This window comes from Sporosarcina sp. CAU 1771, from assembly GCF_054482775.1.
The window spans coordinates 1-57,671 of sequence record NZ_JBTLRN010000017.1; the positions used below are offsets into that span (position 1 = coordinate 1).

Here is a 57,671-nt window from a genome sequence, read left to right on the forward strand (position 1 = left end):
GCATCGCTGGGTAGCTACGTGTGGCCGGGATAAATGCTGAAAGCATCTAAGCATGAAGCCCCCTTCAAGATGAGATTTCCCATTACGCAAGTAAGTAAGATCCCTCAAAGATGATGAGGTTGATAGGTCCGGGGTGGAAGCGCGGTGACGCGTGCAGCTGACGGATACTAATTGATCGAGGACTTAACCTAAAGTAATCAGGTTTGCTTGATTCACAAACCGTTTCGAAGAACCCTAATGTCTGTTTTATCCAGTTTTGAACGAATACGTTCAAACAAGTCTAGTGATGATGGCGAAGAGGTCACACCCGTTCCCATACCGAACACGGAAGTTAAGCTCTTCAGCGCCGATGGTAGTTGGGGGTTTCCCCCTGCAAGAGTAGGACGTTGCTAGGCACTAAAGAAGTTATTTCCTTCAATGGAGATAGCTTTTTTTGTTTGTTCTAAAGAAATTGAAAATGAATGAACCGAAGGTTTGGTATTCCAATGAGTAACCTACAGCGAGAAAGAGGAAGGGCGAGGAGTTCAAGGAAGTAAATTAGTCCAATGCGGGAATAACACCGGGCGTTACGGGAACAAAGTCGCCGTTGCGGGAATAAATCAGGCCAATACGGGAGCAAAGTCGGGCGTTACGCGAACAACCTGTGTGATTGAGTCGCTGTGGGGGAGTTGTACAATTCATAAAAGGAATGCACGAAATCACACGTTCTTTTATAATTGAGTCTAACTTTTGTACGGTGTATGTGTCTATTCAGCCAAAGGATCAAAAGTTCAAGTTAGAAAATTGACTCGGTTAACAAATCTTTATAAATGGAGTAATAAAGTTTAGAATAGATATATACAAGGAGAGTGTCTAAAAATGAAATATAAGAATACATGGGACTTAGAAAGTATATTTAAAGGTGGAACAAATTCAAAAGAAGTACAAACAAAACTTGAAACTGTAAAAGAAGAAATTGTACTTTATGCTGAACAGTTAAAAGCATGGGACAGCAATCCAGCTCACGATGCATCTACGTTGCAAGAAATATTAAAACGACAAGAAGTGATTGGTAAAAGCTTAGGCCAGGTTGGTACATTTATCAATATGTGGCGGGACGCATTTATGGATGATGATCATGCAAGCGTTGTCATGGGACAAGTGATGGAACTACGCAGTGAAATCCAGCAACAATCAACAATTTTCACTAAAAAACTTGTAGCCATCTCAGATCATAATTGGGATAAACTTCTGCAAGATGACGACTTGAGTGAAATTAATTTTTCATTAAATGAGATACGCGAAGAAGGCGAACGTTTATTGTCTGAAGATGAAGAGAAACTGATTGCTAAACTAAATAAAGATGGAATTGCAGCATGGAGCAATATATATAATACAGTAGGCTCAATTATGACTGTTCCTTTTACAGGTAAAGAAGGCAAAACAACGAACTTATCAATTGGGCAAGCGATGAACAAAATGTACGCTGATCCTGATGAAGAAGTGCGTGCAGAACTTTTTGAAAACTGGGAAAAAACATGGTCTACGAATGGACCGATCTTTGCGGATATCCTTAACCATTTAGCCGGGTATCGCTTAACTTTGCAAGATGCTCACGGAAGAAAAGGTCATTTAGAAGAACCACTTGAATATAATCGTATGACGGAAGAGACGCTTAGAGCAATGTGGTCAGCAGTGGATTCTCAGAAGAAAACGTTTCTAGATTATCTAGAACAAAAAGCGACTTTGTTGGGGATGGAAAAACTAGGTTGGCAAGATGTTGATGCGCCAGTTGCATTGGGTGAAGCAAAACCAACACGTTTCACATATGATGAAGCATGTGATTTTATAATTGAACATTTTGCATCATTTGGTCCGAAACTAACTGGTTTTACAAAACATGCGCTTGAAAATCGCTGGGTTGAAGCGGAAGACCGCTCGAATAAGCGTCCAGGTGGTTATTGTACAAGTTTACCTGAATTAGAAGAGTCTCGTATTTTCATGACATTCACTGGTTCTCCAAGTGATACGAGTACATTAGCACATGAATTGGGTCATGCTTTTCACAGTCACGTCATGAAAGATTTACCGAGGCTAAACCGAAGTTATGCTATGAACGTAGCTGAAACGGCAAGTACGTTTGCTGAAACAATTATTGCGGATGCAACTGTAAAGAATGCCACATCTGATGAAGAAAAAGTATCCCTTTTAGCGAATAAATTAGAAGGTGCCACATCGATGTTTTTAAATATTCGTGCTCGTTTCTTGTTTGAGGATAACTTTTATTCGGAACGTGCAAAAGGAATCGTATCAGAAAAACGCTTGAACGAATTAATGGTAGACGCACAAAAAGAAGCATTTGGTGATCGTCTTTCTTCTTATCATCCACACTTCTGGGCGGCCAAGCTCCACTTCTTTATTGATAGTGTTCCATTCTATAATTTCCCATATACATTTGGTTATTTATTTAGCCTTGGGATCTACGCGGAATACTTGAAACAACCTGAAGGCTTTGAAGAGAAGTATATAGCTCTACTAAGAGACACAGGGTCAATGAAGGTAGAAGACTTAGCGATGAAACATCTTGATGTAGATGTTACTAAGGAAGATTTCTGGGTAGCCGGAATTGAACTTGTTGGAAAAGATGTAGAAGAATTTATTGAATTGACGATTAAACTACAGAAGTAAAACTGAACAAGTACTTATCTCACCGTACCGCGTGGAGTAAGTACTTTTTTCTATTGGTAGTTTATGAAGTAATTGGGCGCAACAAAAGAATATGATCTACAGTGCAATCGAGAATTTACTCCCCAAAAAAATTGGGAAATAACCGCCGCAAAAAAGTTGGAAAAATGGCTTGGAATGAGAAACAGTACTTAGCGCACATAAAAATAGCGTTATCAAAATAGTACAATACGTATAAAACTCAATTTTGCAAATTATCCTAGGGTTTCTACAGAGCAAAGAGAGGATGATTTATCATTTCGCTTCTATTATAATTAAGAAGGATGAAAAGGAAGTGTTATAAAATAATGAACTCTCCAAATCGCCCGGTTGTTGAAGCGCTGGAAAATTTTAAGGAAGCCGCTCCGGTTTCATTCCATGTACCGGGACATAAGAATGGCTTGCTATCTAATTTGCCTGAGGGCCTACGTTCAGCTCTTCAATACGATGTAACGGAGCTTGAAGGATTAGATGATCTTCATGAACCGACTGGTGTATTGTTAGAGGCACAAAACCAGCTAAGCAATTTCTATGGGGCTGATCAAAGCTTTTTTCTTGTAAACGGATCAACCGTTGGCAATTTAGCAATGATTTATGCAACTTGTGGGCCTGGAGATACGGTAATCATTCAACGAAACGCACATAAATCAATATTCAATGCAATTGAATTGACCGGCTCAATACCTGTATTTGTATCTCCACAATGGGAGGAAAAAACAAAAACGTTTGGTACCTTAAGTGCCGTTCAAGTCGGTAAGGCGCTTGAAATGTATCCGGAAGCTAAGGCAGTTATTCTAACTTACCCAACCTATTACGGGGAAACAGGCATTGATTTAAAAGATATTATTCAATTGTGCCATGTACAAGAAATACCGGTACTTGTTGACGAGGCACACGGAGCCCATTTTGTTGTTGGAGAACCGTTTCCACATTCAGCTTTGGAGTTAGGGGCAGATGTTGTTGTCCATTCGGCTCATAAAACACTTCCAGCAATGACAATGGCCTCTTTTTTGCATGTGAAGTCTACATTAATCGATCCAAAAAAAATAGCGCATTATTTACGAATGTTGCAGTCCAGTAGTCCTTCGTATCTTTTAATGGCATCTCTAGATGACGCAAGGGCCTATGTAGAGTCTTATACGCAAGAAGATAAAATGAAGTTCATGAAGAATCGTAAATTCTTTATTGATAAACTTAAAGAAATAGATCGTCTTCAATTAGTTGAGGTAGAGGATCCTTTGAAACTTATCGTACGTGCGGAAGGATTTTCTGGATTTTATTTACAAGAAAAGTTAGAGGCGGTAGGGATCTATTCGGAACTTGCGGATTCAGACCAGGTGTTATTTGTTTTACCTCTATTAAAAGAAGAACATGATTATCCTTTTCTAAAGATTACTGAAAACATTAAGCGTGCATTTAGCAGACTAGACATAACTATGAAATCATCTATAGATATTGAGTCAATGCATGAGGAATCTATCTCTGTGCTTGAGTATACAGCGACTGAATTGAGACAAATGAAAACAAAATGGACACCTTATGAAGCAGCAGTAGATGAAATTGCAGGAGCATCAATTATTCCTTATCCACCAGGTATACCTTTAGTACTTGGAGGGGAAAAAGTGACAACGGAGCATGTTCAGTCACTTTCTAGATTGATTCATGCTGGAGCAAGATTCCAAGGAGCAATTTGTTTGGATGAAAAGAAAATACTCGTGGTAAATAGAGAGATGGAGGAATAACATGTTACAGAAAGGATTGTTCATTACATTTGAGGGGCCTGAAGGAGCGGGGAAGACAACCGTTATTAAAGAGTTATTTAGTCGGTTGGAAAGAGAAGGGAAGATAGTTGTGTTAACCCGTGAGCCTGGTGGCGTAAAAATAGCGGAGAAGATACGTGAAGTTATTTTGGATAACGCACATCAAGAAATGGACTCAAAAACAGAAGCTTTGTTATATGCAGCGGCAAGACGCCAACATCTTGTAGAAGTTGTAATTCCTGCACTTCGCTCGGGTGCAATTGTTTTATGCGATCGTTTTATTGATAGTTCTTTGGCATATCAAGGGTACGCAAGAGGACTAGACGTAGAAGAAGTTCTTTCAATTAATCAGTTTGCAATTGAAGACACGATGCCAGATTTAACAATCTTTTTCGATATAGACCCAGAGAAAGGGTTAGCTCGCATTGCTGCGAACAGTGAACGTGAACAAAACCGTTTAGATAATGAAAACATTACCTTCCACAAAAAAGTGTACGAAGGGTACCAAGAATTGATTCGCAAGTATCCAAATCGAATAATTCAAGTAGACGCAAGTTTATCTCAGGAAGATGTAACGGAAAATGTTTGGAGAATCATCAGCTCTCAAATCATCTAACATGGCTATTCATGTTATAATAGAAGTTAATGAAGGAAAAGGAGGAGTTAATCTTGAAATTAGTTGTGGCAGTTGTACAGGATCAGGATAGTAATCGTCTATCTGCAGCATTAACAAAGAACGACTTTCGAGCGACCAAATTAGCGAGTACAGGTGGTTTTCTTAGATCCGGTAATACAACGTTTCTTATAGGAACAGATGAAAGCCTCGTTCCGAAAGCGCTTGAACTTATAAAAGAAAATTGTCGTTCACGAGATCAAATGGTTGCTCCGGTGTCTCCGATGGGTGGCAATGCAGACTCCTATATTCCTTACCCAGTTGAGGTTGAAGTGGGTGGAGCAACGGTATTTGTACTCCCGATCGAGCACTTTCATCATTTTTGAGTGATGAATGAGGTGAAGAACGATGAAAGTTAACGGTGAATTTCGAACCGGAATTGATAAGGTTAGAAGTGAGCAGCTTCAGTTATCAAGAGGTGAAAATAGATTCGGACAAATGGTTGAAAAACAGGGGCAACGACTTCACGGTGAGCAAGTGACAAGGCTTCTAGGAGACATTGCGTCAGCTGGAGATCGGTTAGCTCGGACACGCAATTTCCGAGATATGGCCAAATTTAAGATGCTAGTTCGTCGATTTATGAAAGAAACGGTGGAAACAGGGATGGGGCTTAAACAGTCGCATACGTGGAATCGTTTTGGAGAAGGACGGCGTCTCAAAATAGTTGAAACACTAGATGAGAAATTGGTTGAGTTAGCAGAAGATCTGTTAAATGAAGAAAAAACAGCTGTTGATCTTCTGGCTAAAATAGGAGAGATTAAAGGTCTTCTTATCAATTTATATACCTAACTCCGTGTTTTCTGTTTTAAGGAAACACGGTTTTTTTGAATAAGGAGGTTGAGCTTTTGGAATCAAAAGAACTCGAAGGCCAAAATAGTGTAATGAATCGACTTTCAGTAATATATAAAAACAATCGAATTGGGCATGCTTACTTGTTTGACGGAGAAAGTGGGACCGGCAAGGAAGCGACAGCATTGTTTTTTTCTAAATTATTACTTTGCCAACAGCCGGAAGATAATGTTCCATGTGAAACATGTAGTTCGTGTCGACGTGTACTTTCTGGTAATCATCCCAACATCACAGTCATCCGACCTGATGGTCAAAACATAAGGAAAGAGCAGATGTCTGATCTTATTTTTAAGATGACTCGTAAAGGGTACGAGGCTGGAAGGAAAATCTATATAATTACATCTGCAGATCGAATGAATAGTGCGGCTGCGAATACGTTACTAAAATTTTTAGAAGAGCCAGAGGGTGAAGTAACAGCAATTTTGTTAACGGATTCCTACCAGGCGCTTCTGCCTACGATACAATCACGTTGTCAGCGTCTATCCTTTCTTCCACCATCAAGAGAAAAGCGGATTGCAAGTCTTGTTGAACAAGGTATAACGACATCAATGGCAGCAACTGTAACAATGATTACAGCGAATCTGAGTGAATCGCTTGAACTTGCAAATGACGAACAGTTTGCAAACTTCCGAAAAACAGTGTTAAAATTGGTAGAGGCATCAAATGTAAACATTCATGAAGCACTTTTGTTCATTCAAACAGATTGGCTGCATGTTTTTAAAGAAAAGGAGGAAGTCGACCGGGGTCTTGATTTGCTATTGTATGCGTACAGGGATATTGTAGCGATTAAAGCAGGATTGACTTCGATACTCACTTTCCCGGATCAAAAAGAATTTTACGGGAAACTTGCAATGAGGATGACGTATAGGCATCTTTCTGAGATAATGGAAACGGTGTTACAAGCAAAACGGCATCTTCATAGTAATATGAATCGAACGCTTCTAATGGAGCAATTGATGCTCAACATGCGGGAGGGATTACTTGTTGTATAAAGTTGTAGGTGTCCGCTTTAAAAAAGCGGGTAAAATATATTATTTCGATCCACTGGATTTTCAGTTAGAAGAAGGCACATATGTCATCGTCGAAACAGCCAGAGGAGTAGAATACGGTAAAGTTGTTATTCAGGCAAGGCAGGTTGACGAAAATGATGTTGTGTTGCCGCTAAAGAAAGTTGTTCGCCCTGCTGAAGAGGATGACATCGATAAGGTAGAAGAAAACCGAACAGAAGCTGAACGAGCTTTTGAGACGGGCGTTAGTAAGATTATTGAACATAAGCTTGATATGAAGCTTGTTGATGTTGAATATACATTCGATAGAAATAAAATTATCTTCTACTTTACAGCTGAAGGCAGAGTTGATTTTCGAAACTTAGTTAAAGATCTAGCATCCATTTTTAGGACGCGTATTGAATTGCGCCAAATAGGCGTACGTGATGAGGCAAAAATGCTCGGTGGTATTGGTCCATGCGGAAGAATGCTTTGCTGCTCAACATTTTTAGGGGATTTTGAACCGGTTTCAATTAAGATGGCCAAAGATCAAAACCTATCATTAAACCCTTCAAAAATATCAGGTTTATGTGGTCGTCTAATGTGTTGCTTGAAGTATGAAAATGATGATTATGAAGAAGCTAAAGCACTTATGCCTGATGTGGGGACAAAAATCGATACACCTGAAGGCCAAGGAAGAGTAGTAGGCTTGAATCTTCTTGAACGTCTTTTACAAGTAAGTTTGACGGATCAGGACCTTGTTCTTGAGTATACATTGGAAGAAATACTGGATCCAAAAAATAATATGGTTCATTTGATGAAATGATGAGGTGGATTAGTTGAAAGAAAGGAATTTTCTGGACAAAGTAGTGGATTTTGAACAACAGCTCGAGTCTATGCATAAGCAATTCCGGGAATTGATGGGATCTGTCGCAAAGATGACGGAAGATAATCATTCGCTTCAACTCGAAAATCATCATTTACGAAAGCGACTTGAAGAAATAGACGAACAGGAACAAAAAGCAGTGAAAAAACAGAAAGATAAAAAGACAAATTCCGTAGATGTTGGAGAAGGCGTTGACAACTTAGCGCGTCTTTACAATGAAGGGTTTCATGTTTGTAACGTTCATTATGGAAGTACTCGTAACAGTGAAGATTGTCTATTCTGCTTATCTTTTTTAAATAAACAAAATGTATAAATTTAGCCGAACCTATTGTCACTAGGCATCGGCTTTTCTTTTTGTAAGGAGGAAAAATGGTGATTGAACTATTGAAAGATGATGAGCGACTCGATTACTTATTGGCAGAAGATTTACGAATCATTCAGAGTCCATCCGTATTCTCTTTTTCCCTTGACGCTGTATTACTTGCAAGGTTTGCATATGTACCTGTAAAATCAGGAAAAATAGTTGATTTATGTGCTGGAAATGGAGCAATACCTCTTTTCCTAAGCGCGCGAACAAAGGCAGAAATTGTTGCTGTTGAATTACAGGAGCGCTTGGCTAATATGGCCGAAAGAAGTATTGCTTACAACAGCCTTGAAAAACAGATTCAAATAGTGAATGGCGATGTCATCGATATTGCGAAACGTATAGGATATGAAAAGTACGACACAGTAACATGCAATCCTCCGTATTTCCCAATGCATGAAGCTACGGAAAAAAACTTAAGTGAACATAAAGCAATTGCAAGACATGAAATAAAGCTAACGTTGGAACAAGCAGTTCAATCGGCTAGTGAGTTGTTAAAGCAAGGTGGAAAAGCAGCCTTTGTCCATCGTCCAGGGAGATTATTAGACATTACTACTGCGATGCGCTCAAATAGACTTGAACCAAAACGAATTCAGTTTGTATATCCAAAAGAAGGTAAGGATGCAAATATGCTTCTTATTGAAGGCACGAAAGATGGAAAACCGGATTTGAAAATCCTTCCCCCTCTTTATGTGTATGACTCCGATGGAGAGTATACAAAAGAAGTGAGGCTGTTATTATATGGAGAATGATAAAAACCATCTATTTTATGTACTTGAATGTAACGATGGTTCTTATTATGCTGGTTACACGAATAATCTAGAAAAGCGTGTAAGTGTTCATAATGAAGGAAAAGGTGCAAAATATACGCGTGCTAAAAGACCAGTGAGTTGTATTTATCATGAAGTTTTTGAAACGAAGCGCGAAGCAATGCAAGCGGAGTATCAATTTAAGCAATTGAAAAGAATTGAGAAGGAACGGTATATCGGGAAGGGGCAGATTTTGGATGAAGTCACAAAAGAGCGCTGAACCAGGTGGAGGTAAATTATTTCTTGTTGGAACTCCTATCGGTAATTTAGAGGATATGACTTACCGGGCTGTACGAATATTAAACGAGGTAGATGTTATTGCAGCAGAAGATACGCGCAATACAATCAAGTTATGTAATCATTTTGACATCAAGACTTCCTTAATTAGTTATCATGAGCATAATATTGTAATTGGGGGAGAAAAGATACTAGAATTGCTTTCTGAAGGTAAGGATGTTGCCCTTGTAAGTGACGCGGGTATGCCTTGTATATCGGATCCTGGCGTTGATATTGTGTCTAAAGCATTGGAAGTGGGTTATGATGTAGTACCGGTTCCTGGTGCTAACGCAGCGATTACTGCACTAGTGGCATCTGGAATTACTCCTCAACCCTTTTTATTTTACGGATTTATATCACGAGATAAAAAGGAAAGAAAAAGTCAGTTGGACACATTAAAAAGGCGAAGTGAGACAATCATATTATACGAGGCACCTCATAGGTTGAAAAAGACATTGGCAGCATTAAATGAAGAATTCGGAAGTGAACGTCGTATTGTTCTTGCAAGGGAAATTACAAAGCGTTTTGAAGAGTTTTTGCGTGGTACAATCGAAGAAGCAATTACTTGGGTAGATACAAACACCGTAAGAGGAGAATTTTGTATCGTTATTGAAGGTAGCGATGGAACGGAAGTAGAAGAAAGAGAAGTTTGGTGGAAAGACCTGTCGCTTTCTGAACACGTATCGGAATTGATTTCTAGAAAGGAAATGCGTTCAAAGGAAGCAATTCGTGAAGTGGCTAAAGAACGTGGATTGAGCAGACGAGACGTGTACAATGAATATCATGTAGACAACTAAATTACATAGATGCAAAAAGTCCAGAACGGTTTCCCGTACTGGATGTTGAAAACATGAAAATTACTTTTTAAGGTTTTCTTGGATTTCTTTAACTAGTTGTTCTGCGCCTTCTGCGCTCAAAATCAATTTTCCGTCAATTAAACGCATATTATCATCTGAAACATCACCCGTAATTGAGCATGTCATGTTAGGCATATATTTTTTCAAAATGATTTTATCTTCATCGACGTAAATTTCAAGAGCATCTTTTTGTGCGATTCCAAGTGTGCGACGCAATTCGATCGGGATAACGACACGGCCAAGCTCGTCTACTTTTCTTACAATACCTGTTGATTTCATGTAACCGATCTCCTTTCAATTCGTTATTTTTATTCTGAACAATGGACATATTTCGGTTCTATGTCTAACTAATCATATCAAGTTTTCCAATTAACGTCAATAAATTAAGCCTGATAATATGATAAAAACAATAATGATTTAATTGATTGTCCAAATAGTTAAAAATCTTATTATGCCATACAAAGTTCTCGAGGCCTATGCGTTTGTTCAATGTATTTCATTGTATCGTATAGATAAATTCGATAGAATAGACATTATATATATATTTATATTGGAGGAGTTTTCATGACTGAACAAAAAGAAACCTTTTATATTTCAACACCGATTTATTATCCGAGTGGAAACTTTCATATTGGAACGGCTTATACAACTGTAGCATCGGATGCAATGGCCCGATATAAGAGGCTTCGAGGTTATCATGTTCGATTTTTGACTGGAATGGACGAACACGGTCAGAAAATACAAGAAAAAGCAGATGAAGCTGGTCTACCGCCACAGCAGTATGTAGATGGGATTGCGGAAAACGCGAAAAAAGTGTGGGAGATCATGGATATTTCCTATGATGATTTTATTCGCACGACAGAGGATCGCCATAAGGCGGGTGTAGAGAAAATATTTCAAAAGTTTCTCGATAACGATGACATTTATAAAGGTGAATATGAAGGGTGGCATTGTACACCTTGTGAATCATATTTTGGGGAGTTGCAACTTGTTGACGGGAACTGTCCAGATTGCGGGCGTCCAGTTCAAAAAGTGAAAGAGGAATCGTACTTCTTTAATATGAAGAAGTATGCGGACAGGCTTTTGAAGTACTATGAAGATAACCTTAAATTTATTGAACCAGAATCTCGTAAAAATGAAATGATCAATAACTTTATCAAACCTGGACTTGAAGATTTATCTGTTTCCAGGATGTCATTCGATTGGGGAATTAAAGTTCCGGGAGATCCGAAACACGTTATTTATGTATGGGTAGATGCATTGACGAACTATATTACGGCATTAGGTTACGAATCGGATGATGATGCATTGTTTAAAAGGTATTGGCCGGCCGATGTACATGTGGTAGGTAAGGATATTGTCAGGTTCCATACAATTTATTGGCCGATATTCCTTATGGCTTTGGATTTACCACTTCCTAAAAAAGTATTTGCACATGGTTTTATTATGATGAAAGACGGTAAGATGTCCAAATCCAAAGGCAATGTCGTGCAACCAGAAATGCTTGTTGAGCGATATGGTTTAGATGCAACGCGTTATTTCCTTCTACGTGAACTGCCTTTTGGTCAAGATGGAGTATTTTCACCTGAAACATTTGTCGAACGTACAAACTATGATTTAGCGAACGACTTAGGTAACTTATTAAACAGAACGATATCTATGATTAATAAATATTTTGACGGTGTAATCCCTACTGAAGGACTGGAAGCGACTGAATTCGATAAGAGTTTGACTGATTTTATAGAGCTCACAGTTAAAAAGTATGAAGCTTCTATGGAAGAGATGCAATTCAGTTTGGTCTTAGGCGAGTTATGGGCATTGGTTTCACGAACGAATAAATATATTGATGAGACGTCACCTTGGGTGCTCGCTAGAGAAGAAGCTGACCGGGGTAAACTCGCTTCTGTCATGAATCATTTGGCGACATCCTTGCACAACATTGCAATACTACTCCAGCCAATCATGACAAATGCTCCTAAACAAATTGTTACTCAATTAGGACTGGAAGAGAGTTTGTTGAATTGGGACACATTAGGTAACTTCAAGGCGATTCCTAATGGAACGACAGTGATTGAAAAAGGAGTGCCGATTTTTCCTCGTCTAGATCCAGATGTTGAAGTGGTTTATATCCGTGAGCAGATGGCGATAACGGCGCCAGTTGATGTGGAAGAGGAAAAGAAAGAAGAAGTACCTGAAAGTGAAGAAATTTCGATTGAAGCGTTCATGAATGTTGATTTGCGCGTAGCAACTGTTATTGAATGTGAACGAATTCCAAAAGCGGATAAATTGTTAAAGCTTCAACTCGATCTAGGTTACGAGAAAAGGCAAGTGGTTTCTGGCATTGCAGAACATTATGAGCCAGATGCTTTAATTGGCGAAAAAGTAATTGTTGTTGCAAATTTAAAGCCGGTAAAATTGCGCGGAGAACTTTCTCAAGGGATGATATTAGCTGGAAAATCTGATGGCGTATTGAAATTAGCGACGGTTGACCAGGCGCTCGAAAATGGAGCGCAAGTAAAATAAATTAAGTACTAAATTAAACAGGTGGAGAAAAGTAATTGACTTTTCTCCACCTGTTTTTGCATTATTATCCTAACAATTCTTTTGTGTTGGGAATAAATCATCTGAAAAGGGGTAAAAGCTATTTCGACAGAAGTATAAAGCGCTAGATTGAAAATGATTCCATTTAGCTGTATAGTATCGAATAGAATTTAAAATGTAATGCACTTGTAATATAACTGTGATGAAAGACACAGGGGATTGAAATATACTTAGTTAATTATGAGGAGAGAGATCATGTATATAGATACACATGTTCATTTGAACGCAGACCAGTATGATAATGACGTCGATGAAGTGATTGACCGTGCGCTTGAAGCTGGGGTTGAAAAGATGGTCGTTATTGGATTTGATCGAAAAACAATTGTAAGAGCGATAGAGCTTGCAGAAAAACACCCTTTTATATACGCAGTCGTTGGTTGGCATCCAGTTGATGCAATTGATTGTACTAAAGAAGACTTGATGTGGATAGAATCACTTGCTGAGCATCCTAAAGTTGTAGGGATCGGTGAGATTGGACTCGACTATTATTGGGATAAGTCGCCGAAAGACATTCAGCAAAAACTGTTTAGAAAACAAATTCGACTTGCTCAAAAAGTTAACTTGCCCATCGTCATTCATAATCGAGATGCAACTGCAGATGTTGTTCGTATATTAAAAGAAGAAGAGGCTGAAATAACAGGTGGAATTATGCACTGTTTTGGGGGTAGTGTAGAAACGGCAAAAGAGTGCATTAAACTCAATTTCATGATTTCTCTTGGAGGTCCGGTTACATTTAAAAATGCAAGAACTCCTAAAGAAGTTGCAACAGAAATAGGGCTTGAAAATTTGCTGATTGAAACAGATGCACCTTACTTAACTCCACATCCATACCGTGGCAAAAGAAATGAACCGGCACATGTAATCCTTGTCGCAGAAGAGATTGCAAGGTTAAAAGAAATTTCGATTGAAGAAGTTGCAGCAGCAACAACAGCAAATGCTTTAAAGATTTTTCAAATTAAATGATTAAAAGACTTAAAAATTATCCATACTTTACAAGAAGGAATGCTTCCTAATTTCTAAAATAAACATAAATCGTAAGAGTTGACACTCGGAAAAGTAACCTATATAATCACACGAGTGATGAAGGAGGAGTTTTTTTCATGTCAAATAGGTCCATGAAAAACCTATTCTTAGGATCATTGAGGAGTAAAGAAATTGCAGTAACTATAGTAGCATTCATGTTATTTCTTACTGTACTTTCACTCGTTTTCTATGAAGGGGCAAAAAAATCGGTCACATTAAATGTGAACGGTGAAGAATTAGTAATCAAGACGCACGCACATACAGTAGGTAAAGTACTTTCCGAACAGGAAATTACAGTTACCCAAAATGATTTAGTAGAACCCTCAATGAATACATCAATTGAAGAAGGTCTTTCAATTCGGTGGGAACAGGCAAAGCAAGTCGCAATAATGGTTAATCAAGAGGAAACCCAACTATGGACTACCAAAAGTTTAGTAGGAGATGTGTTGGAAGAGGCTGGAGTCGAAATTACAGAACACGACGTTGTAGAACCTGGTCTAAACAAGAATCTTGAAGAAGAGCAATTAATTACGGTAAATAAAGCCTTCCAGGTAACTCTGAACGATGGCTTAGAGCAAAAAGAATTTTGGTCAACTTCGACTACGGTCGCTGACTTTTTAAAGAGAGAAAACATTCAATTGAATGAACTTGACCGTTTAGAAGCACATGAGGAAGAATTACTTATGCCAAATTCTACAGTCAATATCGTCCGGGTGGAAAAGGTCACCGATGTAGTGGAAGAACCGGCAAACTTCGCAGTTGAAACAAAAAGTGATTCTTCTATACTGAAAGGGCAAGAAAAAGTTGTCCAAGAGGGAAAGAAGGGAACTATTTCACGGGAGTTTGAGGTAGTCAAAGAGAACGGGAAAGAAGTTTCTCGTAGTCTTGTTGAAGAAACAACAATTAAAGAGCCTACAAAGAAGATTGTTGCGGTAGGAACGAAGGTAGTTGTTGCAAGTGCAGCTAAAACCAAAGCCAAAACAAGCACGACTAGTGTATCGCGTGATAATTCAGCGGCACCTTCTGGTGGTAAAGAATTTTACGTGACAGCTACAGCGTATACTGCTTATTGTAATGGGTGTTCTGGAATTACAAGAACGGGTATCAATTTACGTGCGAATCCGAACTTAAAAGTAATTGCAGTGGATCCAAGTGTTATCCCGTTAGGCTCGAAGGTCTGGGTTGAAGGTTATGGCTATGCAGTAGCTGGAGATACGGGTGGAGCGATTAAAGGAAAGAAGATTGATCTTCATGTTCCTACAAAAGAAGCTGCCTATAAATTTGGTCGACGACAAGTTAAAGTTAAAGTTATTAATTAAAAAATTATCCGCGGGACGCTTACAAGTCCTGCGGATAATTTCGTTTATACGGTCAAAACCATTGATGAAGGAGCACTCCTGTACAATGGTGATTATGCAGAGTAGAATTATGGTAAGAATTGCGTGGAAAGAGGATACGATATGAACGTAAAGGAAATAATAGTTGTTGAAGGTAAATCGGATACAGTGGCTGTAAAACGGGCAACAAACGCGGATACAATTGAAACAAATGGTTCAGCAATTGATGAATTAACGATTCAGCGTATTCAACATGCACAGGAAACGCGTGGCGTCATCGTATTCACGGATCCCGACTATCCCGGCAGAAGAATACGGGCTATAGTTGAAGAGCGTGTAGCGGGCGTTAAACATGCCTTTTTAGATAAAAAGAAAACTTTGGCCAAAAATGGAAAAGGGATTGGTATTGAACACGCGAAAGACGAGGATATTCGAGAAGCGATTCGTTCAGTCTATACAGTGGACAATTCCCTTGCGAAACCCATTCCTCTTGCTGATTTGATGGCTGCTAGGTTAATAGGTCATCCAGATGCAAGAAAGCGGCGTGAACGCCTTAGTGAACTACTATGTATAGGACAGGTGAACGGGAAGGGTTTAAAAAAGCGACTTGAAATGTTTCGGATTGACCAGTCTCGATTGGAAGAAGTATTGAAAGTTCTAGACGAGGGGGAAAATAATGAATAAAGATATTGCGACTCCGGTCAGAACGAAAGAAATTCTTGATAAACATGGATTTTCATTTAAAAAGAGCTTAGGACAAAACTTTTTAATTGATCCTAATGTATTAAGAAATATTGTTTCGCACGCTGGCTTGACGCCTGAGGTTGGGGTTATTGAAATCGGACCAGGAATCGGTGCTTTGACAGAGCATCTCGCAAGAAACGCGGGAAAGGTCGTTGCTTTCGAAATAGACGGTCGCCTACTACCGGTTTTAGACGATACATTGTCCCCATATACCAACGTGACAATTATCCACCAGGATATTTTAAAGGCGGATCTTACACAAATAATGAAGGAACACTTTGCAAACTACGATCAAGTAGTAGTTGTTGCAAACTTACCTTATTATGTGACTACGCCTATTATTATGAAGTTTTTACTTGAGAACGTTCCTGTAACCGGAATGATTGTAATGATGCAAAAAGAGGTTGCAGATCGCATTACTGCCAGCCCAGGAACCAAAGCATATGGTTCACTATCAATCGCTATCCAATACTATATGGATGCAGATGTAGCCATGATTGTCCCGAAGACTGTATTCGTGCCTCAACCAAATGTTGAATCTGCCGTTCTTCGATTAATTCGAAAAGAAGAATTACCTGCACAAGTGAAAGACGAAGCATTTCTATTTCAGGTTTCGCGGGGATCTTTTGTTCAACGAAGAAAAACGATATTAAATAATTTGCAATCCTCATTGCCAAAAGGAAAGTTGAAGAAGGATCAAATATTAGAAGCGTTGGAACGTGCTAGTATAGATCCTCGAAGGCGTGGGGAAACTTTAACTATTAAAGAGTTTGCACATTTATCTAATGAATTGTATGAAGAATTTTTTGAGGGTAACCAAAAATGATCTAAAGTATTCAATTTCTCAAGAAAGTTTTCATGAATTAGTGAAAAATGATTGACAAAAGTAATGGTGAATTGTTAAAATGCCGATTTAATTGACAGAACTCTTTGAACATGTTATGATTATTCTTAGTGAGGTGTAAGCGACATGCCAAAAACATTAGCGGACATTAAGAAGTCATTGGATTCTCATCTAGGGAAACGATTGCATTTAAAAGTAAACGGTGGTCGAAGAAGAACAATCGAACGTGCCGGCGTTTTAAGTGAAACATATCGTGCAGTTTTCGTGGTTGAACTTGACCAAGAAGAGAATGCGTTTGAAAGGGTATCTTACAGCTATGCTGATATTTTGACCGATGCGGTTGAAATAACAATTTTAGACGGGGCAGATCAAACAGCCTTTATTATTAAATAATACTTTTTACATGCTTAACTTTGTAAAAGTTTCTAGACACCTATCGAGCCCATCCTTAATCGGAGAGCTTAATAGATAGGTGTTTTTTATTTGAATTTGCTCATACTAAGAAAGTCAGCCGAAAGGGAGGAAACCGAATGGCAAGAAAACGTAGTATTATGTCTGAGCGCTTAAGAGAAGAAATTGCGAAAGAGCTTGGGATTTACGATGTTGTTCAGCGTGACGGTTGGGGTGGAATTAGTTCACGAGATGCCGGGAATATGGTAAAACGTGCAATTGAAATGGCTGAAAATAGCCACGGAGAACGCAAATAAACGTCCTAAATCAACTAACCGGCTGACTTTTTAGTAGGGGATTGTCTATTTATCGTCACTTTGATGATAATAAGGCAATCCCTTTCTTTTGTTAAAATAGATGAAAATGGGCGTGCAATATTCAGTGCCTATGGTAAAATAGGGAACAATAAACAACGACACGTTAAAATGGGGGGAGCCGGATGCTTTATGAGAAGGCGCCAGCAAAAATAAATTTAACACTAGACGTTTTGCATAAGCGTCCAGACGATTTTCATGAAGTAGAGATGATTATGACGACTGTCGACTTGGCTGATCGGTTGTGGATTCGATCATTAGAGAGTAACAAAATCATTATTAAGTCGTCAGAACAGTACGTGCCGATCGACCGAAGAAATCTTGCCTATCAGGCTGCTGAATTGATAAAGCGGACGTATGGGATTTCTCAAGGCGTTGAAATCACACTTGAAAAAAGAATACCTGTAGCTGCTGGACTTGCTGGAGGTAGCTCAGATGCCGCGGCAACGCTACGAGGATTAAACAAGTTATGGAATTTAGGTATTAGTATGGACAAGCTTGCAGAACTTGGATCACAAATAGGGTCAGATGTTTCTTTTTGTGTGTATGGCGGTACAGCACTTGCGACAGGCAGAGGAGAGATTATACAAAGACTTCAGTCTCCGCCTAACTGCTGGGTAATACTAGCCAAACCCGCGATATCAGTGGCGACAGGAACAATCTACAAAGAACTTAATTTATTGGAAATGAAACACCCCGATACGCAGGGAATGATTAAAGCTTTGGAGACAGGTAATTATAGTGAGATGTGTAGTTTAGTTGGAAATGTTCTAGAACCTGTGACTACAAAAATCTACGAAGAGGTCGCCGTCTTAAAAGAGCAAATGAAAAAGTTTGGTGCAGATTCAGTGTTAATGAGTGGAAGTGGCCCGACTGTTTTCGGTTTGGTTGAACACGAATCTAGGGTTCCCCGAATTTACAACGGATTAAAAGGTTTCTGTCCAGAAGTTTATGCGATTCGAATGCTCGGGGAACGACATAAAGTTGATTAAACACGTACGTTTGTGGTAATCTACGTATAAAACATTCGTGTTTGGGAGTGGTTGCTATGAAGTGGAAAAGAAGTGAACGGCTTGTTGATATGACTGTCTATTTGTTGGAACATCCACATGATCTAATTTCGCTCACCTATTTTTCTGAACGCTTCCAATCCGCAAAATCCTCAATTAGTGAAGATTTGACGATTATAAAAGAAACGTTTGAAGAAAAGGGTACAGGAAAACTTGTGACCGTTGCGGGAGCTTCTGGTGGGGTGAAGTTTATTCCGAAAATGATGGATTCGGAAATTCGTGAAGTGGTTTCTGTTCTAATGAAGGAACTTGGCCATTCAGAACGACTTTTGCCCGGAGGCTACTTGTTCATGGCAGATCTCCTTGGAAACCCACGAATAATGGACCGGATTGGTAAAGTCTTTGCCTCAAAGTTTTCGGGTATAGAAGTGGACGTCATAATGACAGTTGCCACGAAGGGCATTCCGATTGCTCACGCGATTGCACGTCATCTAAATGTACCTGTTGTTATCGTTAGAAGAGATAGTAAAGTGACAGAAGGTTCTACGGTAAGCATAAATTATGTTTCTGGTTCGACAAGACGTATCCAGACGATGGTTTTATCAAAAAGAAGTATGAAAAGTGGACAAAAAGTTCTCATTACGGATGACTTTATGAAAGCGGGAGGAACGATGGTAGGGATGAAGAATTTGCTTGAAGAGTTTGGTTGTGAACTTGCAGGTGCTGCGGTACTTGTTGAGGCAGAACACTCCGAAGAAGTACTCGTCGACAACTATCTATCTCTAGTCAAACTCCATGCGGTCAATGAAAAGAATGGTATAATTGAATTGAGTGAAGGAAATTATTTTGCGGAAGGTGGAAAATAAATATGAATTTTATTGCGACAGACAAGGCAGCGGCGGCAGTTGGTCCTTATTCACAGGCGGTTAGTGTAAATGGCTTTATTTATACATCTGGTCAAATTCCTTTGAAGGCAAATGGAGAGCTTGTGACTGGAACGATTGAGGAACAAACCAACCAAGTCTTTGAGAACCTTAAAGCAGTATTAGCAGCAGGTGGGTCATCGTTGGATCAGGTAGTGAAAGCAACTGTCTTTATAACAGACATGAATGACTTTTCAAAAATAAATGAAATCTACGCAGAGCATTTTGGAACTCATAAACCAGGGCGTTCGTGCGTTGAAGTTAGTAAGTTGCCTATGGGTGTAAATGTTGAAATTGAAGTAGTCGCGCTTTCAACGAACTAAAAAACATTCTAAATTAGTACTAGGAGGATTATAGAGGAATCTATAGTCCTCTTGGTCATTTTCAAAAGGACAAGAAAATGAAGACGTTCGCCTCGCAACATCTGAAAAATACATATATTTATTGTGGAAAAATATGCATGGAAATAAAGAGAGATGCACTATTTAAACAAATTCAATTAATCTAGAAGGAATACACTACCTTTTGTGGAATATAGTTTGCATACACAATAAAAAAAGGAGTGGTAATAGAATGGAAGTAACAGACGTTAGGTTGAGGAGGGTGGAAGCGGAAGGCAGAATGAGGGCGATTGCATCTATTACGTTGGATGATGAATTCGTTGTTCATGACATACGCGTTATTGATGGCAACGAAGGCCTTTTCGTCGCGATGCCAAGCAAACGAACGCCTGATGGAGAATTCCGTGATGTAGCACACCCGATTAACCCTGGTGCACGAATGAAAATTCAAGACGCAGTACTTGCATCATATTTTTTATCGGCTAAAGAGGTCGAAGTGCTCGAAGGAGCAGGGGTATAAAAATTGAAAAGCACTTTATTTTATGTTCCAGCTGCCTGTAAATTGAAGGCAGTTTTTTGTCGTGGAGTGAACTTTGAAAACATAAAGCTACTAGCGGAAAACAGAAATGTTAGAAAAAGTAATTAATCTTAAAAGATTGTAATGAAATTGTCAAGGGGTAACTGGTTGAAATAAAAGTGGATTTCGGCTATAGTCAAGAGTGAAAACATTGAAGAGGTGGATTTTCATTTCTCATCTACGGAGGTCAGTTAATGACAAATACATATGCCATCGTTCTTGCAGCAGGACAAGGAACTCGAATGAAGTCCGATTTATATAAAGTGCTCCATCCTGTATGTGGAAAGTCGATGGTCGCACATGTTATAGATAACATTCGAAAGCTTGGTGCGGACCGAATCGTGACAATAGTCGGTCATGGGGCAGAGAAAGTTGAATTAACACTTGGTGAAAAAAGCGAGTATGCCCTACAAGAAGAACAGCTAGGGACGGCGCATGCAGTTCAACAAGCTGAAACTCAACTTGGAAAGCTTTTGGGAACAACGATTGTAGTTTGCGGAGACACACCGTTAATTCGTTCAGAAACGATGAAAGCCCTTATTGCTCATCACAACGAAGTGGGTGCCAAAGCGACGATACTTACTGCGAAGGCGGATGATCCAACGGGATACGGACGCATCATTCGTGGTCAAGAAGGTCAGGTTCTTCGAAATGTTGAACAGAAAGATGCAACAGAACAAGAGCAACAAATAAAGGAAATTAATACAGGGACATATTGTTTCGACAACGAAGCGCTTTTTTCAACGTTGAAAAAAGTGACGAATGATAACGCTCAAGGCGAATATTATTTACCGGATGTCATCGGTATACTTCAGTCGGAACAGGCCTTAGTTTCAGCTTACGTAACGGAAGACTTTAGTGAAACACTTGGCATTAACGACCGCGTGGTTTTATCTGAAGCTGAGAGTGTCATGCGTGGTCGAATTGCAGAAAAGCATATGCGGAATGGTGTAACAATCATTAGTCCTGAAAACACGTATATAAGCGCGGATGCTGAAATTGGACGTGATACAGTTTTAAAGCCCGGAGCAATGATTGAAGGAAAAACAGTAATTGGTGAAAATTGCGTTATTGGACCCAACAGTCAGATTGTTGATAGCGTGATTGAAGACCGTGCAACTATTAATTCCTCAGTAGTACTCTCTAGTAAAGTTGGCTCAGACACAACTGTTGGACCCTTTGCTCATATACGACCGGATTCAACTCTCGGAAACGGTGTAAAAATCGGTAATTTCGTTGAAGTGAAAAAGTCGTCACTTGGAGAGGGAAGTAAAGTCTCCCATCTTAGTTACATTGGAGATGCGGAAGTAGGTTCTCAAGTGAATGTAGGGTGCGGGACAATTACCGTCAATTATGATGGTAAAAACAAATATGTAACGACAATTGAAGATGAAGCATTTATTGGTTGCAATTCAAATCTTATAGCGCCAGTAAAAATTGGCAAAGGTGCATATGTAGCGGCAGGATCTACTATTTCAAAAGATGTACCAAATGATTCATTAGCAATAGCTCGTTCTCGTCAAGAGAATAAAGATGGATACGTAAAAAAACTAAAACTCAAATAAACAGGGGGACCACGATGGCTAATCATTATCCTAATAACAAACTGAAGATATTCTCTTTGAATTCCAACGAACCACTTGCAATGGAAGTTGCGAACCGGATTGGACGACCGCTCGGTGAATGTTCTGTAAAACGATTCAGTGATGGTGAAGTTCAAATCAATATCGAAGAAAGTATCCGTGGCTGTGATGTATTCGTCCTCCAGTCTACGTCCAAACCTGTAAATGATAATTTGATGGAATTGCTAATAATGATTGATGCATTAAAGCGTGCTTCTGCACGTACGATCAACGTTGTTATGCCTTATTACGGATATGCTCGTCAAGATCGTAAAGCACGCTCGCGCGAACCAATTACAGCCAAACTTGTTGCAAACCTTCTAGAAACTGCGGGTGCACACCGTGTAATAGCAGTTGATTTGCATGCGCCACAAATTCAAGGATTTTTCGATATACCAATCGATCATCTAGTAGCTGAACCATTACTAACAGAGTACTTTAGTGAAAAAGGTTTCAGTGGTGATGAGTTGGTTATCGTTTCTCCTGACCATGGTGGAGTAACTCGAGCTCGTAAAATGGCAGATCGAATGAAAGCACCAATTGCAATTATAGACAAACGTCGCCCACGTCCAAACGTTGCAGAAGTGATGAGTATCGTTGGAAATGTTGAAGGGAAAGTTGCTATCCTTATTGATGATATCATTGATACAGCAGGTACGATATCTGTTGCAGCAAGTGCATTGATTGAGAGCGGCGCGAAAGAAGTATACGCCTGTTGTACACATCCTGTATTGTCGGGGCCGGCAATTGAGCGTATTGACAACTCGAATATAAAAGAACTTGTGATTACAAACTCCATCGAATTGCCTGCTAGCAAGCAATCAGCTAAAATTAAGCAGATTTCTATTGCTAAATTATTAGGAGACGCAATCATCAGGGTATTTGAAGAAAAGTCTGTAAGTACGTTGTTTGATTGACAAGAGTTAGATTTATAGCGTATCCTTTAAATTAACAAAAATAATTATTAAACTTATCCAGGAAGGTGACTAATTAATATGAGTACTACAATTCAAGCAAGCGTTAGAGAAATAGAACAACAATCTACACTTACAGATTTAAGACAGCGAGGCTTTGTTCCTGCTGTTGTTTACGGATATAAAACAGAAACGACTTCAATCTCTTTAGATGGTCGTGACCTTTTGAAGACACTACGTGTTACAGGTCGTAACGGCGTAATGAAATTACAAATTGAAGACAAAGTCATTAACGTTGTATTAAATGATTATCAAGCAGATCCACTTAAAGGCGATGTTCTTCATGCAGATTTCCTAGCAATTAACATGACAGAAGAGCTAGAAGTTGAAGTTCATGTGAACCTTGTAGGCGAATCAGTAGGCGAGAAGGCGGGCGGCGTTCTACAACAGCCAAACCGTGAGATCACGATTAAAGTTAAACCTTCAGATATTCCAGAGTCGTTTGATGTAGACATTTCTGCAATGGAAATTGGCGATTCAATTACAGTTGCTGACATTCGCGAAAACTCCAAGTATGAGATTTTAAGTGAAGACGATCATTCTCTAGTTCTAATTTCTGCTCCACGTACAGAAGAAGACCTTGAAGCACTTGATGCTGAAACAGGGGACGCTAGTGTTGAGCCAGAAGTAATTGGCGGAACAAAAGAAGAAGACGAATAAGAATATACATGGGCGTGCGGGTGACCGTACGTCTTTTTTTCTATTTGTTTATTATTTATGAATTCGTCCATTGTTTTGTACTAAGAGACAATAAAGCCTCCCTAGGTGGTTTCAGGTTTTTTAAAATCAAGCAAAAAGGAAGAGAAAGTAATGAAAATGATTATAGGACTCGGGAATCCGGGCAAGCAATACGAAAAAACTCGTCATAATGTTGGTTTTCACGTCATTGATGAATTATTTGGGCGTTTTGGAGCACCAATGATGCAGTCAAAATTCAATGGTATGTTCACAGTGATTCATCGTCCCGAAGGAAAAGTGATGCTTGTTAAACCGCTAACTTATATGAATCTATCAGGGGAGTGCGTTCGTCCATTGATGGATTACTATGACGTTGACACGAAAAATATTGTTGTCGTTTACGATGATCTTGATCTTGCGCCAGGAACGATTCGCCTTCGTCAAAAAGGAAGTGCAGGCGGTCATAATGGTATGAAATCACTAATCGCGCATTTGGGAACGGAAAATTTCAACCGAATTCGAATAGGTGTTGGTAGGCCAGTAGGGGGGATGAAGGTCTCAGACTACGTTTTGTCCTCATTTAGCAAAGAGGAAGCGCCATTGGTGGAAGAAGTTGTTAAGAAGAGTGCTAGCGCATGTGAAACGTGGTTAGAGAAACCCTTTATCGATGTGATGAATAACTTTAATGGTCTTTAAGGAATAACTATTCAGTCCTTTGCCTATACTTTGTAAAAAAGGGGCAGATGATTCGATGGCAATTCGTTATACGTGTAAACACTGTGAAATAGAAATTGGTTCGCTACCGTTCGAGTCCGCTAAAGATACTGTTCAGTTGCTTCAAAAGATGGACGAAACAGAGGAAGAGCGCTTTTTAACATATGAAAAGGACGGTGCTTTAACGGTGAGATGCATATGTGAGCAGTGTGAGCAGTCGCTCCTTACGTTTCCGGACTACTACACGCTTCGGAAATGGATTCAATAATATAGGATTTGCTTTGGCGCCAATCGGTGTACAAAGCTTTTTCTGTTTTGAAATAATAGATTCTTAGCTGATGATTGTCTAGAAATTTAATGAAAGAAGGATGTTTACCATTGGAAGCGCTCATTGATTTGATTTTACAAGAGAAAGAGATTAGTGGACTAGTTGAAGAGTTAAAGAAAGGAAAAGACGGCCAACTTATCACTGGATTGTCGGGTGGAGCAAAGTCGGTCTTTTTTAAAGGACTCCAACAATCACTAGAGCACCCAATTCTCATTGTTTCACCTAATTTACTGCAAGCACAGCGTACTTATGAAGATTTAGTAAATATGTTGGGGTCCGAATCTGTTCGTTTATATCCTGCGGAAGAGCTTATCGCAGCAGATTATTCATTTTCAAGTTATGAATTACGCGCCCAACGTATCGAAACACTGGATCATATGGCGCGTGTCGGAAAAGGTGTCTATATTACTCCAGTCTCAGGTATTCGGAGGTTTTTACCAAACAAAAAGAGTTGGCTGGAAAGTAGCCTTGCAACAACTGTAGGCGATTCGATCAATATTTCAGAGTGGCTTGAAAACTTGGTATCGATAGGCTATACAAGACAACCTATGGTGACGGCGCCGGGGGAATTTGCTTTACGTGGAGGCATTCTTGACCTCTATCCGATTTACTTGGAAGAGCCTGTTCGAATTGAATTATTCGACACTGAAGTGGACTCAATTCGAACATTTTCGGCAGACGACCAACGTTCTACAGGAAAACTGAACTCAATATCTATTCTTCCAGCATCTGAATTTGTCTGGACGTCAAAAGATTTAGAGGCCATCGTATCTGAACTCGAAAACGAGCTCAGTGTAAGTTTGAAAAAGATGAAAGATGAATCTGCGAAAGAACGATTGACCGTTAATATAACGGGAGACATCAACCTTATGAAGGATGGCATCGTTCCTGAAAACATTATGAAGTACGCTTCTTTCGCTGCAAGCAAACCGACATCGATAGCTTCTTATTTCCAAAAGGATGGAATTATTCTATTCGATGAAATTGGTCGTAGTGTTGAAGGAATAAATTCGCTGGAAAAAGAAGAAGAAGAGTGGTTTGTTAGCCTATTAGAAGATGGCAAAATCGTTCATAACGCGAAAACCTCTTTTTCATTTGAGGAAACGAACGCGATGATGACGCAGAATAAGGTCTATCTTTCTCTGTTTACTCGTACTGTTCCAGGAGTAACGGTGAAAAGGACCGTTACATTTTCATGCAAGCCAATGCAAGAGTTCCACGGTCAAATGAACTTTTTGGCAAATGAAATGGAACGATGGAAAAATGGCCGATTCAATGTACTGATCATCGCGGACGGAAAAGAACGAATGCAGAAAGTGCAAGCCATTTTACAGGACTACAATATCGAATCCACACTGTCTTCCGGTTCTTCCGCTACAGGAGGAACATTTATCATTGACGGTAATTTGTCTGCAGGGTTTGAACTGCCATTTCAGCGACTTGCGGTAATTACCGATTCTGAATTGTTTAAAGGGAAAGCGAAACGTAAATCGCGTCCGCAAAAAATGTCCAATGCAGAGCGCATTAAAAGTTATTCGGAAATAAAGCCGGGGGACTACATCGTTCACGTGCACCATGGTATAGGTAAGTTTGTAGGTCTTGAGACACTTGAAGTGGGTGGTAATCATAAGGATTACCTTAATATTCGTTACAGTGGAGAAGATAAGCTATTTGTACCGGCAGATCAGATTGACCTTATCCAAAAGTACGTCGCTTCCGGTGAAAGAGAACCTAAATTACACAAACTTGGCGGCGTAGCTTGGAAGAAGACTAAAAGCAAGGTTACAGAAGCAGTAAAAGACATTGCAGAAGACCTAATCAAGTTGTATGCCGAACGGGAATTAGAAAAAGGGCATGCGTTTGCAGAAGATGATGATATGCAAATGTTATTTGAAAGTGCATTTCCATATGAGGAAACGGAAGATCAACTTAGATCGATTATAGAAGTCAAACAGGATATGGAGAAAATACGTCCTATGGACAGGTTACTTTGCGGAGACGTAGGTTATGGTAAGACAGAAGTCGCGATTCGTGCGGCCTTTAAAGCTGTGTCTGACGGTAAACAAGTAGCATTCTTGGTGCCAACAACCATTCTTGCCCAACAACATTTTGAAACAATGAAAGAGCGGTTTGCTGGTTTTCCAATTGAAGTCGCGTTGCTCAATCGTTTTCGAACGAAAAAAGAACAAACCGAATCGTTAAAAGGTTTGAAGGCGGGGACAGTTGATGTAGTTGTTGGTACGCATCGATTGTTATCGAAAGACGTTGTCTATCATGATTTAGGTTTGTTAGTAGTCGATGAAGAGCAACGATTTGGTGTGACGCATAAAGAAAAGTTGAAACAGTTAAAAACACATGTAGACGTTTTAACGCTGACCGCAACACCGATTCCACGTACACTACATATGTCAATGCTAGGTGTTCGAGATTTGTCTGTTATTGAAACGCCACCAGCAAATCGATTTCCGGTGCAGACCTATGTAGTGGAACATAACTTCAACTTAATACGTGAAGTTATTGAACGAGAAATGGCACGGGGAGGTCAAACGTTTTACTTATATAACCGAGTGGAAGACATGTCGCGCAGAGTGGATGAAATCAAGCAACTTGTACCCGATGCACGTGTTGGTTTTGCGCATGGTCAAATGGGTGAACGAGAATTGGAGTCGGTTATCTTAAGTTTTCTTGAGGGAGAATACGATGTTCTCGTCACGACAACAATTATAGAAACAGGCATTGATATACCTAATGTGAATACGCTTATCGTTCATGATGCCGACCGTATGGGCCTGTCGCAGCTCTATCAACTCCGTGGCCGCGTTGGGCGCTCAAATCGAGTTGCATATGCCTACCTCCTTTATCAGCGCGACAAGGTGCTTACAGAGGTTGCAGAAAACCGTCTGCAAGCGATTAAAGAGTTTACTGAACTTGGATCAGGGTTTAAAATTGCGATGCGTGATTTGTCCATTCGAGGGGCCGGAAATTTACTCGGTTCTCAACAACACGGATTCATAGATTCTGTTGGTTTCGACCTGTATTCTCAAATGCTACAAGAGGCTGTCGAAGAGAGTCAGTCAGGAATTGTAAAGTCAGAAATTCAGGATATCGAGATTTCGTTGCCTATAGATGCTTATTTACCAGACGAATATATACGGGATGGCTTCCAAAAAATTCAAATGTATAAACGTGTAAAGTCAGTAGATAGTGAAGAAGAGTATTTGGAATTGGTGGATGAAATGACCGACCGTTTTGGAGATTTGCCCTTAGAGGCTGATTTACTACTTCGAGTTGCCCGAATGAAAGTATGGGGACGTATTGCAGGAGTAGAATCGATCAAAAAACCACAAAAGAAAATTGAAATTCGATTATCACCGGAGGGAACGTCTAGAACGGACGGCTCAAATTTAGTGGCAAAATCCATGGAGTATGGCCGTGCTGTTGGCTTTTCTATGGAGAACGACCAACTAATCGTAACGATAGACGAGAGATATACCGGAAAGAAAACAGGGTTCGATGTACTGGAAGTAATGATGAGCCTTTTGCCGAGTTCTTCCAAGGAAACAACTGCTTCTAATTCCGTCTAAAGGACACATTGCATATTTTGACCATAGATGATGCATACTAAGACCGCAATAGGAATATAGCGACTGTTAACTATGTGGAAAGTGAGGCATCATGTATGAAAGCAACAGGAATCGTTCGCAGAATAGATGATTTAGGCAGGGTAGTAATTCCAAAAGAAATTAGGAGGACACTTCGAATTCGTGAAGGGGATCCATTAGAGATTTTTACGGACCGAGACGGCGGGGTCATTTTGAAGAAGTATTCCCCAATCTCAGAACTTGGTCAATTTGCTAAAGAGTATGCGGAGACGCTTTACGAAACTCTTGGCACGCCAGCGCTTATTAGTGATAGGGACGAAATGATTGCGGTATCAGGGCTGTCGAAAAAAGATTATTTAAATAGACAACTGTCACCAGATGTAGATGAAATCCTTAAAGGTAGAAAAGTGATTACAGAGAAACTTGAAAAGACAGTGGAGTGGGTGCCGGGACAAGTTGAACAAGTAAAGTCTTATTGCATAGCACCTATTGTTACGGGCGGAGATACAATCGGCGCTATTTATTTACTGTCAAAAGTCCACTTTATTGGTGAAGTTGAGCAAAAGGCAGCGGAGACAGCAGCGCATTTTCTATCCAAGCAAATGGAACAGTAAAAAAACAACCCTCATCTATCCTGAAAATGGAGAGATGAAGGTTGTTTTTATTTTAGAAACCTTGATACTGATTTAACAAGGTATCCAGTTGTTGGCTGCTTTTTATTACCCTTGGATGGCTTCTGCCATAGTTTTTTGCTTGTTTGTACATATTTTTTTGTTTTAACTTTATTCGTCCTAAGAGAATAATTTTTCTCATAAGTCCTCATCCCTTTTTATTATTTGTAGTACTATAATTGATTTCAAATGGTTTCTGTTGAGAAGCATAAATTCCATCTTATCCCACCTCTCGCGCATAAGTTGTCGAACTGTGTATGTTTCAACGTGTTTCACAAATTCGTCACAAGTCTGTGACGAAGTCGTAACAAATACAGTGCATAAGATGTTTATTGTTTACAGATTATTAAATCGGCTTATTCCAATTCATACCCGCTTTCATTTAAAAGTAAACAATTAGGCATTCATGTTATACTTGCTACATTGAAAAGTAAACGGGGAATACATCAAATGGTAGATAACTGGAATATGAAAACCTTTATGAAAAGTGCTTCGATACTTACGATTGCAGCGATTATTGTAAAATTATTAGGCGCAGTTTATCGGGTACCCTTTCAAAATCTTGTTGGTGATAAAGGGTTTTATATTTATCAGCAAGTGTACCCATTCATAGGTATTTTTATTATCTGGACGTCATATGGCTTTGCGGTGGCTGTGTCGAAATTAGTAGCTGAAACTAAAAAACCAGGAGAAGTAAGAGCGTTGATGCGGGTGGCATTTATTTACCTTGTCTTTTTATCCATAACCTTTTTTATTTTGCTAACGTTATTTGCGCCCTTTTTTGCAAGATCGATGGCGGACCCTAACTTGGCACCCCTTCTTCGTGCAGGAGCATATATTGTGTTGCTCATGCCGGCACTTGCAGTACTAAAAGGTTCGTTCCAAGCACAAGGTCAGATGATTCCCGTTGCTGTATCTAACGTTGGTGAACAGGCATTTCGGGTGACGATTATCCTTATGGGCACTTGGATTGCGGTAAAAATGGGGACTTCCCTTTATGTAGTCGGTGAAATTGCGATGTGGGGAGCTGTTGTAGGCCAATTCGTTGGAGTTATTATTCTTACACTTTATTTTCGTAAACATTTTGGAGGTCCTCTAGAAAAAGTACATACATGGCAAGTTGTGAAGGAATTGACGCTTGTTAGCATTAGCGTAAGCGCGAGTTCGCTTATCCTCCTGTTATTTCAGCTTGTGGATTCATTTACAGTTTTCAGGATCTTGGTGTCGATTGGAATTATTGAAGAGGCGGCTATGGAAATAAAAGGCGTGTATGATCGGGGGCAACCTCTCGTACAGCTAGGTATATTAATCGCTTCGACATTAGCGCTCGCAATTGTTCCGCTCATTGCCCATCATGCTACTAAAAAAACAGGAAGAAGCGAGTTGCCATTTGTCCGACTCACATTTCGTACGGCTTTTTTATTCGGTTGGGCTGCCACGGTAGGGCTATCCCTTGTTTTACCTTATGTAAATGAAATGCTATTTGAGACACGGGCAGGCTCAACTACACTAATTGTATTTGTCATTCAAATTTTTTGGTTGTCGCTCATTTTACCGTTAACGGCGATGCTTCAAGGTGCGGGGAAGGTGAAAGTACCAGTATTCCTTCTCCTATGCGGACTTGTTGTGAAAATAATCGGGAATAGCGTACTCGTTCCGATTTGGGGTGTAACGGGCGCTGCTCTATCTAGTAACGTCGGATTTATAATTATTACGATAAGTCTACTTAGTTACTTCAAAAAGGTGTGGTCTATTCAACTTGCACCTCCACGATTTTACGGGTGGATTATGGTGGCAACAGCACTTATGATAGGGATCCTTTATCCGTGGATGTTCTTTGCAGATTGGTATTTATTCGATAATTTATCACCGAGAATAGGTGCAACACTTATTGCGCTTTCATCTGTCAGTGTAGGCGCGGTTCTATTTCTACTCGTTATAATGAAATCACGTATAATGGCAGAAAAGGAATGGTTCCTCTTACCCTTCGGAAAACGGCTCGCAACATTACAATTACAATTGAATCAAAGAAAAGGTGATTAGTATGCAAACATTAACAGTAATCGGTCTAGGCGCTGGCGATCTTGACCAGCTATCAATGGGTGTCTTTAGACAACTCAAAGAAGCAACGTACATAGTTGCACGAACTGACCAACACCCGGCTATTGCAGAATTAAGGGCGGAAGGAATCTCCATAGCCAGTTTTGATGAACTTTACGAGGCGAATGATTCGTTTCAACAAGTGTATGAAGATATTGTGGAGCAACTGATTAAGCTGTGCGCAGAAAAACCAGTTACATATGTTGTTCCAGGTCATCCGCTCGTAGCTGAACAAACAGTGCAATTGCTCGTTGAAAAAGAGCGTCAAGGACTTATTGACCTAAAAATTGCAGGTGGAAATAGTTTTTTAGATCCGATTTTTGCAGCATTACGAATTGATCCAATCGAGGGATTTCAGTTGTTGGATGGCACAGACCTGAAGCGGGATGACGTAAAAATGACGCAACACATTTTAATTGGACAAGTGTATGACGCATTTGTTGCATCTGAAGTAAAATTATCTCTAATGGAGAAATACAGTTACGATCACCCAATTACAATCGTCACTGCCGCGGGTTCTCGGGGAGAGAATCTACGAACGGTACCTTTATATGAACTTGATCGGGTTACAGAGATAGATAATTTGACGACCGTGTATGTACCACCAGTGAAAGAGCTTGAAAATCGCTTGAAAGAGTGGTCTTCGTTCCGAGAGATTATTGCTAAACTTCGCGCGCCAGACGGCTGTCCATGGGACCGTGAGCAGACTCACGAGTCACTTAAACGTTATTTAGTGGAAGAAGCGCATGAATTACTAGAGGCGATTGATTCGGAAGATGATGAGGCAATAATTGAAGAGTTAGGAGATGTGTTGCTACAAGTTTTCCTACATGCGCAAATAGGTGAAGATGACGGGTACTTCACTTTAGAGGACATTCTCGGTGTGGTAAGTACTAAGATGATTCGCCGGCATCCACATGTTTTTGGTGACGGTGAAGTAGCCGACTCAGAAGAAGTCCTCCAAAATTGGCAGGCGATTAAAAGTGGAGAGAAGCCCCAATTAAATTCTGTGTTGGACGGGCAAAATCGTTCATCATCGTCACTCCTAACAGCTTATAATTATCAAAAAGAGGCCGCAAAAGTAGGTTTTGATTGGCCAAATATTGAAGGTGCTTTTTGTAAATTCAACGAAGAGTGGGATGAGTTTCAGCATGAAGTACGACACGGGACAAGCCAAAAACAGCTCGATGAACTTGGAGACGTTCTTTTTACAATTGTAAACCTAGCACGTTTTTTACGCTTATCGCCAGAAGAAGCGATGATTCATGCAAATCGAAAATTTAAACAACGATTTTTATTTGTAGAAAGTAGCGTAAAAGAAAAACGCGGAGATTTTATAGAGTGCACTCTTGATGAATTAGAAGAATTTTGGCAACAAGCAAAAAAGGAAGGGTGAAGACGATGAGGATTGATAAGTTTTTAAAAGTATCTCGGTTGATTAGAAGAAGAACATTAGCGAAACAAGTAGCGGATCAAGGGCGAATTACGATAAATGGAAAAGTTGCCAAGGCTTCATCGGTTGTAAGTACGGGTGATGAATTGGCAATCCGTTTTGGTCAGAAAGTTGTAACCGTGGAAATTGACCAAATTAAAAACACGACGAAAAAAGATGAAGCAGACTCCATGTATACGATTCTTAAAGAAGAAAAGCTTGAGAAAGTGGAGCCTGAATTTATAGATGATGAAAATTGATTAGCGTGACAGAGGAAACTCTGTCATGTTTTTTTCTTCCTAGCATAAGTTGGTTATGAACGTACTAGCAGAGGGGGAAGAATATGCAATTTCAAACAGACAGTCCAACGTACACAATTCCATCTGGAGATCATGTGGTTACTATGAGAAACAGGAAACGAATGGATCTTACATCTGTAAAATCAATCGATCGATTTGATCAGGAAGAGTTTTTTGTACGCACATCACAGGGAGTATTGCAAATCCGCGGGGAGGAACTACGCATTGTCCACCTTGATGTTGATAAAGGCCTTCTCACGTTAGAAGGAACGATTGCAACCATGCAATATGATGAGGAAGATTCTGGTTCGCGAAACTTCTTCCATAAATTATTTGGATGAGTCTTTCTGTCCAGTTTCTTAGTCTTCTTGCAATGATTGGGACGGGCATTGTGGCTGCAGCATTTCTTGATATGATTGGAACATGGACCGCGCACTCCGGAAGGACGTCTTTTATCCGAAGGCGCGCGTCTTGGTTTGAATTTATTGGTTGGGTCATCGTCGGGTGTTGGACGTTTTATATTCTATTTCTAGTACGCGATGGCGCCTGGCGTATTTATGATCCATTTGCACAGTTAAGTGGAATGCTACTCTATATCAGCTTTTTTTATAAACCCTTTCGTTTTATCGGCAAAATAGTTTTACTTATTTTCATAAAACCGTTCTTGTTTATAATTAAATTCATTGTTACGGTCATCCGTCAGGTAATTCTGTTTATTGTAAAGGTAATAACACTTCTTTTTAGACCCTTTGTTAGGTTGTTTCGTAAATATTTCACAATTCCCTTTAATAAAAGGCGGAAATGAGATATAATTTATGAACGAACAGATGGGGTATTGCCAAGAGGAAAGGAAGTGTGGGACATGCTTGAAAAACAGGAACGAAAATCGTCGGCTACAGTTGCACCAATCCAAACTGAATATGTCCGTTCTCTTCAAAAAAAAGAGGCTAGATTTCGTGCTCGAAAAGTACGTCTATACAGAAGACTTGCTGTCTACGCAATTGCTGCCATGATCATCCTGGGCACGCTCACGCATACCTATTTTAATCAAAAACAAGCTTTAGCTGTGAAAGAGCAAACAAAAGCCGAACTCACTGTTGAGTTGTCAGAGCTGAAAATTGAACAAGAAGTACTCGAGCGACAAATTGTTAAATTGAATGACGATGACTATCTTGCAAAGCTTGCTAGGAAAAATTATTTCTTGTCAGATAGAAACGAAATCATTTTTTCAACGCCAGAAAATATAGAAGTAGAAGAAAAGAAATAGGGCGAAAAAGAGTAGTCTTATTGACACTCTTTTTTTGTTGGCTATAATGAAAGTAAGAATCTTGTTTTGTCAAGACTCGTGAATATAGTTAGAAGGCTTCGAAAGAGGCCCGCTTATATCTTAAGGAGGAGCATTTTTTTTATGTCAATTGAAGTAGGTAGCAAGCTACAAGGGAAAGTAACAGGGATTACAAACTTCGGAGCATTCGTAGAATTACCGAACGGTTCAACTGGCCTGGTCCACATTAGTGAAGTCGCTGACAATTATGTCAAGGACATCAATGACCATTTTAAAGTAGGCGACATGGTTGAAGTAAAAGTGATGAATGTAGGAGCAGATGGCAAGATTGGTTTGTCGATTAGGAAGGCGAAACCAGAATCTGAACAACGTCCGGAACGTCCTCAACGTCCACAACGTCCTAGACCAAGTGGTGGCGGCGGTCGTCCAATGAGTAATGAACGCCCAGAGAACTTCGAACAGAAAATGGCACGATTCATGAAAGATAGTGAAGAGCGTCTTACCACTTTAAAAAGGGCAACAGAATCGAAGCGTGGTGGCCGCGGCTCTAAAAGAGGGTAACTTGCTAGCTGTTTCAATTCGAATGAAAAAACAATATAGAAAAATGGCAGAACGGGAATATTCCCATTCTGTCATTTTTCATTTATAAAATAGTGTGTTTCAAATAAATTAAGTGCATAAAAAAATGCACAACATCTTCCAAATCTTTTATACTTGAATTGACGAGAAACAAGTAAAGATTGGAGATGTGTGCAAATGAATTTTAACATGTTTTTACCAGGATCAGAAGAAGTTCAAGTAACAAAAGTGGAGAAAGTGGAAGATCGAATTTGTTTCCATGTGGAGATGCCTATTTCTACACATACTTGCCCTACTTGTAAGAAAAGAACAAGAAAAGTTCATGACTATAGAATGTAAAAAATCAAGCACTTAAAAATGTTTGAAAGACTTACGCTTATTTTTTATCGTAAACGCAGATATGTGTGTTCATGTGGGAAGAAATTTGCGGAAAAGAATACTTTTATTCAGCGCTACCAACGCTTTTCAATAGAATGGAATCAAGCGGTAAATGTACGGTGTGTAAAGGGCAAAACATTTAAAGAAACAGCGACTATTTATGGTACTTCATCATCAACTATTGTCCGACGTTTTGATCGTCTATCATCGAGTGAAATTCAGAAAGTAAAAGAACTTCCGAAAGTGATTGCCATTGATGAATATAAAGGGGATACACGTGAAGGAAAATATCAATTAATTATCGCTAATGGCGAAACCAAAGAGCCAATTGATATTTTACCAAATCGTTATAAAAAAACGATTAAGCACTATCTTCAACAGTATGGAGCAAATGTAGAAATTGTCCTCATGGACATGAGTCCATCTTTCAAAGCAGCAGTTACAAGCGCTCTTGGAAAGCCTGTAATTGTAGCGGACCGTTTTCATTTCGCTCGTTATATTTATTGGGCATTAGATGGTGTACGGAGAAGAATCCAATCCACTTGGAATGATTATGACCGAAAAAAATGTAAGAGAATGCGGTATGTATTCCACCGGAATTCCAAGAAATTAACAGAGGAAGACCGCTGGTATTTAAATCGTTATCTTTCCATGTCTGAAGAATTCAAGCAGGCCTATGAATTGAAGGAAGCCTTTCAACATTGGTTTACTCAAGCAAAAGAAAATGGTCCAGAGGAAATCCTCCAGACCAAAGACACATTATACGCCTTTTATGAGCGTGTAAAACAATCGGATATTCCTGAATTCAATAAGGCAATAAAAACGTTGCAAAATTGGCAAGTAGAAATTCTTAATAGCTTTGTTTACAACTATTCTAATGGGTTTTTAGAAGGTATCAACAATTTGACAAAAGTAATCAAAAGGAACGCATTTGGTTATCGGAATTTTTGGAGATTCCGAGCTAAAATATTACTAACACACAAGTATAAAAAGATTGGAACTCATGTTGGTTAAGGTGAAGGTAATTTTTCTTCACCCCAACATTTGACGTAGAAGGAAAGATTTCTACTGAGGCCATTAAAACTGTGAGGCATGGATTAGTAAAGATGGAATCAAGAAGTTAATTCAATATATGGTCAGTAAAAGCCTGAAGTGATTTCTGGCTTTTTATTATTTAAGTTTTTATCCAAATGACGAATGAATGATATCAACTACCTTTTAGTCAAAATGAACAAGGTTACGCTAAATTTAATTCGGTAGTTTTGGAACGTACTGCCAAACTCATTTCATCTGAAAATGTTGGTGGTACCTCATGGATATACAATATATTAATTATCAAAAAATTGTAAAAATACAAAAAAAGTACCCCAAACTAAAAATATTGGTATATAAAGCGCTTACATTATTATGTAAAATAAAACTTAGAATTACAAAATTCAGTAATGGGAGGAATAATTTCATGCCACAAATTTCAGGGAAAATCAAATTACCACCGGGAAAAAAAGTAGCCGTCAACATCGGTGCAGACTTCGACGCACATTCAGTCTGGATGGGCTCTCTTAATAAGTTTTCTCCATCCTATTTGCATAGGGGTGAATTTGGTGCGGAAGTTGGTGCCCCAAGATTACTTAAATTAATGGATAAGTATAATATTAAAGGGAACTGGTGTATTCCTGGGCATACAATCGATACTTTCTTTGATATCTGTAAAGAAGTTGTCGCCCATGGACACGAAATCACACATCATGGTTATGCACATGAGAATCCAACGGAAATGACGTATGAAGAAGAAGAAACGATTATGATTAGAGGATTTGAAGCATTATCTCGGCTTGGTGTAAAGCCTCGCGGATATAGATCTCCTGCTTGAGATTACAGTCCAAATACATTATCAATCCTTGAAAAATTCGGTTTTGAATATGACAGTAGCTTAATGGGGAATGATCTTCACCCATACCGCCCGAGTCCAATCGTACCTCATATGGATAAAGCAAGTGAATATGGGGCGCCAAGCAAAATATTAGAAATTCCAGTTTCTTGGTATTTAGATGATTTCCCAACACAAGAACTCGTTTTTGGATCTATGGATGGATTATCAGATCCAGATGTAATGTTCCAGCGTTGGCAGGATATCTTCGACTATGCTGTTGATAATGAAGAAGGTGCTTGCGTCGTTCTTACAACACATCCACAAACAATTGGTCGCGCACATATGATTACTAGATTAGAAAAGCTGATTAAACACATGGAATCACGTGGAGCATGGTTCTGTACTCTAGGGGAAATACATGATAATTTCGTGGAAAATTCCTCTAAAAAAGAGTCAGCTGAAAAAGTACTAACTTAAAAATTGCTATACATCCAAAAGAAAACGAACCCTCTGCCTCTAGTATTAAGTTCTAAGGTTCGTTCCCATGTCAGAGAGACACGACTAAAACAGAGATTTTTGCATGTTCATAGTAAGAAATACAATAATAAAATAATGTTAGATTAGTAAATGGAGGGATTAACGATGAGGAAAGCCAAAATATCGGCTTGTCAGCTTAAACTGAAACCAGTCGCAAGCTTCGAGGAATTTGCAAAGCAAGTGGAGGATATCATTGCTGAAGTCCCGGAAGACACAGATTATGTGATATTTCCTGAGCTTGTTACTTTAGGTCTGTTAAATAGCTTTCCGGGTTCTGATAGCTTCGTAGCAGAAGATATTGTGAAAGTCTCGGAATATACAGAGGACTACAAAAATTTATTTAAGAATTTGGCTATTACGAGAAAGCAAGTCATTATCGCAGGTTCTCACTTAGAACAACGAGGTGAAGAGTATTATAATATTTGTTATGTTTTCGACAAAGATGGCAGTCATATTGAACATAAGAAAACTCATATTTTCCCGGCTGAGGGCAATTGGAAAACCAGCGAAGGCGACGAACTGGAAGTCTACGATATTGGGCCTGCAAAGATTGGAATAGCAATTTGCTATGAGTCTGAAATTCCTGAAATTTCACGTATTTTAAGTGTAAAGGGGGCAGAAATTATCTTTTGTCCGTCTTATACGTTCTCTGAAGCAGGGTTCTGGCGTGTCCGCCATTGTGCTCAAGCACGTGCTATTGAAAACCAGGTGTATTTTGTTCATTGTCCGACAGTTGGAGATCCTGCTTTGCCTGTTCCAGCGGTTGGTTACGGAAGAGCTTCAATCTTAAGCCCTTGTGATTTAGCATTTCCATATAACGGTGTTGTAGCTGAGGCTGGTACGAACCAGAATACTGTTATCTCGGGCACAGTCGATATTGATGAACTATACGTAAATCGTGAGACAGGTGCAGCAACAACGTTCAATGACAGGACTCGCAGAGAAAGTGTCTATTCTCAATACGCTCCGTTTAATGGAATGGCAAAAAATAAATCCTTGGTAACTAATTAAAGTTACAAGGAGCTAATAAAATTATAGTCAACAAGTCTGGCTCACAATAGAGTCAGACTTGTTTGTAGTTGTTCTTGATTATATGGCTGTTACTACGGACTGGTGATAAGGGCAGTTTGGTTTACTCTTTAATGGCTGGTCACAGCTATTTTTTTCAGGAAAACCTGTTATTTTAAATTTTTATTGTACAATGGATAATAAAGATGGAGGCACTCTTACAGAGTGGATTAAACCTCTTAGCTGTATTAGAGGCGAAAAAATGATGAAACAAATAAATTGCCAATATATAAAGGGGGGAAGTTGACATGAAAAGAAGATTATCGTTCGTTTCTTTATTCCTGATATTTGCGTTCTGTTCATTTCTGTCAGCGTGCGAACCCCGATTAGAAACAGAGACTGAAGTAGAAAAAGAAAACACGGAGCAAACAAATACACAGCAACTGGCTGTAAAGAAATTTAAAGCAGAAAAGCCTAGGCTTGCATATTTCTCAGCGGGTTCAAGTAACACGTATCTTCAAGCTGGTATTACTGCAGCTGAAGAAACAGCTGAGAAATTAGGTGCTGATATCGACGTGTTTGATGGGCAGTTTGATACTTTGAAGCAATATAAGCAAGTTCAAAACGCAATCGCTGCTGACAAATATGATGCATTTGTGGTACAAGCTAATGATGGCAGGCAATTGTGTGATATTGTAACCAAGAAGGCTGCCAGTAAAGGGATAACGGTGGCAGTTATCAATTCTACGATGTGCGACGCTGAAGATTGGCATGAAGGAACGCTTACTTTTGTCGGTGGACAACAATACAATGTTTATGAGGGTATCGTGCACAAAATTTTCACAGATAACCCGGAGGGTGGGAAAATTGCAGGTATTTCAGGGCCGCAATCAGGTTCAAATGCAATCAATATGAAAAAAGCATTTGATAAACTGATACGGGAGTTCCCACAATGGGAATTGGTAGGATTTCTTGAAACAGATTACACTTCAAACAAAAGTTTTGAAGTAACCCAAAATATCATTCAATCAAACCCGGATATTAAAGTGATTTTCTCTAACTATTCAGGTATAACAGTCGGTGTTGTTGAAGCAGTGAAAGCTGCAAAACGTGATAATATAAAAATCTACGATTTTGGTGGAGATGAATGGACTTTCAAAGCGCTTGAGGATGAGTCTATTGAGATGAGTACAATCATGCTTCCACATGAGGAAGTACAACGGGCAATGGAAGCGATACTTGCATCTTTTGAAGGTGAAAAAGTGAGGAAGTTTATAGACTTAACAAAGGATCCAATTCTCCCTGGAACACCTTATGTAACAAAGGAGAATATGCAGCAGTTTAAAGAGAAAGGGCTACCTGAATATTAATTGTTACAAAATAATGGCCGACAGCATTAGATTGTAAATTTTTGCTCGTATGATAAAGTCTCTGAAAATACAATAATTATGATAACTATTTATATCTGACTAAAGGGGTATGGTACCTTGTTTATTAGTCTCAAGTACAAATACATCATTCTTTATTCCATCTTGACGATTATCCCTATCTTATTAATTGATACGGTAGCGTACCAGTTTTTAACACACAAATTGCGTAACAATATTATTGAATCACATGAGGAAATTGTCACACAGACCAATAATATGCTTTCCTTATTGAAAGACGCTAAAATCGATGTTGAGAAATCGGAAGAGCAGCGCAAAATTATTTATCACTCATTGGCGAATTCGGTATTGGGGCGAGGAAGTGAATTTGTAATATCGAATCAAGACGGGCAGCTGATCTACACAACGAATGCTCATCTGGCAAGCAAAGAATTACATATAAAGGCCATTCATAGCGAAGGAAGGAGTGGAAACTACTTAACTAGTTATTTGCAAGTCGAAAGATTGGCGGTATATTCATATAATCCAGTAACGAATTGGTATTTAGTGGTCTTTACACCAACGGACTATATTTTTGCGAAAATAGAATATATCGAAAAATTAATGATCGTCCTCATAACAGTCAGTGTTATTTTGGTCATGGTTTTAATTTTTGTGATTTCCAGTCATCTTACTTCACCGATCCATAAGCTAAAAAAGGCAATGCAGAGGATAGAAAATGGAAACTTATCTATCGAAGCAGAAAAAAATGTTTTCATTAAAGATGAAATCTGGCAGATCTCTCTCAGCTTCAAAGACATTGTAAACAAAATAAATACGCATATGTATAATGAGTACTTATTTCGTATTAAATCAAATGAAGCCAAATTCCGTGCTTTACAATCTCAAATTAACCCTCATTTTTTGCATAATACATTAGAAACGATAAATTCCATTGCTAGAGTTGAAAAAGTTCCATTAATCGCAGAACTATCAATGTCTTTGTCAAAAATGTTTCGCTATAATACCCTCAACGAAAGTAAATATGTTCTTATTCGAGACGAAATGAATCATATTGATCATTATCTTAACGTGCAGCTTATCCGTTTTAATGGGAAAATTCAAAAAAAAACCGATATTGATCCAGAAATAATGGACTATAAGATAGTTAAGTTTATCCTGCAACCCATTATTGAGAATTGTTTTGTACACGCTTTCACTAAAATAGCAACTAATGGTCTGATCTCCATTATAGCTTTTCGCATAGATAGAAAGATTGTGATTGAAATCCATGACAATGGGAATGGAATGGACGCAGAGTTGATAAATGAAGTCAATAAAACTTTGACTTCCTGGGAATGGAATTTCGATGAAGGAGATAACAATAAACAGAAAGTTGGAATCTACAATGTCAATACCCGAATTAGGATGGCATTTGGTAAAGAGTTTGGGCTGTATCTTAAGCCGAATTATCCCTGTGGTTTATCTGTTATTGTAACTTTACCTTTAACAAAAGGAGAGGGAATTTCTAATGTATAGATTGATGATTGTGGAAGATGAACCGTGGATTGCAAAGGGGTTAGAAGTGGCTCTTCCTTGGGAAAAGTTTGGTATCCAATTAATTGGGAGTGTCGGAAATGGTGCAGAAGCTTTAAAAGTTATAGACGATACTCCACCCGACATTATTATTACAGATATTATGATGCCAGTAATGGGCGGGATGGAACTATTAAATAAATTATCAGAAAAAATGGAACCTATGCCTGAAGTCATTATCATTTCAGGGTATAATGACTTTAAATACCTCCAACAAGCCATTAGACACGGTATTGCAGATTATCTTTTAAAACCTATTGAACCAAGCGATCTGGAAAAAATCATTACAACTCTCGTTCAAAAGATGAATATTCAAAAGAAAAATCAATTCCATATTCAGAAGATATTAGTTGAAAATACACTATATGAAAGTCTTTCATTGGAAGAAAATCGTGAACCTGATTTTAAGCTGCCTTTTCCCATATTTAAGATACTTTTCTCTATTGAACCCATTCATTTGGAAATGTTACGTTCGTTATCTTATGTTAGTGATTGGTATGTTCTCCCTCACCTGAACCATCATATTTATTTATTTGCATTTCAAACAAATGTACATGCGGATTTGTTTACTAAATTTGAGTACAGTAAGATACAGGGAAGATTGTCTGTCGGAATTAGCTCAAAGTATTATACAAATGATTTTGAATTTTACGATGCGTATAAGGAAGCAGAAAGCAATTTTCAGCACAACTATAATGAATTTCATACTCATAATGATATGCAGTTAGGGCCCGCACGATTAAATAGAGAACTGGAACAACAATGGATTCAGCTTCTACAAGATGGGAACAAGGAGAAAGTTTATTACATGATGGAACAGAATTTGAACGACTATTCCGCATTTGAACAGAGATGGAGTCTTGTTTTTCAGTTTTATCTTTTTTTAAGCAAATACAGCCCACAATCTAACTTAAAGTCAGTGGATTGGCTCTTTGAATTAAAAAAGATAAGAAATGACAGAGATTTAACCATGGCGCTAGAAACCATGATTGTTCCCCTTTTGGAATCTATCAGTGCAGAATGGCAGGGTAAGGTCTCGAATCTTTCAAGGGAAGCTGTGAACTTTATTGAACAGCACTATGACAATCCCTTGTTATCATTACTAGAAGTAGCAGAAAGATTAGGCATATCTGCTGCATATTTAAGTGTGATCTTTAAAAATGAGGTTGGAATGAATTATATTCATTTTGTTACCCGAAAACGTGTAGAAATTGCAAAAAAGGCACTGTTGGAAACAAAAAAAACAATCAATGAAATCAGTAGTATTTGCGGATTTAATGATGTTAAGTATTTTATTAAAGTATTTAAGAAGGAAATCGGATTTACCCCAAATAAATTCAGGGGAATTCATAGTTTAATTAAATAAAAATTGATACTAGTATTGATCGTAATTTTCCACAATTAAAAGACTGGAAATTCATAGTGTTGCAACACTTTCATTGGTAAAGGGGTATACGAACCGAAGTGAATTTCTTGAAATTGATTGGATTTGGCAGACACAAACGTTGTGGGTTTTATACTTATGGAATTTTTAAAAGAAAATGGAGAGGTTCGTAGCTTCTCCATTTTTTACATTGACGTGACGTTTAAGAGTTCTTATTCCTGTCAACTGAAAATGGTTGTGCCGAGGATTATAAAACTCGGCGGCTTGATGACTATGACTTTGATAATATTGATTAAAAAGTTCTTCAAATAAAGAGTTCATAGTTGGAGAACAGGCTGAACCTTACCATGTGGACGGCTATTTTTTATTAGGAAACATACAGGGCAACAAAAATACTACAAACTACTCTCTATTATTTTCTGTAATATGCTACCATTAATATCAATTAAGCAATCAATATATAACATTAGGTTTGACAACTATGTTCAGCAGTCACCGTCATGCGCTCGTCCCAATCAATGAAAATGTGATATTTGAAAGGAAAATAAGTATGGAATCTGTTAACGATCTAATTCGTAAAAATTTTACTTCTCTAACAAACGGACAGAAGATTATAGCGTCTTATATTCTTAAAAATCCCCAACAAACGGCTTACCGGACAGCAAAAGAAATTGGCGAGTTTACACAAATGAGCGAAACCACAGTGATTCGATTTTGTTATAGACTTGGGTATGCTGGCTTCAGTCAATTACAAAAAGCTATCCAGGGATCCTTGTTGGAAAATAGGCATCCGGATCCACTTGAGAAATTCAGAGTCTCCAAGGGAGTTCACATTAATACAGAGAATCTTATTGAATATAATAAAGAACAAGATATTGCCTTTATTGAACGAAATTTAGATTCTCTTAGTACAGAATTATACGAGAAGGTTATTCATGCCATTTTGCATTCAAAACAAATATGTGTAATTGGTTTGAGAAGTTCAAATGCTCCTGCTCGATGGTTGGCATATAGTTTAAACATGATTAAAGGAAACACTTACTTTTACAGAGGAGAACTTGATGATGCAATTTCTTTAGTTTCTGAGATGAATAAAAAAAGCTTGGTCATTGTCATTGCTTTTTCATTTCCAGAGTATACACAGGAGACAATCTCATTTGTCAAGAATGCAAAGAAAAAAGGCGTGCAAATTCTAACAATCACGGATAATGAATTGGCACCCATCAGTCTATTAGCAGACATGCTGATAAAAATTGAAACTCCCTCCCCAGCCGGCTTAAAAGGAATGCCTATTATATTTTCCATTTTGAATCTTATCGTTTCGGGAGTTTCATCTTCCAATCAGGTAGACATAGAAAAACGATTGAAAGATTATGAAAAGACGAGTGAACAGTTCTTTCTTTAAGGGATAAGATGATTGCCGAATGATGACAATTCATTTTTTAGCATATCTTGTTGAAGAGAGAAACGAACTAATGAGGGTGACCCGTATGGTTGTTGAATAACAATCTTGTGGGGTCTCCCTCTTTTTTTGACCCTAACAATTGATCCGTTCGAATTATTATAAATACCCTATAGATTTAATTTACTGAATAGTATATAATTTATAAAAAAAGAATTAACTTCATATATATTAATTATATGAAGTTTTTGCTTCTAACATTATTTGTTGTATGAGGAGGGAGGGATAAGGCTATAAAACAATATAGTGAGGAACAATGACATCTCAATCATCTCAATACATATTATCTATTCATTATTTAGCGATTTGTTGAGAGAATGATTGAATCATGACGGCGATTTTATGAAATTTCCATCACAACACATCTTTGTATACACAATACTTAATTAAATCAAAGTAATTTCACAAAATAAGAATCTATTGTAAAAAAAAAATCGTATTCAAAATGATGGAGGAAAATACCATGTCACAAATAGAACAAAGAATAATCGAGTCGGGGCTCGAACTTCCCCCGGCACCATCTCCAATGGCGAACTATGTAACATGCTTACAGGTCAACGATTTTGTTTACACTTCTGGGTCCTCTTGCTTTGTTGACGGTAAACCACTTTACAACGGTAGACTGGGCAGTGATCTGACGATAGAACAAGGATATGAAGCCTCCAGAATCACAGTGCTCAATTTATTGAGCGTAATCAAGGAGGAAATTGGAAGTCTTGACCGGATTGAGCGTTTTGTAAAAGTACTCGGTTTGGTTAGCAGTGCCAATGATTTCTATGATCAAGCGCAGGTGATCAATGGAGCTTCCGATTTGCTGGTCGAAATTTTTGGTGACAAAGGCAAACATACTCGATCTGCTTTAGGTACATCTGTACTTCCTTTTAACATCCCGGTAGAGATTGAACTGATTGTCAAACTTAAAGCCCAATAAGAAAAATTCGATAACAGGGGTGATATATCGATGCAAAATATTCAGGTAAAGTAACCAAGAAAGAAAGGATTATTTGTAAAATTCCTTGATCGCGTGGAGAAGTACGGGAACAAACTGCCTGATGTCCTTACATTGTTTTTGTTCATTATCTTGGCTGTTCTCCTTTTATCATCCCTTGCAGCATGGTTAGGATGGTCGACGGTCAATCCAACAACCAATGAAAAGATTGACGCGGTGAATTTACTTAGTAAAGATGGAATAGTAAGAATTTTAACGGAAATGGTAAGCAACTTTACATCCTTTCCACCTTTAGGTTTGGTTCTATCTGTAATGTTAGGGGTTGGAATTGCCGAAACGACGGGTCTCATCCCAACAGCGATGAAAAAAACGGTACTCCTTTCACCAAAGTCCCTTGTTGTACCAATCATCGTTCTTGTTAGTTTGCTTGGTCATATTACTGCAGACGCAGCTTTCATTGTAATGCCTCCGATTGCAGCAATGATTTTTCTCATGATCGGAAGAAATCCCATTGCTGGACTTGCATTAGCCTATGCCACAGTTGCCGGAGGGTTCAGTGCAAACTTGCTCCTATCCGTGGTTGATGTATTGCTAGCGAGCTTTACCCAGACTGGTGCTCAAATTTTGGATCCGACTTATATTGCCAATCCTGCTATGAATTATTACTTCATGGCTGCTTCCACAATTATGTTGATCCCATTAGCTGTGTATGTTAATTCTAAAATTGTTGAACCAAGATTGGGGTCTTATTCTGGACCGCGAGATGAAATGAAGGATATTTCAAAAGAAGAGAAACGTGGCTTACTATGGGCTGGTGTTGCTCTCCTCGTTTCTGTTGCAATCCTGCTTTTCTTAACGATTCCAAGCGGCTCTTTATTGCGTGATCCAGAAACAGATTCATTGTTGGTCTCTCCTTTAATGAAAGGCCTTGTTCCAATCATGTTACTCTTGTTCCTGATTCCAGCCATTGCATTTGGCGTTGGAGCGAAGGTAATTCGATCTGATAAAGATATTGCTGAACATCTGACGAAATCAATGTCCGGGATGGGTTACTACATTGTTTTAGCATTTGTTGCAGCACAAATGATCGCCTATTTTAACTGGAGCAACATAGGACCAATCATAGCTATTGAAGGTGCGGCATTTTTGAAGGATATAGGAGTAACGGGATTACCTCTATTGATTTTATTTATATTATTTGTTAGTGTAGTTAATTTTTTAATAGCAAGTACAAGTGCGAAGTGGGCCATTCTAGCACCAGTTTTTGTCCCGATGTTTCTAATAATGGGATTTACCCCTGCCGCAACACAGGCGGCTTACCGTATTGGAGATTCCGTTGTAAACACAATTACACCAATGCTGCCGTATTTCGCGATTTTACTGACGTTTGCGAGGAAATACAATAAGGATATTCAAATAGGTACCTTAATTTCAATTCTATTACCTTACACATTAATTTTCGGAATATTCTGGATTGGCTTGTTTGCCATATGGTATTTGCTAGGCTTACCACTCGGACCAGGTAATTTTATCCATGTGCCGTAAATACATCCGGTGTTTTCTGGATTCTGAAAAAAAAGAGAATAGATACTTGATAATATCAAATAAGGTGGAGGTAGGAAAAATGATTTCACACAAAGAAGTAGCTTTTATGTCAGCAAGTGAAATGGCCCAAAAAATTAGAAAACGTGAACTATCCCCTGTCGAATTGATGGAAGCATTCATTGAACGTATCGATGAAAGAAATAAAAGCTTGAATGCATTTATCTACTTTGGTTATGAAGACGCTTTGAAAAATGCAAAAGAAGCTGAAAGGGCTTTGCTTGCAGGCGAAGATGTGGGGATTCTTCACGGAGTCCCGTCCGCCATCAAGGATTTATTCGGTGCCAAACCAGGCTGGGTTTCCACTTTTGGGGGCGTACGTGCGCTTAAGAATAACGTCGTTGACCACTACAGTCCTTCCGCAGAACGACTGGAGAAGGCGGGTGCTATTTTAGTTGGAAAAACGAATAGCCCTGTTTTCGGATTTCGTGGTGCAACGGACAACGATTTATTCGGTCCCACCCGCAACCCATTTGATTTAACCAGGAATTCAGGCGGTTCTTCGGGTGGTGGGGCAGCAGCTGTTGCCGATGGACTTCTCCCGATAGCTGAAGGTTCGGATAGTGGCGGGTCAACCCGTATTCCTGCAGCGTGGTGTGGAATATACGGTTTTAAACCTGCAGGTGGCCGCGTTCCTTACCTTGGACGACCAAACGGATTCAGAACAGATCTTTTCTCAACGGAAGGGACGCTGACACGAACTGTTGAAGATGCTGCTCTTGGATTGACGGCCATAACAGGCTATGATTCTCGAGATCCTTATAGTTCAAATGAAAAAGTGGATTATATGGCGGCTTTGCAGGGATCAATCAAAGGATGGCGTATTGCGTACAGCCCGAATTTTGATGTTTTTCCTGTCGATCACGAGGTTTCACGCGTTGTTGCTGAAGCTGTAAACATATTAAAGCAAGCTGGAGCGATAGTGGAAGAAGTGAAGGTCGGAATCGGGTACCATCAACGGGAGATAAGCGATCTTTTCGTAAGCTCTGCCATGCGGATGTCCATTCCCTTATTTGAAAACTTCAAAAGTAAAGGAATGGATTTACTGAAGGATTTCCGTGACGATTTACCGGAACGCTACTTGGAAGGAATCGAACAGGCGTATTGCATGAGTTTGCTGGATGTTCAAAAGGATCAAAACATGCGCACAAATATCTATGATTCCGTGCAAAGTGTCTTCAACAATTATGACCTGCTGATTACACCGACTGCAGCGTGCCTGCCAGTCAAAAATACCCCCAACGGAACTACGGTGGGTCCGTCGCATATAAACGGGGAGGAAGTGGATCCACTCATTGGATGGGCCCTGACGACAATCACGAATTTCACAGGTCATCCTTCCGCTTCCATTCCTGCAGGTCTTGTCGGTAATCTGCCTGTAGGGATGCAAATCATCGGAAAACGCTATGGAGACGCAGATGTACTAACGGCCAGTGCCATTTTCGAAAAACTTAAGCCTTGGCAAGACACTTATGAAATCTGTAAAAACCGTCCTTTGGAAGTTCCAGAGTATGAAGTTAACTCGCGCGTTGAAGAGTAACCGAAATAAAGATATTCATATGATTATGGATAGATTTAAACGCTCGCTTGTAGGTTACTACAACTACTATTGCTTCACGGATAATACTCAAAGTGTTCACCAATTTAGAGACGAAATTCAATATTTACTCTTTAAATGGCTCAACAGAAGAAGTCAAAGAAAATCTTTTACTTGGGATAAATTCAATCTCTTTCTTCATAAATACCCGTTACCTTCACCAAGAATTAAAGTGAATATATAACGATTTAAGAAAGAAGATTGGCTACATTTTGTGAATGATGACTAGGAGGAGCCGTGTGCGTGAATAGCGCAAGCACGGTTCTGTGAGGGGGGAGGAACACAATCTACCGTAAGGTAGAGAGGTTCTCTTCTACTCGACTAGTTCAATAAGAAGACACTCTATTCTCTCAATTTTTTGTATAATCATAAATTTTAATATATATTTATACGATATAATTAAGGAGGATGATGTATGGAAATTAATCCCGTAGAAGTATCGGATGCTACTTTAATTCATGACCTAATGATTAAGGCATTTTTGGAGTATAAGGATGAAGTGCCACCATCTAGTGCTTTAGAAGAGACGGTTCAATCAATATCAGCATCTTTAAAAGGGGGAGAACAAGGCTTTATTGGATATGAAGATAATAAACCTGTGGGGATGGTACGTTTTCTATTAAAAGAAAATGGTCTTTATTTTTATAGACTATCAGTTATCCCAGAAAAACAGGGGCAAGGTATTGCGAAAAAAATATTAAAATCATTAGAAGACTACGCAATTAATAATGGAATTCACACGTTACTTTGTAAAGTTCGTTTGACTGTGCCTAAAAACATTAAATTATATAGTTCAATAGGATTTAACATTTATGAAGAGGAAGTAGTACATAAGCCAAACGGTATAAATATAAAAGTTGTTTCCATGGAGAAAAAATTATAGTTTTTCTTCAAGTAACGATATTTATTTATCAAATAGGGGGAATTCTATGAACTTGGTTTGTGAGTCTGAAAAATTAGATGATTATTTACTCGAATTAAATGAAGTTAATTATTCAAATCCAATTATAAAAAAGAAAGCAAATGAGCTTTTCAATCCATCTCTAACCGAAGCCTCCAGTGGGTGGTAAACCAAGAGAAAATAACAAACGTTTTCTTTTGGGAATCTTCGGGATCATGTTAGCTGCGATTGTGCTTAACTTGGTTCTGACTAATGCTAATAAAAATCCAACATGAACTATGTGTTGGATTTTTGAAATGACCCCTACGGGATTCGAACCCGTGATACCGCCGTGAAAGGGCGGTGTCTTAACCGCTTGACCAAGGGGCCGAGTGTTGAAATAGGTATTCAAACTAAGAAAGAAGTACTTATTGCTTTCTACCACGGTGTCTACAACACAAGTGCCTGTTGTAGAACCTAAGTTTAAGTTTTTTGGGTGTGCTACGCACACATGGTAAGGTTTTTCAAAACTTCGTTTTGAAAAACCTTTAATGGCGGCGGAGGGAGTCGAACCCCCGACCTTGCGGGTATGAACCGGACGCTCTAGCCAGCTGAGCTACGCCGCCTTTTTGACTTGATGAAGTCATGAATGAGATGCATTTCCAATAACTGGAGTTCAATTAGTAGGCATAATCTCAGCACAACAATCTATATAATACATGTGGGGACGAAGGGTGTCAACCCTTCGTTGTATAAAGAAAAAGAGTTCAGAAAGAGTCGAAAGATTTTGTCTCTTGCTCGCCATGAACAGACATTTTATTGGGCTTCGCCTATGTATACTCAAATATACGTCGACATAGGGGGCTAGGAGATGAAATTATCTAGTAATGTAGGAAATTCGATTACTCATCCAATTCGGATGCAGATTGAAGCGATTGGAAAAAAGAAAATGCAAATTATCGTTGCAAGTTTCTTTTTATTCGGTTCGTTTTTTTTATCTCAAGCAGTGTTGTTCGATGCTGCAGTACCATTTTTTCTACCGATATGGGCTTTAGCACGTGCTCGCTATAGGAACCATTTGATCTGGGTGTTTATTGGAGGGATGGCAGGGAGTACGTTTTTAGGAGTTGGACAAGCAGTTATTCATTTACTGGAACTTGTTCTTTTCAACTTGGCCATTCGATACGCCTTCGGAAGAAAATCGATTCCGCTTACAGTTATAAGTTCAATTTTCGTTGTTCAAGTAGTTTGGCAACTAGTTGCGTATAGCGGTCAACTTCCAATAGAGGTTCAATTATTCATAGGGTTTGAAGTGATACTTGCTTTTTTTATGACCTATTTCCTTTTTATTGCGTTTCCTCCTGCAGATCGTATTTACTTCGGAAAATGGACTCCTGAGCGACTCCGCGCGGCGTGTATAATAAGTGCATTAGCTTTAACGGGTATGAAGGGAATACTTATTGGGCATGTATCTATTGCGGGACTACTTATTCACTTAATGATTCTTTTAGCTGCGACAATAGGCGGGCTCCCTTTTTCGACAACTGTAGCGATGATTATAGCAGCAATTATTGGTGTTGCTGAATTGTCGTTTACTGGAATGATGGCCGTATATGGCATGACAGGTTTTTTTGCGGGTGTATTTAGACGATTTGGGAAAATTGGGATTGCTACGGGTGGTGGCTTTGTATCCATCTTCTTCTTTATGTATGACCTAACTTTACCGCTAGATATAACTCATTTTGCAACAATTGCCACGGCGACGATAATCTTTTTCTTAATACCCTCGAAAAAGGTAGAACCACTACGACAAGTTTTTTTCAAAGAGGAAACGGATGTTTCAGAAAAGCAGCAACAATGGCTGGCGGAGCGGTTGGATGAACAGTTATCAGACTTCCAGCAATTTGCAGAGTTTATGTCGACATTAGTAGGTGGACGATTTTCACCGGATAAAGAGGTAGCAGCAAGTGGACCACCTAAAATACCATCTGTTTGTCACACCTGTTTTCGGTATTCAAGGTGCTGGGAAAAGGATGAAAGGATGGGGCAGTTAATTAATGAATGGGAGTCAACGTATTCATTAGCGAAAAAAACTACGCGGCACAGGGTGGAAGAGAAGATAAAGTACAAGTGTATACGTTTTAAGGGATTGATTGGAGAACTTGAGGAGCGGGCGGGTGAAAACTTGTTAAGCGGCCAGCTTCAACACGGTAGAAAAATGCTGGCACTTCAATTGAGGGATATGAGTACACATCTCGACAAAATAATGGGCGAAATAAAAGAAGACATATCCGTTTATAAACCTGCCGAGGAAGAGTTGGAAAGAAGGTTTCAGGAAAAAGGGATAGAATATTTCCAAATTGATATATTATCTGAAGAAAGAGGGTCACGGAGGATTGTTTGTTGCATTCCGGAAAGAAAATCTGATTTTGAAACGAACACAACAGTGGCTGAGCGATTTATACTCCCAGTTCTTGAAGAAGTATATGATGAACCTTTTCAAATAACCAAATCCGCTTTGAAACTTGACCCATTTCCACATATTAGAATTACAATCAATTCCGCAGTACGATTTAAACTGAATTATGGAATCGTTGCAACATCTGGCGAAAAGGAATTTTACGCGGGGGATGCATACGAAGTGTTTCCGATTCATGATGGATTGACCGCTATTCTTTTATCGGATGGCATGGGGCAAGATATTCATGCATATCGTGAAAGTCGGAAAGTAATTCGTCTGATGAGGGAGTGTTTAGATCGGAAGATGAATCCGGAGACGGCTATGCATACACTCCATTACATGATGTCGCTAAATGGATTGGATGATATGTATGCGACTCTAGATCTTGCTTTGATTGACTTACAGGATGGAAGGCTTTGGTCTTGGAAAGCGGGATCGATGAGTACGTATATTAAGCGCGGAAATGAGTTTCTAAGACTGGATAGTAAATCGGTTCCGGTTGGATTTCTTCCTTCCTTTTCTGTAGAAGCAAAGAATGAAGCCTTGAAATCAGGGGATCTTCTAGTCATGATGACGGATGGAATGTTTAATGGAGAAATAGCGATTGAAGAGCAAGAGAAGTCGTTGTACGGTATACTTGGTAAATACGGTCATCTAGAGTGTGAAAAAGTTGCGGATCGCATTATGAGTGAAATGGAAAGACGTTTTCGCGGGATTTCAGACGATCGAACTGTCCTCGTAATGAAAATTAATCATGTGCTCCCTGAGTGGTCCAGTTTCACACCATATAAACAGATTAACAATTAATATGAAAACAAAGTAATGGAAGAAGGCGTACGGATGGAATTATTCAGCGACACTATTTTTGGCTTTGTAAATAAACATGAGCTACTTACGAAAGGAAGTCGTGTGCTCGTTGCATGTTCTGGCGGAGTAGACTCTGTTGCACTTCTTCACTTTTTATCATCGCATCGTGAAAAGTTAAACATTGAGGTTGCTGCCGTCCATGTAAATCATATGTTACGAGGGGAAGAATCGAAAAAGGACGGAGACTTTGTTCGTGCGTTATGTGAAACACTTAACGTACCTTTTTATGGTAGTGACATTCCGATTCCTGAAATTGTAATGGAAAAGGGAGGGAACTTGCAGGCGGTTTGTAGAGAAGAGAGATATGAGTTCTTTACAAAAGTTATGCGAGAGCACCAATTTGGTGTGCTCGCTACAGCCCACCATGCAGAAGATCAACTCGAAACGATGTTGATGCAGTTGACGAAAGGGGTTACTCCAACAGGTATCCCTATTCAGCGTCAAATTGAAGAAGGGCATCTGATTCGACCCTTTTTACCGGTTAAGAAAGAAGATCTTTACGCTTACCTTATGGATAACAATTTGGGCTATCGTGAGGATCCTAGTAATGCAAGCGATGCGTATATGCGAAATCGTTTCCGACAACATATTGTCCCATTTGTACTCAAAGAAAACGAAGTAGCCTCGGAAAATGCAGTTAAATTATCAGTGAAGCTGCAGGAGGATGACGCGTATTTAACAGCGTTGGCAAAAGATCAGTTGGATTCGATTGTTGCTATTTCTGAAGAAGGACTGCCATATGTTGATGGATCCTCATTTTCTAGCATGCCAACTGCTTTACAAAGGCGGATGATTCCTCTACTATTGAATTATCTTTATGATAAGAAAAATGTGCCTGTAGTCTACAAAACTGGACTCGTTGAACAGCTATTGAATCACCTTGATTCAACAGACGGAAATATTTCTATTGATTTGCCCCATGGTTACCGTTTCGTTCGGGAATACGATAAGTTAACTTTTGTTGAAAAGGAAAATACGCTGAATGACTTTGTCCAAAAGACATTGCCTAAAGGTACATGTATTTCCTGGGAAAATAAAGTTTGGCTTTATTGGAACGAGGTAGACAACGTAGACGAAGAGTTAGTGTTACGAGCGAAATCTATTATGTACTTTGACTTTCCAAACACGTCACTCCCTTTGACGGTAAGACATCGACAAGATGGCGATCGTATTCGGTTGACTGGAATGGCAAATGCAAAGCGATTGTCTAGGCTCTTCATCGATGAAAAAGTTGGGAAGTCAGTGCGTCAAGAACTACCTGTTCTTGTAACAGCGCAAGACGAGGTATGCGCAGTTCCTGGGTTACGGTATGGAGACGCGTTTATGCAAGAACCTTCAGCAGCGGGCAAATACATATTTTTATTAGGAGAAATAGTAAAATAATATCGTGAAAAGGTGGGGTTCGAATGCTTTCAAAGGATATCGAAGAAACATTAATATCAGAAGAAGCTATACAAGAAAAAGTAGCGGAGCTTGGAGCAATACTCACAGAAGAATACCAAGATAAATTCCCACTTGCAATCGGAGTTCTTAAAGGTGCATTACCTTTCATGAGCGACCTGATAAAGCGAATTGACGCTTATATTGAACTTGATTTCATGGATATTTCTAGCTATGGAAATGCGACTGTATCCTCTGGAGAAGTCAAGATTATTAAGGATTTAAACACGAGTGTCGAAGGGCGCGACATCCTTATTATCGAAGATATTATAGATAGTGGAAAGACACTTAGTTATTTGGTTGATTTAATGAAGTATAGAAAAGCAAATTCTATAAAAATCGTCACTCTCCTCGATAAGCCAACTGGCCGGAAAGTGGATTTAGAGGCTGATTATATTGGCTTTGTTGTACCAGACGCATTTGTTGTCGGGTACGGACTTGATTACGCAGAAAAATACAGAAACTTACCCTATATCGGTGTGTTAAAAAAGGAAATCTACTCTTTTTGAACACTTTGAGGTAAACCTAAAACAAGGTCAATGAAAAATGTGTTTTAACAAGGCATTTTCGTTGATGGTTTAAAGTTATCTATGGTAAGATTTAGAATAGTTTTCTGTTGAATGAAATGAGGAGGCTTTTGAATGAATCGAATATTTCGATACTTTCTATTATATGGACTAATATTCCTAGCAATCATGGGGATCTTTGGTTCCTTTAATAACCCAAACCCGAAAATGAAACCAATTACTTACGATGAGTTTATGATTGCACTGGATGAAGGAAATGTACTTGACGCAACACTTCAACCAGATCGACTTGTTTATGAAGTAAAAGGAACAATGAAAGGTTACGCGGAAGGTGAAACATATGTAACATCTATACCGCAAAACAATGAAGCATTACAAAATGCAATTGCAGAAAAAACGAAAGTGAAATATGATCCAGCACCGAAACCAAGTGCTTTGGTGTCGTTTTTCACAGGGCTTTTACCTTTCATAATTATCTTTATCCTGTTCTTCTTCTTGCTTAACCAGTCGCAAGGTGGCGGCGGTGGCCGTGTCATGAACTTCGGTAAAAGTAAGGCGAAGCTTCATACCGACGACAAAAAGAAAGTTAGCTTTGATGATGTCGCTGGAGCAGATGAAGAAAAGGCAGAACTCGTGGAAGTTGTTGACTTCTTAAAAGACTCGAAGAAATTTGACAAAGTTGGAGCACGTATTCCAAGAGGGATTTTACTCGTTGGGCCTCCAGGTACAGGAAAGACATTACTTGCTCGCGCTGTTGCAGGTGAAGCAGGCGTACCGTTCTTCTCTATATCGGGTTCAGATTTTGTTGAAATGTTCGTTGGGGTCGGAGCATCTCGTGTCCGTGACCTATTCGAAAATGCAAAAAAGAATGCACCTTGTATTATCTTTATTGATGAAATTGATGCAGTTGGTCGTCAGCGTGGTGCAGGTCTTGGTGGCGGACATGACGAGCGTGAGCAAACGTTAAATCAGCTACTAGTAGAAATGGATGGATTTGGTGAAAACGAAGGTGTTATTATCGTTGCTGCTACGAACCGTCCAGATATTCTAGATCCTGCTCTACTTCGTCCGGGTCGTTTTGACCGTCAAATTACTGTTGGACGTCCTGATGTTAAAGGTAGAGAAGCTGTTCTTAAAGTACATGCACGCAACAAACCATTTGACGATACTGTCAATCTCAAAGCGCTTGCGCAACGTACACCAGGGTTTTCTGGTGCGGATCTTGAGAACTTGTTAAACGAAGCGGCACTTGTAGCTGCTAGAAGAAGCAAGTTGAAAATTGATATGTCTGATATTGATGAAGCAACTGACCGTGTTATCGCAGGTCCTGCGAAGACAAGTCGCGTGATTTCCAAGAAAGAAAGAGATATTGTTTCCTTCCATGAAGCGGGTCATGTTGTTGTTGGACTAATGCTTGATGAAGCGGATATCGTTCACAAAGTAACAATCGTACCTCGTGGTCAAGCAGGCGGATATGCTGTTATGCTTCCAAAAGAGGATCGGTACTTTATGACGAAACCGGAGCTTCTTGATAAAATTGCTGGGCTTCTTGGTGGTCGTGTCGCTGAAGAAATTGCACTTGGAGAAGTATCTACTGGTGCGCACAATGACTTCCAGCGCGCAACAGGAATTGCCCGCTCGATGGTCACTGAATATGGAATGAGCGATAAGCTTGGACCACTTCAATTTGGTCAATCTCAAGGTCAAGTGTTCCTTGGCAGAGACTTCAATTCTGAGCAGAACTATTCTGAAGCGATTGCTTATGAAATCGATCAAGAAATGCAACGAATTATTAAAGAGCAATATGAGCGTACAAGAACAATTCTTACTGAACAAAGAGAATTACTTAACCTCATAGCGTCTACGCTTCTTGAAGTAGAAACGCTTGATGCAGAACAAATCAATCACTTGAAAGATCACGGAACATTGCCTGATCGTCCTTACGATCGAAACGGTGATGACGATGTAGTGGTGGTTGAAGAAGAAACTGAAGAAACATTGGATCCAGCAATTGCTGATGTAACAGGTGCTCCACAAGATCCTTCAACGGGTGATTTACCAAAAGAAGATTTTGATACACCTTTACCAAAAGGTGAGATTCCAGAGGACCGAAAAGAATAACTTATATAAAAGCTGACTGTTTCTTTTGAGAGCAGTCAGCTTTTTTTTATTAGATAGATTGTGGTATGATGTGATGGAAAATAATGAAGTGAGTGAGGTGTGCATATGATTTTAGTGCTGGATACTGGAAACACAAACATTGTACTAGGCGTCTATGAAGATGGACAACTTAAATATCATTGGCGTATGGAAACATACCGTCAAAAAACTGAGGATGAGTATGCAATGCAAGTTAAGTCATTGTTTACACATGTAGGTTTAAAATTTGAGGAGATAACAGGGATTATCATTTCATCTGTTGTGCCACCAGTTATGTTCCCACTTGAGCAAATGTGCAGGAAATATTTTAATCAAAAACCACTAATAGTAGGTCAAGACCTTGAGACGGGTTTAGATATAAAATATGAGAATCCACGTGAAGTTGGTGCGGATCGAATCGTAAATGCAGTTGCCGCTACAGAAGAATACGGAAGTCCGTTAATCATCGTAGATTTTGGAACGGCAACAACGTATTGCTATGTAAATGAAAAAGGGCAATATATGGGTGGAGCAATTGCGCCGGGTGTTGGTATTTCAATGGAGGCGTTATTTGACCGTGCATCCAAGCTGCCCCGCATCGAACTAACACGACCAGAACATGTTGTTGGAAAGACAACTGTAGGAGCGATGCAATCTGGAATTGTCTACGGTTATGTGGGTCAAGTTGAAGGCGTCGTTTCACGTATGAAAGAACAAAGTAAGGAAGTGCCGACAGTGATTGCAACTGGTGGCCTTGCAGATCTAATTGCGAGTGAGACGAATGCAATTGATGTAGTAGATAATTTTCTAACGCTAAAAGGATTGCATCTTATTTACGAAAGAAATAGATAAAGAGGGGTAATAAACAATGAAAGATTATTTAGTAAAAGCATTAGCGTTTGATGGAACGATACGGGCTTATGCCGTACGGTCAACGGAAACAATAGCCGAAGTACAACGCAGACATGGTATTTGGCCGACTGCGACTGCAGCACT

56 protein-coding genes, 2 tRNA genes, 2 rRNA genes and 2 pseudogenes (1 of these 62 running past the window's edge) are annotated in these 57,671 nt (G+C 39.2%); 58 read left to right on the forward strand and 4 right to left on the reverse strand.

The window, feature by feature from the left end:
- From ACXYMX_RS11440 to rsmI, 13 genes are all read left to right on the forward strand, one after another.
- Positions 1 to 191: ribosomal RNA gene (locus tag ACXYMX_RS11440) — 23S ribosomal RNA — on the forward strand; the annotation flags it as partial.
- 88 nt (positions 192 to 279) lie between these two features.
- Positions 280 to 395: ribosomal RNA gene (rrf, locus tag ACXYMX_RS11445) — 5S ribosomal RNA — on the forward strand.
- Positions 396 to 858: 463 nt separating this feature from the next.
- Positions 859 to 2,667, forward strand: coding sequence for a M3 family oligoendopeptidase (locus ACXYMX_RS11450; RefSeq protein ID WP_459044372.1), 1,809 nt, complete (start codon positions 859 to 861; stop codon positions 2,665 to 2,667).
- Between the two features lie 344 nt (positions 2,668 to 3,011).
- A complete protein-coding gene (locus ACXYMX_RS11455; RefSeq protein WP_459044373.1) occupies positions 3,012 to 4,445 on the forward strand; it encodes an aminotransferase class I/II-fold pyridoxal phosphate-dependent enzyme in 1,434 nt (477 codons plus the stop codon).
- A gap of 1 nt (position 4,446) precedes the next feature.
- Positions 4,447 to 5,079 carry a dTMP kinase gene (tmk, locus tag ACXYMX_RS11460; RefSeq protein ID WP_459044374.1) on the forward strand — a complete coding sequence of 211 codons (633 nt, stop codon included), beginning with the start codon at positions 4,447 to 4,449 and terminating at the stop codon, positions 5,077 to 5,079.
- A gap of 53 nt (positions 5,080 to 5,132) precedes the next feature.
- Complete coding sequence (locus ACXYMX_RS11465; RefSeq protein WP_459044375.1) at positions 5,133 to 5,462, forward strand: cyclic-di-AMP receptor; 330 nt, start codon at positions 5,133 to 5,135, stop codon at positions 5,460 to 5,462.
- 22 nt (positions 5,463 to 5,484) lie between these two features.
- On the forward strand, positions 5,485 to 5,925 hold the full coding sequence (locus ACXYMX_RS11470; protein ID WP_459044376.1) for a YaaR family protein: 441 nt from the start codon (positions 5,485 to 5,487) through the stop codon (positions 5,923 to 5,925).
- Between the two features lie 92 nt (positions 5,926 to 6,017).
- Positions 6,018 to 6,977: a DNA polymerase III subunit delta' gene (holB, locus tag ACXYMX_RS11475; protein ID WP_459044436.1), complete on the forward strand. Its 960-nt coding sequence runs from the start codon at positions 6,018 to 6,020 to the stop codon at positions 6,975 to 6,977.
- Entirely contained in the window at positions 6,970 to 7,797 is an 828-nt protein-coding gene (locus tag ACXYMX_RS11480) for a PSP1 domain-containing protein (protein ID WP_459044377.1), read from the forward strand. Before holB ends, ACXYMX_RS11480 begins: the two co-directional genes overlap by 8 nt.
- A 13-nt stretch (positions 7,798 to 7,810) precedes the next feature.
- Positions 7,811 to 8,170, forward strand: a complete 360-nt coding sequence (gene yabA / locus ACXYMX_RS11485; RefSeq protein WP_459044378.1) for a DNA replication initiation control protein YabA — start codon at positions 7,811 to 7,813, stop codon at positions 8,168 to 8,170.
- Positions 8,171 to 8,229: 59 nt separating this feature from the next.
- Positions 8,230 to 8,973, forward strand: a complete 744-nt coding sequence (locus ACXYMX_RS11490; RefSeq protein ID WP_459044379.1) for a tRNA1(Val) (adenine(37)-N6)-methyltransferase — start codon at positions 8,230 to 8,232, stop codon at positions 8,971 to 8,973.
- Entirely contained in the window at positions 8,963 to 9,250 is a 288-nt protein-coding gene (locus tag ACXYMX_RS11495) for a GIY-YIG nuclease family protein (RefSeq protein ID WP_459044380.1), read from the forward strand. The genes ACXYMX_RS11490 and ACXYMX_RS11495 overlap by 11 nt, the downstream gene beginning before the upstream one ends.
- Positions 9,228 to 10,103, forward strand: coding sequence for a 16S rRNA (cytidine(1402)-2'-O)-methyltransferase (rsmI, locus tag ACXYMX_RS11500; protein ID WP_459044381.1), 876 nt, complete (start codon positions 9,228 to 9,230; stop codon positions 10,101 to 10,103). The genes ACXYMX_RS11495 and rsmI overlap by 23 nt, the downstream gene beginning before the upstream one ends.
- Before the next feature lie 60 nt (positions 10,104 to 10,163).
- On the opposite strand, the gene ACXYMX_RS11505 is transcribed toward rsmI, so the two are convergent.
- Complete coding sequence (locus ACXYMX_RS11505) at positions 10,164 to 10,442, reverse strand: AbrB/MazE/SpoVT family DNA-binding domain-containing protein (protein WP_459044382.1); 279 nt, start codon at positions 10,440 to 10,442, stop codon at positions 10,164 to 10,166.
- Between the two features lie 285 nt (positions 10,443 to 10,727).
- Between ACXYMX_RS11505 and metG the strand changes: the two genes are divergently transcribed.
- The 18 genes from metG to spoVT all read left to right on the forward strand — a co-directional run bounded on the left by metG (position 10,728) and on the right by spoVT (position 28,859).
- Positions 10,728 to 12,686, forward strand: a complete 1,959-nt coding sequence (gene metG / locus ACXYMX_RS11510) for a methionine--tRNA ligase (RefSeq protein WP_459044383.1) — start codon at positions 10,728 to 10,730, stop codon at positions 12,684 to 12,686.
- A gap of 273 nt (positions 12,687 to 12,959) precedes the next feature.
- On the forward strand, positions 12,960 to 13,727 hold the full coding sequence (locus ACXYMX_RS11515; RefSeq protein WP_459044384.1) for a TatD family hydrolase: 768 nt from the start codon (positions 12,960 to 12,962) through the stop codon (positions 13,725 to 13,727).
- Positions 13,728 to 13,864: 137 nt separating this feature from the next.
- Positions 13,865 to 15,106, forward strand: a complete 1,242-nt coding sequence (locus ACXYMX_RS11520; RefSeq protein WP_459044385.1) for a ubiquitin-like domain-containing protein — start codon at positions 13,865 to 13,867, stop codon at positions 15,104 to 15,106.
- Between the two features lie 141 nt (positions 15,107 to 15,247).
- Positions 15,248 to 15,808 (forward strand): ribonuclease M5, encoded by a 561-nt coding sequence (rnmV, locus tag ACXYMX_RS11525; RefSeq protein ID WP_459044386.1) that lies wholly within the window; start codon positions 15,248 to 15,250, stop codon positions 15,806 to 15,808.
- The gene (rsmA, locus tag ACXYMX_RS11530; protein WP_459044387.1) at positions 15,801 to 16,694 is read left to right on the forward strand and encodes a 16S rRNA (adenine(1518)-N(6)/adenine(1519)-N(6))-dimethyltransferase RsmA; all 894 of its coding nucleotides are present in this window, start codon (positions 15,801 to 15,803) and stop codon (positions 16,692 to 16,694) included. The genes rnmV and rsmA overlap by 8 nt, the downstream gene beginning before the upstream one ends.
- Before the next feature lie 144 nt (positions 16,695 to 16,838).
- Positions 16,839 to 17,105, forward strand: a complete 267-nt coding sequence (gene veg / locus ACXYMX_RS11535; protein ID WP_459044388.1) for a biofilm formation stimulator Veg — start codon at positions 16,839 to 16,841, stop codon at positions 17,103 to 17,105.
- 137 nt (positions 17,106 to 17,242) lie between these two features.
- The gene (locus ACXYMX_RS11540) at positions 17,243 to 17,419 is read left to right on the forward strand and encodes a small, acid-soluble spore protein, alpha/beta type (protein ID WP_459044389.1); all 177 of its coding nucleotides are present in this window, start codon (positions 17,243 to 17,245) and stop codon (positions 17,417 to 17,419) included.
- A 182-nt stretch (positions 17,420 to 17,601) separates the two neighbouring features.
- Positions 17,602 to 18,468 carry a 4-(cytidine 5'-diphospho)-2-C-methyl-D-erythritol kinase gene (ispE, locus tag ACXYMX_RS11545; protein WP_459044390.1) on the forward strand — a complete coding sequence of 289 codons (867 nt, stop codon included), beginning with the start codon at positions 17,602 to 17,604 and terminating at the stop codon, positions 18,466 to 18,468.
- 56 nt (positions 18,469 to 18,524) lie between these two features.
- On the forward strand, positions 18,525 to 19,352 hold the full coding sequence (gene purR, locus ACXYMX_RS11550; RefSeq protein WP_459044391.1) for a pur operon repressor: 828 nt from the start codon (positions 18,525 to 18,527) through the stop codon (positions 19,350 to 19,352).
- A 2-nt stretch (positions 19,353 to 19,354) separates the two neighbouring features.
- Positions 19,355 to 19,732, forward strand: coding sequence for a RidA family protein (locus tag ACXYMX_RS11555; RefSeq protein WP_459044392.1), 378 nt, complete (start codon positions 19,355 to 19,357; stop codon positions 19,730 to 19,732).
- Positions 19,733 to 19,982: 250 nt separating this feature from the next.
- On the forward strand, positions 19,983 to 20,270 hold the full coding sequence (gene spoVG, locus ACXYMX_RS11560) for a septation regulator SpoVG (protein ID WP_459044393.1): 288 nt from the start codon (positions 19,983 to 19,985) through the stop codon (positions 20,268 to 20,270).
- 251 nt (positions 20,271 to 20,521) lie between these two features.
- Positions 20,522 to 21,892 (forward strand): bifunctional UDP-N-acetylglucosamine diphosphorylase/glucosamine-1-phosphate N-acetyltransferase GlmU, encoded by a 1,371-nt coding sequence (gene glmU, locus ACXYMX_RS11565; protein WP_459044394.1) that lies wholly within the window; start codon positions 20,522 to 20,524, stop codon positions 21,890 to 21,892.
- Positions 21,893 to 21,906: 14 nt separating this feature from the next.
- Positions 21,907 to 22,866, forward strand: coding sequence for a ribose-phosphate diphosphokinase (locus ACXYMX_RS11570; protein WP_459044395.1), 960 nt, complete (start codon positions 21,907 to 21,909; stop codon positions 22,864 to 22,866).
- Positions 22,867 to 22,944: 78 nt separating this feature from the next.
- Complete coding sequence (locus ACXYMX_RS11575; protein ID WP_459044396.1) at positions 22,945 to 23,583, forward strand: 50S ribosomal protein L25/general stress protein Ctc; 639 nt, start codon at positions 22,945 to 22,947, stop codon at positions 23,581 to 23,583.
- 150 nt (positions 23,584 to 23,733) lie between these two features.
- Positions 23,734 to 24,297 (forward strand): aminoacyl-tRNA hydrolase, encoded by a 564-nt coding sequence (gene pth / locus ACXYMX_RS11580; protein WP_459044397.1) that lies wholly within the window; start codon positions 23,734 to 23,736, stop codon positions 24,295 to 24,297.
- A gap of 55 nt (positions 24,298 to 24,352) precedes the next feature.
- Entirely contained in the window at positions 24,353 to 24,583 is a 231-nt protein-coding gene (locus tag ACXYMX_RS11585; protein ID WP_459044398.1) for an anti-sigma-F factor Fin, read from the forward strand.
- A 110-nt stretch (positions 24,584 to 24,693) separates the two neighbouring features.
- On the forward strand, positions 24,694 to 28,227 hold the full coding sequence (gene mfd, locus ACXYMX_RS11590) for a transcription-repair coupling factor (RefSeq protein ID WP_459044399.1): 3,534 nt from the start codon (positions 24,694 to 24,696) through the stop codon (positions 28,225 to 28,227).
- Between the two features lie 95 nt (positions 28,228 to 28,322).
- A complete protein-coding gene (gene spoVT / locus ACXYMX_RS11595) occupies positions 28,323 to 28,859 on the forward strand; it encodes a stage V sporulation protein T (protein WP_459044400.1) in 537 nt (178 codons plus the stop codon).
- Positions 28,860 to 28,911: 52 nt separating this feature from the next.
- Here spoVT and ACXYMX_RS11600 read toward each other — a convergent pair whose 3' ends face one another.
- Entirely contained in the window at positions 28,912 to 29,058 is a 147-nt protein-coding gene (locus tag ACXYMX_RS11600; protein ID WP_459044401.1) for an aspartyl-phosphate phosphatase Spo0E family protein, read from the reverse strand.
- Positions 29,059 to 29,366: 308 nt separating this feature from the next.
- Between ACXYMX_RS11600 and ACXYMX_RS11605 the strand changes: the two genes are divergently transcribed.
- The 21 genes and pseudogenes from ACXYMX_RS11605 to ACXYMX_RS11705 all read left to right on the forward strand — a co-directional run bounded on the left by ACXYMX_RS11605 (position 29,367) and on the right by ACXYMX_RS11705 (position 49,431).
- Positions 29,367 to 30,959, forward strand: a complete 1,593-nt coding sequence (locus ACXYMX_RS11605) for a putative polysaccharide biosynthesis protein (RefSeq protein WP_459044402.1) — start codon at positions 29,367 to 29,369, stop codon at positions 30,957 to 30,959.
- Between the two features lies 1 nt (position 30,960).
- A complete protein-coding gene (gene yabN / locus ACXYMX_RS11610; RefSeq protein WP_459044403.1) occupies positions 30,961 to 32,412 on the forward strand; it encodes a bifunctional methyltransferase/pyrophosphohydrolase YabN in 1,452 nt (483 codons plus the stop codon).
- A gap of 5 nt (positions 32,413 to 32,417) precedes the next feature.
- Positions 32,418 to 32,708 carry an RNA-binding S4 domain-containing protein gene (locus ACXYMX_RS11615; RefSeq protein WP_459044404.1) on the forward strand — a complete coding sequence of 97 codons (291 nt, stop codon included), beginning with the start codon at positions 32,418 to 32,420 and terminating at the stop codon, positions 32,706 to 32,708.
- A gap of 83 nt (positions 32,709 to 32,791) precedes the next feature.
- A complete protein-coding gene (yabP, locus tag ACXYMX_RS11620) occupies positions 32,792 to 33,088 on the forward strand; it encodes a sporulation protein YabP (protein ID WP_459044405.1) in 297 nt (98 codons plus the stop codon).
- Positions 33,085 to 33,552, forward strand: a complete 468-nt coding sequence (yabQ, locus tag ACXYMX_RS11625; protein WP_459044406.1) for a spore cortex biosynthesis protein YabQ — start codon at positions 33,085 to 33,087, stop codon at positions 33,550 to 33,552. Before yabP ends, yabQ begins: the two co-directional genes overlap by 4 nt.
- 57 nt (positions 33,553 to 33,609) lie before the next feature.
- Entirely contained in the window at positions 33,610 to 34,014 is a 405-nt protein-coding gene (locus ACXYMX_RS11630; protein ID WP_459044407.1) for an FtsB family cell division protein, read from the forward strand.
- Positions 34,015 to 34,155: 141 nt separating this feature from the next.
- Positions 34,156 to 34,593, forward strand: coding sequence for a S1 domain-containing RNA-binding protein (locus ACXYMX_RS11635; protein WP_459044408.1), 438 nt, complete (start codon positions 34,156 to 34,158; stop codon positions 34,591 to 34,593).
- Positions 34,594 to 34,788: 195 nt separating this feature from the next.
- Positions 34,789 to 36,003 (forward strand): annotated as a pseudogene (locus ACXYMX_RS11640) (ISL3 family transposase).
- 445 nt (positions 36,004 to 36,448) lie between these two features.
- Positions 36,449 to 36,859 carry a polysaccharide deacetylase family protein gene (locus ACXYMX_RS11645; protein WP_459044409.1) on the forward strand — a complete coding sequence of 137 codons (411 nt, stop codon included), beginning with the start codon at positions 36,449 to 36,451 and terminating at the stop codon, positions 36,857 to 36,859.
- Positions 36,860 to 36,922: 63 nt separating this feature from the next.
- Complete coding sequence (locus ACXYMX_RS11650) at positions 36,923 to 37,336, forward strand: polysaccharide deacetylase family protein (RefSeq protein WP_459044410.1); 414 nt, start codon at positions 36,923 to 36,925, stop codon at positions 37,334 to 37,336.
- Between the two features lie 165 nt (positions 37,337 to 37,501).
- Entirely contained in the window at positions 37,502 to 38,407 is a 906-nt protein-coding gene (locus ACXYMX_RS11655; RefSeq protein ID WP_459044411.1) for a carbon-nitrogen hydrolase family protein, read from the forward strand.
- Positions 38,408 to 38,712: 305 nt separating this feature from the next.
- Entirely contained in the window at positions 38,713 to 39,774 is a 1,062-nt protein-coding gene (locus ACXYMX_RS11660) for a sugar ABC transporter substrate-binding protein (protein ID WP_459044412.1), read from the forward strand.
- Between the two features lie 117 nt (positions 39,775 to 39,891).
- Complete coding sequence (locus ACXYMX_RS11665; protein ID WP_459044413.1) at positions 39,892 to 41,310, forward strand: sensor histidine kinase; 1,419 nt, start codon at positions 39,892 to 39,894, stop codon at positions 41,308 to 41,310.
- A complete protein-coding gene (locus ACXYMX_RS11670; RefSeq protein ID WP_459044414.1) occupies positions 41,303 to 42,733 on the forward strand; it encodes a response regulator transcription factor in 1,431 nt (476 codons plus the stop codon). The genes ACXYMX_RS11665 and ACXYMX_RS11670 overlap by 8 nt, the downstream gene beginning before the upstream one ends.
- A gap of 568 nt (positions 42,734 to 43,301) precedes the next feature.
- Positions 43,302 to 44,156, forward strand: coding sequence for a MurR/RpiR family transcriptional regulator (locus ACXYMX_RS11675; protein ID WP_459044415.1), 855 nt, complete (start codon positions 43,302 to 43,304; stop codon positions 44,154 to 44,156).
- A gap of 520 nt (positions 44,157 to 44,676) precedes the next feature.
- Positions 44,677 to 45,144 carry a RidA family protein gene (locus ACXYMX_RS11680; protein WP_459044416.1) on the forward strand — a complete coding sequence of 156 codons (468 nt, stop codon included), beginning with the start codon at positions 44,677 to 44,679 and terminating at the stop codon, positions 45,142 to 45,144.
- A 60-nt stretch (positions 45,145 to 45,204) separates the two neighbouring features.
- Positions 45,205 to 46,707 (forward strand): annotated as a pseudogene (locus ACXYMX_RS11685) (AbgT family transporter); the annotation flags it as partial.
- Between the two features lie 79 nt (positions 46,708 to 46,786).
- The gene (locus ACXYMX_RS11690) at positions 46,787 to 48,304 is read left to right on the forward strand and encodes an amidase (RefSeq protein WP_459044417.1); all 1,518 of its coding nucleotides are present in this window, start codon (positions 46,787 to 46,789) and stop codon (positions 48,302 to 48,304) included.
- A gap of 25 nt (positions 48,305 to 48,329) precedes the next feature.
- Positions 48,330 to 48,545: a group II intron maturase-specific domain-containing protein gene (locus ACXYMX_RS11695; protein WP_459044437.1), complete on the forward strand. Its 216-nt coding sequence runs from the start codon at positions 48,330 to 48,332 to the stop codon at positions 48,543 to 48,545.
- A gap of 231 nt (positions 48,546 to 48,776) precedes the next feature.
- Positions 48,777 to 49,244, forward strand: coding sequence for a GNAT family N-acetyltransferase (locus ACXYMX_RS11700; RefSeq protein ID WP_459044418.1), 468 nt, complete (start codon positions 48,777 to 48,779; stop codon positions 49,242 to 49,244).
- 46 nt (positions 49,245 to 49,290) lie between these two features.
- Positions 49,291 to 49,431: a hypothetical protein gene (locus ACXYMX_RS11705; protein WP_459044419.1), complete on the forward strand. Its 141-nt coding sequence runs from the start codon at positions 49,291 to 49,293 to the stop codon at positions 49,429 to 49,431.
- 128 nt (positions 49,432 to 49,559) lie between these two features.
- Here the strand turns inward: ACXYMX_RS11705 and ACXYMX_RS11710 are convergent.
- Both ACXYMX_RS11710 and ACXYMX_RS11715 read right to left on the reverse strand, forming a co-directional pair.
- Positions 49,560 to 49,631: transfer RNA gene (locus ACXYMX_RS11710), tRNA-Glu, on the reverse strand.
- Positions 49,632 to 49,793: 162 nt separating this feature from the next.
- A tRNA-Met gene (locus ACXYMX_RS11715) sits at positions 49,794 to 49,867 on the reverse strand.
- 245 nt (positions 49,868 to 50,112) lie between these two features.
- Between ACXYMX_RS11715 and ACXYMX_RS11720 the strand changes: the two genes are divergently transcribed.
- The 6 genes from ACXYMX_RS11720 to hslO form a co-directional block, all read left to right on the forward strand.
- Positions 50,113 to 52,509 carry a SpoIIE family protein phosphatase gene (locus ACXYMX_RS11720; RefSeq protein ID WP_459044420.1) on the forward strand — a complete coding sequence of 799 codons (2,397 nt, stop codon included), beginning with the start codon at positions 50,113 to 50,115 and terminating at the stop codon, positions 52,507 to 52,509.
- Between the two features lie 33 nt (positions 52,510 to 52,542).
- Positions 52,543 to 53,952: a tRNA lysidine(34) synthetase TilS gene (gene tilS, locus ACXYMX_RS11725; RefSeq protein ID WP_459044421.1), complete on the forward strand. Its 1,410-nt coding sequence runs from the start codon at positions 52,543 to 52,545 to the stop codon at positions 53,950 to 53,952.
- A 23-nt stretch (positions 53,953 to 53,975) separates the two neighbouring features.
- Positions 53,976 to 54,518 (forward strand): hypoxanthine phosphoribosyltransferase, encoded by a 543-nt coding sequence (gene hpt, locus ACXYMX_RS11730; RefSeq protein ID WP_459044422.1) that lies wholly within the window; start codon positions 53,976 to 53,978, stop codon positions 54,516 to 54,518.
- A 132-nt stretch (positions 54,519 to 54,650) separates the two neighbouring features.
- Positions 54,651 to 56,657: an ATP-dependent zinc metalloprotease FtsH gene (ftsH, locus tag ACXYMX_RS11735; protein WP_459044423.1), complete on the forward strand. Its 2,007-nt coding sequence runs from the start codon at positions 54,651 to 54,653 to the stop codon at positions 56,655 to 56,657.
- Between the two features lie 105 nt (positions 56,658 to 56,762).
- Positions 56,763 to 57,527: a type III pantothenate kinase gene (locus tag ACXYMX_RS11740; RefSeq protein ID WP_459044424.1), complete on the forward strand. Its 765-nt coding sequence runs from the start codon at positions 56,763 to 56,765 to the stop codon at positions 57,525 to 57,527.
- 16 nt (positions 57,528 to 57,543) lie between these two features.
- Positions 57,544 to 57,671 carry the start of an Hsp33 family molecular chaperone HslO gene (hslO, locus tag ACXYMX_RS11745; RefSeq protein WP_459044425.1) on the forward strand. 760 nt of this gene lie beyond the right edge of the window, so only the first 128 of its 888 coding nucleotides appear in the window; its start codon is at positions 57,544 to 57,546; its stop codon lies off the right edge, out of view.

What these genes read in the sequence shown, in the direction of transcription:
- ACXYMX_RS11670 (WP_459044414.1), top strand. Translation starts at nt 41,303, where the DNA reads ATGTATAGATTGATGATTGTGGAAGATGAACCGTGGATTGCAAAGGGG.
- rnmV (WP_459044386.1), top strand. Translation starts at nt 15,248, where the DNA reads ATGAACGTAAAGGAAATAATAGTTGTTGAAGGTAAATCGGATACAGTG.
- ACXYMX_RS11600 (WP_459044401.1), bottom strand. Translation starts at nt 29,058, where the DNA reads ATGAGAAAAATTATTCTCTTAGGACGAATAAAGTTAAAACAAAAAAAT.
- ACXYMX_RS11700 (WP_459044418.1), top strand. Translation starts at nt 48,777, where the DNA reads ATGGAAATTAATCCCGTAGAAGTATCGGATGCTACTTTAATTCATGAC.
- ACXYMX_RS11575 (WP_459044396.1), top strand. Translation starts at nt 22,945, where the DNA reads ATGAGTACTACAATTCAAGCAAGCGTTAGAGAAATAGAACAACAATCT.
- ACXYMX_RS11680 (WP_459044416.1), top strand. Translation starts at nt 44,677, where the DNA reads ATGTCACAAATAGAACAAAGAATAATCGAGTCGGGGCTCGAACTTCCC.
- purR (WP_459044391.1), top strand. Translation starts at nt 18,525, where the DNA reads ATGAAGTGGAAAAGAAGTGAACGGCTTGTTGATATGACTGTCTATTTG.
- tilS (WP_459044421.1), top strand. Translation starts at nt 52,543, where the DNA reads ATGGAATTATTCAGCGACACTATTTTTGGCTTTGTAAATAAACATGAG.
- ACXYMX_RS11635 (WP_459044408.1), top strand. Translation starts at nt 34,156, where the DNA reads ATGTCAATTGAAGTAGGTAGCAAGCTACAAGGGAAAGTAACAGGGATT.
- ACXYMX_RS11630 (WP_459044407.1), top strand. Translation starts at nt 33,610, where the DNA reads ATGCTTGAAAAACAGGAACGAAAATCGTCGGCTACAGTTGCACCAATC.
- spoVG (WP_459044393.1), top strand. Translation starts at nt 19,983, where the DNA reads ATGGAAGTAACAGACGTTAGGTTGAGGAGGGTGGAAGCGGAAGGCAGA.
- tmk (WP_459044374.1), top strand. Translation starts at nt 4,447, where the DNA reads ATGTTACAGAAAGGATTGTTCATTACATTTGAGGGGCCTGAAGGAGCG.
- ACXYMX_RS11570 (WP_459044395.1), top strand. Translation starts at nt 21,907, where the DNA reads ATGGCTAATCATTATCCTAATAACAAACTGAAGATATTCTCTTTGAAT.
- ACXYMX_RS11675 (WP_459044415.1), top strand. Translation starts at nt 43,302, where the DNA reads ATGGAATCTGTTAACGATCTAATTCGTAAAAATTTTACTTCTCTAACA.
- ACXYMX_RS11615 (WP_459044404.1), top strand. Translation starts at nt 32,418, where the DNA reads ATGAGGATTGATAAGTTTTTAAAAGTATCTCGGTTGATTAGAAGAAGA.
- yabP (WP_459044405.1), top strand. Translation starts at nt 32,792, where the DNA reads ATGCAATTTCAAACAGACAGTCCAACGTACACAATTCCATCTGGAGAT.
- ACXYMX_RS11515 (WP_459044384.1), top strand. Translation starts at nt 12,960, where the DNA reads ATGTATATAGATACACATGTTCATTTGAACGCAGACCAGTATGATAAT.
- ACXYMX_RS11650 (WP_459044410.1), top strand. Translation starts at nt 36,923, where the DNA reads ATGGGGAATGATCTTCACCCATACCGCCCGAGTCCAATCGTACCTCAT.
- holB (WP_459044436.1), top strand. Translation starts at nt 6,018, where the DNA reads ATGAATCGACTTTCAGTAATATATAAAAACAATCGAATTGGGCATGCT.
- metG (WP_459044383.1), top strand. Translation starts at nt 10,728, where the DNA reads ATGACTGAACAAAAAGAAACCTTTTATATTTCAACACCGATTTATTAT.
- ACXYMX_RS11455 (WP_459044373.1), top strand. Translation starts at nt 3,012, where the DNA reads ATGAACTCTCCAAATCGCCCGGTTGTTGAAGCGCTGGAAAATTTTAAG.
- ACXYMX_RS11470 (WP_459044376.1), top strand. Translation starts at nt 5,485, where the DNA reads ATGAAAGTTAACGGTGAATTTCGAACCGGAATTGATAAGGTTAGAAGT.
- ACXYMX_RS11655 (WP_459044411.1), top strand. Translation starts at nt 37,502, where the DNA reads ATGAGGAAAGCCAAAATATCGGCTTGTCAGCTTAAACTGAAACCAGTC.
- ACXYMX_RS11720 (WP_459044420.1), top strand. Translation starts at nt 50,113, where the DNA reads ATGAAATTATCTAGTAATGTAGGAAATTCGATTACTCATCCAATTCGG.
- yabN (WP_459044403.1), top strand. Translation starts at nt 30,961, where the DNA reads ATGCAAACATTAACAGTAATCGGTCTAGGCGCTGGCGATCTTGACCAG.
- ACXYMX_RS11450 (WP_459044372.1), top strand. Translation starts at nt 859, where the DNA reads ATGAAATATAAGAATACATGGGACTTAGAAAGTATATTTAAAGGTGGA.
- ACXYMX_RS11555 (WP_459044392.1), top strand. Translation starts at nt 19,355, where the DNA reads ATGAATTTTATTGCGACAGACAAGGCAGCGGCGGCAGTTGGTCCTTAT.
- rsmI (WP_459044381.1), top strand. Translation starts at nt 9,228, where the DNA reads ATGAAGTCACAAAAGAGCGCTGAACCAGGTGGAGGTAAATTATTTCTT.
- rsmA (WP_459044387.1), top strand. Translation starts at nt 15,801, where the DNA reads ATGAATAAAGATATTGCGACTCCGGTCAGAACGAAAGAAATTCTTGAT.
- ispE (WP_459044390.1), top strand. Translation starts at nt 17,602, where the DNA reads ATGCTTTATGAGAAGGCGCCAGCAAAAATAAATTTAACACTAGACGTT.
- glmU (WP_459044394.1), top strand. Translation starts at nt 20,522, where the DNA reads ATGACAAATACATATGCCATCGTTCTTGCAGCAGGACAAGGAACTCGA.
- ACXYMX_RS11705 (WP_459044419.1), top strand. Translation starts at nt 49,291, where the DNA reads ATGAACTTGGTTTGTGAGTCTGAAAAATTAGATGATTATTTACTCGAA.
- yabQ (WP_459044406.1), top strand. Translation starts at nt 33,085, where the DNA reads ATGAGTCTTTCTGTCCAGTTTCTTAGTCTTCTTGCAATGATTGGGACG.
- ACXYMX_RS11740 (WP_459044424.1), top strand. Translation starts at nt 56,763, where the DNA reads ATGATTTTAGTGCTGGATACTGGAAACACAAACATTGTACTAGGCGTC.
- ACXYMX_RS11645 (WP_459044409.1), top strand. Translation starts at nt 36,449, where the DNA reads ATGCCACAAATTTCAGGGAAAATCAAATTACCACCGGGAAAAAAAGTA.
- ACXYMX_RS11495 (WP_459044380.1), top strand. Translation starts at nt 8,963, where the DNA reads ATGGAGAATGATAAAAACCATCTATTTTATGTACTTGAATGTAACGAT.
- ACXYMX_RS11505 (WP_459044382.1), bottom strand. Translation starts at nt 10,442, where the DNA reads ATGAAATCAACAGGTATTGTAAGAAAAGTAGACGAGCTTGGCCGTGTC.
- veg (WP_459044388.1), top strand. Translation starts at nt 16,839, where the DNA reads ATGCCAAAAACATTAGCGGACATTAAGAAGTCATTGGATTCTCATCTA.
- ACXYMX_RS11690 (WP_459044417.1), top strand. Translation starts at nt 46,787, where the DNA reads ATGATTTCACACAAAGAAGTAGCTTTTATGTCAGCAAGTGAAATGGCC.
- hpt (WP_459044422.1), top strand. Translation starts at nt 53,976, where the DNA reads ATGCTTTCAAAGGATATCGAAGAAACATTAATATCAGAAGAAGCTATA.
- ACXYMX_RS11540 (WP_459044389.1), top strand. Translation starts at nt 17,243, where the DNA reads ATGGCAAGAAAACGTAGTATTATGTCTGAGCGCTTAAGAGAAGAAATT.
- spoVT (WP_459044400.1), top strand. Translation starts at nt 28,323, where the DNA reads ATGAAAGCAACAGGAATCGTTCGCAGAATAGATGATTTAGGCAGGGTA.
- ACXYMX_RS11520 (WP_459044385.1), top strand. Translation starts at nt 13,865, where the DNA reads ATGTCAAATAGGTCCATGAAAAACCTATTCTTAGGATCATTGAGGAGT.
- ACXYMX_RS11695 (WP_459044437.1), top strand. Translation starts at nt 48,330, where the DNA reads ATGGATAGATTTAAACGCTCGCTTGTAGGTTACTACAACTACTATTGC.
- ACXYMX_RS11660 (WP_459044412.1), top strand. Translation starts at nt 38,713, where the DNA reads ATGAAAAGAAGATTATCGTTCGTTTCTTTATTCCTGATATTTGCGTTC.
- ftsH (WP_459044423.1), top strand. Translation starts at nt 54,651, where the DNA reads ATGAATCGAATATTTCGATACTTTCTATTATATGGACTAATATTCCTA.
- ACXYMX_RS11585 (WP_459044398.1), top strand. Translation starts at nt 24,353, where the DNA reads ATGGCAATTCGTTATACGTGTAAACACTGTGAAATAGAAATTGGTTCG.
- pth (WP_459044397.1), top strand. Translation starts at nt 23,734, where the DNA reads ATGAAAATGATTATAGGACTCGGGAATCCGGGCAAGCAATACGAAAAA.
- ACXYMX_RS11605 (WP_459044402.1), top strand. Translation starts at nt 29,367, where the DNA reads ATGGTAGATAACTGGAATATGAAAACCTTTATGAAAAGTGCTTCGATA.